The following is a 54,687-nucleotide window of genomic DNA, read 5'->3' as shown; positions in this document are numbered from 1 at the left end:
GGGCGGGATGACGGCGGCCGTGCGGCACCTGTCCGGGCAGCAGCCGAGCGTCTACCACGGCGACCATGCGAATCCGGCCGCGCCGAAGATGCGCACGCTGCGCGAGGAAATCGCGCGCGTGATCCGCTCGCGCGTCGTCAACCCGAAATGGCTCGACGGCGTGAAGCGTCACGGTTACAAGGGCGCGGCCGAAATGGCCGCGACCGTCGACTACCTGTACGGCTATGACGCGACCGCGCGCGTGCTGTCGGACCATCAGTACGCGCTTGTCGCCGATGCGTACCTGTTCGACGACGCCACCCGCGCGTTCCTCGAACGCCACAACCCGAAGGCGCTGCACGGCATCTGCGAACGTTTCGTCGAAGCGATGCAGCGCGGGCTGTGGCAGCAGCCGGGCGACTATCGCGAGCGGATCGAAGCGGTCTGGCTCGACAGCGAACAACTTCAGGAAGGGGGACGGCGATGACCGATCCGACGACGCACCGCGCCCGCGCGGTGTTCCCGTTCGCGGCGCTGGTCGCGCAACAGCCGCTGCAGCAGGCGCTGCTGCTCGCGGCGATCGACCCGTCGCTCGGCGGCGTGCTCGTCAGCGGGCCGCGCGGCACCGCGAAATCGACCGCCGCACGCGCGCTCGCCGAATTGCTGCCCGAAGGCGAATTCGTCACGCTGCCGCTGTCGGCGAGCGACGAGCAGGTCACGGGCACGCTCGATCTCGCCCATGCGCTCGCCGAACACGGCGTGCGCTTCCGGCCGGGCCTGCTCGCGCGCGCGCATCGCGGCGTGCTGTACGTCGACGAAGTGAACCTGCTCGCCGACGGCCTCGTCGACACACTGCTCGACGTCGCCGCGAGCGGCGTGAACGTGGTCGAGCGCGATGGCGTGTCGCACGCGCACGATGCGCGCTTCGTGCTGGTCGGCACGATGAATCCCGAGGAAGGCGAACTGCGCCCGCAACTGCTCGACCGCTTCGGACTGATGGTCGAGCTCGAAAATTGCTTCGACGCCGCGCAGCGCGAGCAGATCGTGAAGGCGCGGCTCGCGTTCGATCTCGATCCGCACGCGTTCCGTGCCCGTCACGCGGCCGCGCAGCGCGAACTCGGCGAGCGCATTCACGCGGCGCGGGCGCGGCTCGCGGCACTCGATTTCGACGATGCGGTGCACGCACGCGTCAGCGCGCTGTGCATCGAAGCGGCCGTCGACGGGCTGCGTGCCGACCTCGTGATGCTGCGCGCCGCGCGCGCGCTCGCGGCGCTGGAGCAGACCGACGCCGTGACGGTGGCGCAGGTCGAACGCGTGGCCGACGCGGTGCTGCGGCATCGGCGGCATGCAGGGTCGCCGCCGTCGTCGGGCGCATCGAACTCGCCGCGATCGGGCGAAAGCAGCGACCGTCACGATCATTCGCCGCCGAACCCGCGTCGGCAGCAGGACGATCGACCGGGCACGGCACGCAGCGATGCCACCGCATCGCAAGGGGACTGGGGCTACCTGCCGCCCGAGCCGGCCGGACTGCGTGACGTGAAAGGCGTGGTGCCGCTGCCGCTAAAAAAAAGCTGAGCCATCGAGGCGCCGCCGCCGCGAACGCCATTCGCGGTCCTCGATGGCAGCCAGGCGCTGCCGCGCGCGTGCCGGGCACGGCGGGGGCCGGCACGGCCATTGCGTGGCCGGCGACGCTCGCCGCGAAGCGCGGCGGCCCGCTGCACGCCGATCATCTGCGTTTTCGCCAACGGGCCGGCACACCGGATGCGTTGCATTGCTTCGTGCTCGACTGTTCGGCGTCGATGCTGTCGCACGAACGGCTCGCGCTCGCGAAAGGCTTGATCGTCGCGTACTTCGACCAGGCCGCGCGCGCGCGCATGGAAACCGCGCTGATCTGCTTCGGCGGTCACGGCGTCGCGCGCCGCTTCGGCCCGGCCGTGCCGCGCTGGTGGAATGCGCGCTGGCTCGAACCGGTGGACGGCGGCGGCGGCACGCCGCTCGCGGACGGCATCGCGGCCGCCGCGCAGTTGCTCGCGCGCGACGCACGACGCGGGCCGGCGCGAGACAAGCAGCGCTGGTTGTGGGTGCTGTCCGACGGGCACACGCGCGAAACGCCGTCGAAGCCGGCCGCTGCCGACCACGTCGTGTTCGTCGATTTCGACGATGCGGCCGTGCGGATCGGGCAGGGCAGGCGGCTCGCCGATGCCTGGGGCGCGCAATGGATGACGGCCGCGTCGGTGTGCGCCGGGCTGGCCGACTGATCGGGCGCCGCGGAACGCGCGCCGGCGCTGCGCTATGATCGCCGTTTCTGATCACCGGAATCCCTGCCATGCAAGTACTCGTCGATGCCGACGCGTGCCCCGCCGTCATCAAGGACATGCTGTTTCGCGCCGCGCGTCGTGCCGAGATCTGCGTGACGCTGGTCGCGAACCAGTTCCTGCGCACGCCGCCGTCGCCGTTCATCAAGGCGCTGCAGGTACCGGCCGGCTTCGACGTGGCCGATGCGCGGATCGTCGAGCTCGTGGAAGCCGGCGATCTCGTGATCACCGCCGACATTCCGCTCGCCGCCGCCGTCCTCGACAAGGGCGCGCATGCGCTCGACCCGCGCGGCAACTGGTTCAGCCGCGAGAACATCGAGGAACGCCTGTCGACGCGCGCGATGATGGACCAGCTGCGCAGCGCGGGCATCGATACGGGCGGCCCCGCGCCGTTCAGCGCACGCGACGGCAAGGCGTTCGCATCGCAGCTCGACCGGTTCCTGGCACGTCACGGCAAGCCTTGACCCACCCCGCACCCCGCACCCGCGTGCCGGCCGTGCGATGCGTCACGGGTTTCGCGTCGAATCGTTCGCTGCGGCAGAATACGGATTCGCGCCGTCATTGATCGCGAGGCGCGGACGATCCACCGGAGGACACGAATGTCACCGACCCAACTTCTCGTTCCGACGCTGACCCAGACGCTGCGCGCGCAATCCGCGTGGCTCGACAAGGCCGCGGCGCACCGGCAGGCCGCGGGCGACACGCCCGATACGGTGCTGACGCTGAAACTCGCGCCCGACATGTATCCGCTCGCCGCCCAGGTGCGCTTCTCATGCTTCCAGGCGATGGAGCCCGTCCACCGGCTGCGCGGCGAGCCGCTGCCGGACGCACTGCTGGCACTGCGGGAAGCCGGCCGGCATGCCGATGCGCAGCCCGGCACGCTGCGCGATGCGCAGGGCATCCTCGCCGGCACGATCGCCTTCCTTGGCGAACTCGCGCCCGACGCGCTCGACGACGGCGCCGCGCGGCCGATCGCCCTCGAACTGCCGAACGGCATCGCGTTCGACATGACGGGCGAGCAGTACGTGCGCGACTGGGCACTGCCGCAGTTCTACTTTCACTCGATCGCCGCCTACGCGATCCTGCGCCATGACGGCGTCGAGCTCGGCAAGGCCGACTATGTGCCGCACATGCTGGCGTACGTGCGGCCCGGCACGATTCCGCAGGGCTGAACGCATGCGCGAACGAACCGGCCGCGGCGCCCAGGGCATGACGCGCGCGCTGTTCCTCTGCAGCCGCAACCGGCTGCGCAGCCCGACCGCCGAGGCGGTATTCGCCGCGTGGCCGGGCGTCGAAACCGACTCCGCCGGCCTCGCGCCCGACGCGGACACGCCGGTATGCGCGCAGCAGCTCGAATGGGCCGAGATCGTGTTCGTGATGGAGCGCGCGCACAAGGCGCGGCTGTCTGCCCGATTCGGCGCCCGGTTGAAGCACAAGCGGATCGTCTGCCTCGACATTCCCGACCGCTACGCCTACATGCAGCCCGAACTGGTCGCGCTGCTCGAACGCAAGGCCGGCCCGTTCCTGCGCGCGTGAGCCGCAGCGGGAAGGTTCAGCGCGAACGAAACGGCCCGTCCGCGAGCGCGGAAAGGCGGTCGAGATGCAGCAGTTCGATGATCTTGCGGGTCGGCACGCTCGCGCGCAGCGTCTCGAGGCGCTCGACGTCGAACCACTTGCAGCGCGCGATCTCGTTGCTCGCGCGCGGGGTCAGGTGTGTCGGCACGTCGGCCACGAACACGTGATGGAGCTTCGTGAGGCCGCCGAACTGCACCGCGTAGTCCAGGGCCAGCCCCTCCAGCCGCGTTTCCTCCGCCAGCTCGCGCTGCGCGGCCTCCAGCGGCGTCTCGCCGCGCCGGATCGTGCCGCCCGGCAGCGACCAGCGCGCCGCGGTACGGGCGACCAGCAGCACGCTGCTGCGCTGCCGGCACACGATCGTGGCGCGTTCCTTGGTGATGGCGACGGTGTCCGGCCCGGTGCGCATGTTCGGCAAAACAGGTGCTGAATCCTGAATCGTGGAGGGAAGCGCGCGTCGACCGGCGTGGCCGGCCTGTCGCCCGATCGTCGGGCGCGACGGCATGCAAGCCGCCGCGCCGATCTTACCGGGCGTTCGTGACAGTTCCGTGCATGGCTGCGCGCCACGCAGTGCGCGTCACACGCGCGTGTAGATCCCCGGTTTCCCGGCGCGTCCGTGGCGCCGCTTGTGGACGGCCCGCCGGTGATGCGGCCGCGGCGTCACATGCGGGCGCGCAGGCGCGGGCCGTGCCGCCGGCGCGGCGGCACGCGCCTGTGATTGCCCCTCGCCAAAATGGAAGGTCTGGGTTTGCGCGCGGGCGACGCCCAGCGTCGACGCCAGCACGAGGGCCGCAAGCAGCATGCGTTTCATGAGTTTTCCGCCTTTCTTCAGATGAGCTGTCCGCCAGCTTAGCGAACCGAGACCCGACGCCGCAACCGGCCGGTGTCCGGTGTCGTCCCCGCTTACGGCCGGCCGCGTTCTCGCCACGGCGGCGGGGCATCTCCGGCTTGACAATAAAATTCTCCAGTGTGAATATAAATTCACACACAAGAATTACTCTTCCGGTCCGGGAAGGCGTGCCGCGCAGATGCCGGCCCGGCGAAACCGGCGGTCCGAACAACCGGAGTCAGGAGCGAGACGCATGGCGGAGCATGAGCAGCAGGGCGCGTTGGCGGGGTTGCGCATCATCGATCTGTCGCGGGTGCTGGGCGGCCCGTACGCCACGCAGATCCTCGCCGACCACGGCGCGGAGGTGATCAAGGTCGAACCGCCGTCGGGCGACGAGACGCGCACCTGGGGGCCGCCGTTCGACGGCGACACCGCGTCGTATTTCCTCGGCGTGAACCGCAACAAGCTCGGCATCGCGCTCGACCTGACGAAGCCGGACGATCGCGAGCGGCTGCTCGGCCTGCTCGAGCACGCCGACGCGCTGGTCGAGAACTTCAAGATCGGCACGATGGAGCGCTGGGGGCTCGGCTTCGACACGCTGCACGCGCGCTTTCCGCGCCTCGTTCATTGCCGCGTGTCGGGCTTCGGCGCGGACGGCCCGCTCGGCGGGCTGCCCGGCTACGACGCGGCCGTGCAGGCGCTGGCCGGGCTGATGAGCGTGAACGGCGAGGCGGGCGGCGCGCCGCTGCGCGTCGGCGTGCCGATCGTCGATCTCGTCACCGGGCTGAACGCGGCGCTCGGCGTGCTGATGGCGCTGCGCGAACGCGATGCGAGCGGGCGCGGCCAGTTCGTCGAGTCGACGCTGTTCGACTGCGCGCTGTCGATCCTGCATCCGCATACGCCGAATTTCTTCCATTCCGGGAAGGCGCCGGTGCGCACCGGCAACGCGCATCCGAACATCACGCCGTACGACAGCTTTCCGACCGCGAGCGTCGACATCTTTCTCGCGGTCGGCAACAACGGGCAGTTCGCCGCGCTGTGCGACGTGCTCGGCACGCGCGACTGGCCTGCCGATCCGCGCTTCGCCGACAACCGTGCGCGCAGCGCGAACCGCGCCGCGTTGCGCGAACTGCTCGAAACGGCGCTGGCCGAGCACGACGGCGCGGCGCTCGCCGAGCAGCTGATGCGCCGCGGCGTGCCGTGCGCGCCCGTGCTCGGGCTCGACGCGGCGCTCGACCATCCGCACGTCGCGCATCGGCGGATGAAGGTCGAACTGGGCCGGCATCGCGGCATCGCATCGCCGATCAAGCTCGGCCGCACGCCGGCCACGTACCGGCGGCCGCCGCCCGCGCTGAACGAACATGCGGCGCAGGTATTCGCCGACACCGCACGCGACAGCAACGACGACGACAACGGCACGCGCCGCCACTGACACGCATCGCGGCCGGCGGCCGTGCGAGGGCGTCCGACGCCGCCGCACGACCGCACGCCGCGTCGGACATCGCGCCGCGTCGCGCCCGACGCGCGCCGGCGCCACAGGAGACACATCATGCTCGCATGGATCGGCGCGATCGCGATCGTCGCGCTGTTCGGCCTGATCATCACGAAGCGGCTGGCGCCGCTCGTCGCGCTGATCGTCGTGCCGGTCATCGCGTCGCTCGCGGCCGGCTTCGGACTCTCGACCGGCACGTTCACCGTGCACGGCGTGCAGAACATCGGCCCGATCGCCGGAATGTTCGTTTTTGCGATTCTTTTTTTCGGAATCCTCACCGACGCGGGGATGCTCGACCCGATCATCGCGGGCGTGCTGCGCGTGATCGGCTGCCATCCGCCGCGCATCGTGATGGGCTCGGCGCTGCTCGCGCTGCTGATCCATCTGGACGGCTCGGGCGCCGTCACGTTTCTCGTCACGCTGCCCGCGATGATGCCGCTCTATACGCGGCTCGGGATGGACCGGCGGATCCTCGCGTGCGTCGCGTCGATGGCGGCCGGCGTCAATTTCCTGCCGTGGGTCGGGCCGATGCTGCGCGCGTCGGCGGCCTTGCACATTCCGGGCTCGGCGATCTTCATGCCGATGATTCCCGTGCAGATCGTCGGGCTCGTGTTCGTGTTCGGCACCGCGTACGTGCTCGGCGCGCGCGAGGCAAGGCGGCTCGGGCTCGATCGTGCGGGCGCGGCGGCGCTCGCGATCGCACCGCGCGAGCTGACCGACGCCGAACGCGCGCTGCGCCGGCCCGGGCGCTTCCGCATCAACCTGGCGCTGACGCTCGTCGTGCTCGGCACGCTGGTGTCGGGCATCGTCGACCCGATGGTGATGTTCATGCTGGGGACGGTCGCCGCGCTCGTCATCAACTATCCGGACGTGCAGGCGCAGCGCGAGCGGATCGACGCCCATGCGAAGGCCGCGCTGATGATGGCAAGCGTGCTGCTCGCGGCCGGCGCATTCACCGGGATCATGTCCGGCACCGGGATGCTGAAGGCGATGGCCGAGGTCGTCGTCGCGCACGTGCCGGTCGAGCATGCGCGCCACATGCCGTTCGTGCTCGGCCTGCTGTCGATGCCGCTCAGCCTGCTGTTCGATCCCGATTCGTTCTACTTCGGCGTGCTGCCGGTGCTCGCGGAAAGCGCGAAGCTGCTCGGCGTGCCGCCGATCCAGATGGCGCAGGCCGCGCTGCTCGGCCAGATGACGACCGGGTTTCCGGTCAGCCCGCTCACGCCCGCGACGTTCCTGATCGTCGGCCTGACCGGCGTCGAGCTCGCCGAGCATCAGAAATTCACGATTCCGTTCCTGTTCGCCGCGACCGTGCTGATGGTGTTCGCCGCGGTCGCGACGGGCGTGTTTCCGTTATGACGGCACCCGGATCGGTCGCCGCGTGTCTTGCGGCCGACGGAGCCGTCCGTCAACGGTGCGTGCTTCGACGCGCAAGCCCCGGCGCCACCCGGCGTTGTCTTGAGAGCGGCGCGGCCGTTCACGTTTTCCTGGAGAGCCATCCATGCAGTTCGACCTGACCGACGACCAGCGCGCGATCGAAAGCGCGATCGAGAAAATCTGCGAACGCTTCGGCGACGACTACTGGCTCGAACGCGATCGCGCGGGCGGGTTTCCGTCCGACTTTCACGCGGTGCTCGCCGAGGCCGGCTGGCTCGGCATCGCGATGGATCCGGCCCACGGCGGCGCCGGGCTCGGGATGACCGAGGCCGCGCTGATGATGCGCACGATCAGCGCGTCGGGCGCCGGCCTGTCGGGCGCGTCGGCCGTCCACATGAACATCTTCGGGCTGAACCCGGTGCAGGTGTTCGGCAACGACGCGCAGAAGGCGCGCTTCCTGCCGCCGCTGATCGCCGGGCGCGACAAGGCGTGCTTCGCGGTGACCGAGCCCGATGCGGGCCTCGACACGACGCACCTGGCCACCCAGGCGCGCCGCGACGGCGACCACTACGTGCTGAGCGGCCGCAAGATCTGGATCTCGACCGCGCAGGTCGCGAACAAGATGCTGATCATCGCGCGCACGACGCCGCTCGACCAGGTCGCGAAGCCGACCGACGGGCTGAGCCTGTTCTACACCGACCTCGACCGTTCGCGCGTCGAGGTGCGCGAGATCGAGAAGATGGGCCGCAAGGCCGTCGATTCGAACATGCTGTTCATCGACAACCTGCGCGTGCCGGAAGGCGACCTGATCGGCAACGAAGGCGACGGCTTCCGCTACCTGCTGCACGGGCTGAACCCCGAACGGATCCTGATCGCCGCCGAGGCGATCGGCCTCGGGCAGGCCGCGCTGCGGCGCGCGACGCAGTATGCGTGCGAGCGCGTCGTGTTCGGCCGGCCGATCGGGCAGAACCAGTCGATCCAGCATCCGCTCGCGCAGGCGTGGATGCAACTGGAGGCGGCATGGCTGATGGTGATGAAGGCCGCGACGCGCTACGACGCGGGGCAGTCGTGCGGCGCGGAGGCGAACGCCGCGAAATACCTCGGCGCGGAAGCCGCGTTCCAGGCGTGCCAGACGGCGATCGCGACGCACGGCGGGATGGGCTATGCGAAGGAATACCATGTCGAGCGCTACCTGCGCGAGTGTATGATTCCGAGGCTCGCGCCCGTGAGTCCGCAACTGATCCTGTGCTACATCGCGGAGAAGGTGCTTGGGCTGCCGAAGTCGTACTGACCGTACCGGCCCGGCGGCTCCCCCGGCGCGCGGCTTCCCGTTCCGAATCAAGCGCTCGTCATGGACGTCAAACTCGTTGCCCGCACGCTCGACCTGTTCGAGCTGTTCGCCGCCGAACGGCGGCCGCTGCCGCTCACCGAACTCGCGCGCCTGCTCAACGTGCCGGCGTCGAGCTGCCTCGCGATGGCACGCACGCTCGTGAGCCGCGGCTATCTGTACGAGGTGCGCAAGCGCGGCGGCTACTACCCGACGCGGCGCCTGCAGACAATCGCCGCCGCGATCGACGCGACCGATCCCGTCGTCGACCTCGTGCATCCGCATCTCGTCGCGCTGCGCGACGCGAGCCGCGAGACGGCCGTCCTCGGCAAGATCCAGGGCGCGTCGGTCACGTATCTCGACGTCGTCGAGTCCGAGCAGGCGATCCGCTATACGCGCCAGCCGGGCGAACTGCGCCCGCTGCACGCGAACTCGATCGGCAAGGCGATCTTCGCGGAGCTCGCGAGCGATGCGCAGCAGGCGCTCGGCGCGCAGCTGTCGTTCGAACGCTTCACCGACGCGAGCCTCGCGGACCTGCCGGCGCTCGTCGTGCAAACCGCGCGGTTTCGCGCACTCGGCTGGGCCGAGAATTTCGGCGAGAGCGCGCCCGAGCTATCGGCGATTGCGGTCGCGCTGACGCTCGATGGCGACTGGTACGGGCTGTCGGTCGTCGGGCCGACCGAGCGGATCCGCCAGCATCGCGATGCGCACGCGGCGCTGCTGGTCGACGCGAAGGCTCGGCTGCTGGCGGAGCAGGGGCGGGGGTAGCAGACCCGACATCGTGTCGAGTTGCGTGCAGAGCGCTTGCGAGACTCGACGCTGATCGCGGTCACGCCCGTGTCGGGGCCACGAGGCCGTAGGGGGCTGCCATCAAGTCACCGCGTCGAACGTGACAATCACGAAGCTCGATAAATCACAAAAAATGATGACACGTCGAAGTGATACGTGTACATTACATTCGAATTAATTAACAACAATAACCATATAAAAAGTCCCCACGTTTTCTTCTAAAAACGAAACGATTGTGGGGAACGGAATGGCAAAAAATAGAAGTGCCTTGCTTGAAATTGATCGCCCGCCCAATGAAGGGGCCGCGAGGAAGCGGCGCGAATTGTTGGGCATATCGATTGCCGCTCCCGCGGCCATGATGTTGAGTCCGTTGCGAGGCTGGGCCCAAGGCCATGGTCCCGCTGATGACATGCTGCCTGCAATCAATATAACGGCACCTCATGATTACAGCCTTCCAGTAGCAACTCCGAATGGCCCCGCTGGAGGATACGCCTGGGCGCCAGGCATGGAAAATATTCGCGGTGGAATTTGGCAAATCGGGCGGTTTAGGCTGGTGAACGGAAAGAAGGTTTTTGAAGCCGCAGCCGCGAAAAATCCTCTCGAAATGCTTCGCCAATTCGTATATGGTATTGAATTGGCTGGCAACAGCGTGATTCGAGCTCAGATTGCAACCTACGGGCTTTTTACGCAATGGCTGGCCGATAATGGCTGGCAGAGTATTACCGGAGCCAATCAGTACGAGCTCTCCAATATACAATTGGATGGTCTGACGACGGCATTCGGCCTTTTTAGCAATTACTATTTCAGCCATCTGCCTGCGCCGCCAATTTCCGATTTCAAGTTTTACGCGACGCCATTCTTCCCTTTGGCAGCATACGATTACTGGATTCGAGGCGACGGCAGCCCAAGATCCGTTGATTTGAAATCCCACCATCTTAATATCGGTGCCGCCGAAATCGGTCCGATTCGCAGCATCATCATCAACGATGGAATGGGGCCCGGAACATACCCGATAGACGCTACATTCAGCACAAATCTTCTTAGCGACCACGAGTACATAGTCGGGTCGGCACTTGGTCGCGTCAGCGGACACGTTACCGGGCAGCTGACGCTAAGTAGCGACGGAAGATTCAATTTTAACGGGGAGTATACGCTAAACCCTGACAAATTCGATTTCGATGCATCGAATTCGCGGCCAGCCGTTCAGGAGGCGCTCACCACGCTGATTCGCGTAATGGGCTTTTTTACCGGCCACCACGATTATATGATTTACTTCACTGGCTCTCAGCCGCTGAATATCCAGGGCACCCGGGCCAGCATAAAAGCGACGAACCCTGGTGGTGGCGCAGTGCATATCCCTTCCATAGGGCATGGGCGAGAAAGGCCGCCAATCAATTAATGGTCGGATCTCGCTATTGATGGAGGCGCAATGTCGAGGACATATTTTTCCGGGCTGTTTAAATTTGCGATCGCAGTTGTCTTTTTAATTGCACTTCTAGCTGCGCTGCTGATAGGCGTCATGGCCTATATTCGGGATGATGGGGGTGATGCGGCTTGCCCTCATCTGTCCACATTCCAGATGAGGGATTACATGCGCAAGTACGCCCAGCACAACAATTTTTCGAATGTGACGTTCGATGAAAGTGCTGAATATCTGGTGGATCTGCAGCAATGGAAGATTCCTTACCGAGTCGGTCATCGTCGCTATGTAGCAAAAATGACGTGCAGAGGCTTTGTCGTTGAGAACGTGGGGCCTTTTGATTGATTTCCTCTGGAGAAGCCGTGGATCAACGCGCTTGCGGATGTGAACATCTGTTCAACTTCATGGTATCTGTACACCATTGAAGCGCGGACGAGTGGCGAGCAGAGGTATCGAATGGCAGACGCTCTTGTGCGCAAGCGGCTGCCACCGAACTACTTCGCGACCTGATCCAGCAGGGTTGAACTGTCACTCCATCCGCATCAAAGTTCACCGATACCACCGCGGCGTATAAACCCACTCACGCCCGTCGCCGATCGCGAAACACCGCGTCGTCGACGAGCCGACGATCACCATCGTGCGCATGTCCACCTGATCGCTGCGCAGCGCGCCGAGCGTCGTCGTCGTGAGCGTCGCGCCGGGCCGGCCGATGTCACGGCCGAGCACGACGATCGTGTCGGCCGCGCGATGCGCACGCACCGCGTCGAGCGCACGATCGAGCTGCCACGGCCGCGCACGCGAGATCGGGTTGTAGAACGCCATCACCAGATCGGCTTGCGCCGCATGCCGCAGGCGCATCTCGATCACGTCCCACGGCTTCAGGTTGTCCGACAGCGAGATCGCGCAGAAATCGTGGCCGAGCGGCGCGCCGGCCTGCGCGGCGGTCGCGAGCGACGCCGATACGCCGGGCTCCACGCGCAGCTCGACCGCCGCCCAGCGCGGGTCGCGCGCTTCGTCGAGCGCTTCGAGCACGGCCGCGGCCATCGCGAACACGCCCGGATCGCCCGACGACACGACCGCCACCTGCCGGCCCTCGGCCGCCAGTTCGAACGCATGGCGCGCGCGCTGCATTTCCTCGCGATTGTCGGTGCCGTGCACGCGCTGGTCCGCGCGGAACGGGCCGGCCATCGTCACGTAGGTCGTATAGCCGAGGATGTCGGTGGCTTGCGCGAGCGCGGCGCGCGCGGCGGGCGTGAGCCACGCGGCATCGCCGGGGCCGAGGCCGAGCACCGTCAGGCGGCCGCGCGCACGGCCGAGCGTGGCGGGGTCGACGGGCTGCGACGCCACCGCGCACGCGAGGCCGTCGGACCTGGCGCGCAGCGTGTGCGCGACGCGCAACGTGCTGCCGAGCAGGGCCGCGGCATCGAGGTTGCCGGCGCGCGCGAGGTCGTCGGCGTCAGCATGAGCGTGGGCGAAATCGACATCGGCGAAGCGCAGCGGCACACCCAGCGTCCGCGCCGCCGCTTCGACCTGCGCGTCGCCGAGCAACGTCGCCGGCGCGACCAGCGCCGCAAGCGCCAGCCGCGCGAGCCCCTGCGTATCCAGCAGCGCGTCGATGCGTTCGGCGAGCGACGGCGAAGCAGCGGCCCGCACGCCGCTTGCCTCGATGCCGACCACCACGCTGCGCGGATGAATCACCAGTTCGTCGCGCGCGCCGCGCCACGCATCGGGCGTCACGCGAATCGCATGCGCGGCCGCGTCGTCGCGCGGCAGCGCGACGTCGTCGAGCCACGGCGCTGCGCCGTCGATGCGCGTGGCCGCGCCCGCGAGCAGGTCGGACACGAAGCGCTTGCCTTGCTGGAGATCCGCGAGCGCATAGCCGTCGGGCGGATTGAGCACGCACGCGCCGAAGCGCAGCTCGCCGCTCGTCGTGATCGCCGGCGCGACGCCGACGCATGCGGCGATTTCGCGCGCGATCGCGTTGACGCCCGTCAGCCCGCCGAGCAGCGGCACGACGGCCGAACCGTCTTCCGCGACCGCGAGCACCGGCGGCTCGACGCCCTTGTCGGACAGCGCGGGCGCGACGCAACGGATCACGATGCCGGCCGCGCACAGCGCGACGATCGGCAGCCCGCGCGCGTAAAGCTCGCGCAGATGGGCGCCGAGTTCGTCGAACGGCACGTCGGCCGCGACGCGCGACGCAAGCCCGTGCACCAGCGCGCCCGGATAGCGCGCCTGGATGCGCCGCGCGGTATCGAGCGCGCCCGCGCCGAGAATCACGATCGCGGGCGGAGTCGTCATCCTTGCCATTTTTCCCCCGGCACGACCAGCAGCGAGAAATACGGCGACGCCATCGGATCGACTTCGTCGAGCGGCACGATGCGCTGAGTCGCCATCGTCGCGCGCTCGACGTACCGCGCGCGCTTCGCGAGCCCCAGTTCGTCGAGCACGCGCCGCACCTTGTCGAAGTTGCGGCCGAGCTTCATCACGACGGCCGCGTCGGCCTGCGCGAGCCGCGCGCGCAGTTCGTCCGCCGGCAGCACGCCCGACAGCACCGACAGGCTCTGGTTGCGATAGACGAGCGGCTGCCCGAGCACGGCCGTGCCGCCGAGCATCGCGCACACGCCCGGGATCACTTCGGTGTCGTAGCGCGGCGCGAGGCGATCGTGCAGGTACATGTACGACCCGTAGAAGAACGGATCGCCTTCGCAGATCACCGCGACGTCGCGCCCGGCCTCGAGATGCGACGCGACGATCTCGGCCGCCGTGTCGTAGAAATCGGCGATCACCGTCTCGTAGCAGAGCGGCGGCGGCAGCGCCTCGGTCGTCACCGGATAGACGAGCGGCAGTTGCGTCTGCGCGTCGAGCAGGTGCGCCTCGACGATGCCGTACGCATTGCCTTTCTTGCCCTTCGCGACGAAATACGCAACCACCGGCGCGGCCTGCAGAACGCGCAGCGCCTTGATCGTCATCAGTTCAGGGTCGCCGGGGCCGACGCCGACCCCGAACAGGCGTCCGCGCGGGGCGGTCATTCGGCCTCCGTCGCGAGTGCGTTGACCGCGGCGGCGGCCATCGCGCTGCCGCCGCGCCGGCCGAGCAGCGCGACGTACGGCACGCCGCGGCTGTTCGCGTCGAGCATCGCCTTCGACTCGGCCGCGCCGATGAAGCCGACCGGAAAGCCGAGAATCAGCGCGGGGCGCGGCGCGCCGGCGTCGATCATGTCGAGCAGGTGGAACAGCGCGGTCGGCGCGTTGCCGATCACGACGACGCTGCCGGCCAGATGCGCTCGCCACAGTTCGAGCGCCGCGGCCGAGCGCGTGTTGCCGAGATGCCGCGCGAGGTCGGGCACTTCCGGCTCGCCAAGCGTGCAGAGCACGCGATTGCCGGCCGGCAGCCGCGCGCGCGTGATGCCTTCGGCGACCATCTTCGCGTCGCACAGGATCGGCGCGCCCGCCGCAAGGGCGGTGCGGCCCGCCGTGCCGGCGCCGGCCGAGAAGCGCAGGTCGTAGACGACATCGACCATCCCGCACGCGTGGATCACGCGCACCGCGAGCTTCTCGAGATCGGGCGGAACCCGCGACAGGTCGGCCTCGGCGCGGATCGTCGCGAACGACTGGCGGTAGATTTCCTGCCCGTCGCGAATGTAGTCAAGCATCGGTGGTGTCCTGGCTGTGCCGCGCGCCCGTGAGTCGGGCCGCGGCCTGGTCAATCGTCAGATGGCGCGCGAGCGGGGCGCCGAGGCCCGCGCCGGCATCGCGCCGGTAAAGGTCGTAGCGGGCGGGCGCCACCGCGACGAGCGTGTGTGTAGCGGGGTGCGGCAGCGCACAGTGGCGCTCGCAGCCGGTCAGGTGCACGTCGGCCGGGTATGCGACGCGCGCGGCGAGCGCGAGCGCATCGCGTTTCGTATCGGCGCGCGATTTCGCGCAACCCGCGCTGCCGGTGCAGGCGACGAGCGACGCCAGCGGGGCGGACGGCGTGCAGACGAGACCGAGCGACGCGAGACCGTCGAGCACGGCCGGCGCACGTTCGTGCCGCACGCCGTGCACGAACACGCCTTGCCACGGCGTCATCGACAGCGTGCCGTCGCCATCGGAGTCGGCAAGCGCCGCCAGCCGTTCCAGTTGCGTCGCGTCGAGCCGGCCGAGCACGCATTGCGCGCCGATGCTGCTGTGCTGCGTGTCGAGCGACGGCCGGGCGCCGAAGCGCAGCGCCGGATCGGCCGGCGTACGCCGCCAGCCGGCCAGTGCCGGATCGGTGTCGAGCGGAAAGGGCGCGTAGTGCTGCGTGCGCTCGCGCAACGCGCATTCGCGGCCGGTCGCGAGTAATCCGCGCATCCGCGTGACGTCGGCCGGCGCGAGATCGAGAAACGCGAGCAGTAACGCATGGACCAGCGCGACGGCCTGGTCCGGCGCCACGTCGAACGACGCGGGCGAATCGTCCGACGAAACCGGCGGACAGCCGGCCAGGCCCGCGGCGATGCGCACCGCGCCGTCGCCGCGACGCCACGCGGCGAGCCAGATGTCGTGCGGATGATCGAGTGCCGCGACCGCTTCGCCGCCGTCGAGCTGGATCGAGAATTTCGGCGACAGCTCGCCACGGCGCGGCTCGCGCGCGAGCATGTCGAGCAACGGCAGCGCGAGTGCGTGGCTGTCGAGCAACGCGTCGGGATCGCGCCCCGCGAGCGGGCTGAGCATCAGGTTGCGGACGTCGTCGGCCGCGGCGAGCGCGGCGCGGTCCGGAGCCGGATCGCCGCGGCTCGCGCGCGGGCCGAGCCCGGCATCGAGCAACGCGCTGGCCAGCGAATCGGCCGCGCCGTCGCGTATGCCGCGCAGCTGGAGATTCGCGCGATTGGTCGCGTCGATCGCCCCGGAGCCGTAGGCGCGGGCCGCGGCGGCGATCGCGCGCGCCTGGCGCGCATCGAGCCGGCCGCCCGGCAGCTTGATCCTGCACAATCCGCCATCGGCGGCCGCGACGACGCGCATGAGCCCCGGGCAAGCCGACGGGCGCACGACGGACGACGCAGGAATCGAAACGGGGGCGGAACTCACGGGATACCGGGACAGTGTCGCGCCGCGGCCAACGCATCGGTACACCCCGCCCGACGCCGACTGGCACGCACGCACTTTCAGGCCGGCAGGTCTCCTGGCTGACAGGTCGGCGCCGGCTCCCGGCCTTCCCGGTGAATCCAGTGGCATGAGGGGGAGCGCGGCTCGCTGTCTACAGTTGCGGGGGCAGCCACAGCGGCGCGAAGCGCGCCCTGTGTTCCCTCTTCGGCCCCGAAGGGCACCGGCGAACGAACGGCCGTAGGATACCCGATTTCCGCGGTGCTTCGCGACCGCCGAACGGGTGCCGTGACCTAGGCGAAACGGCGTCCGGCATCGGCGCCCCGGCAGATGAAACGCGCGATGGAACACGGTACCATGCCGACTTTCGCAACGCGGACGGCCGCACCGGCGCCTTCACGGCCGCCGTGCGGCGACTCGATGGAATCGGATGAAGGGGAAGGGTGCATGACGGCGTGGCTGACGATAGTGGGCATCGGCGACGACGGCTACGCGGGGCTCGGGCGCGGCGCGCGGCGCGCGCTGTTCGAGGCGGCGCGGGTCGTCGGTGCGAAGCGGCACCTCGACATGCTGCCTGCGCGGCTGCCGGCCGCCCGCGAAGCGTGGCCGTCGCCGTTCGATGTGTCGGGCCTGCTCGCGCAGCGCGGCACGCCGGTCTGCGTGCTCGCGAGCGGCGACCCGATGCTGTTCGGCGTCGGTGCCACGCTCGCGCGCGAACTCGCCCCCGACGAATGGCGCGTGCTGCCCGCCCCATCGTCGCTGTCGCTGGCGGCCGCGCGGCTCGGCTGGGCGTTGCAGGACACCGGCGCGGTGTCGCTCGTCGGCCGGCCGCTCGCGACGCTCGCGCGTCACCTGCTGCCGGGCCGGCGGCTGTTCGTGCTGAGCGCCGACGGCCGCACGCCGGCCACGGTCGCCGCCGAACTGACCGCGCGCGGCTTCGGCCCGACGCGCATCAGCGTGTTCGAACATCTCGGCGGCCCGCTCGAGCGGCGTCTCGACAGCCTCGCGCAGGACTGGCACGTCGGCGAAACCGCCGCGCTCAACCTTGTCGCCCTCGACTGCCAGGCCGGCCCCGATGCGCCGCGCCGTGCGCTCACGCCCGGCCTGCCCGACGACGCCTACCGCCACGACGGCCAGTTGACCAAGCGCGACATGCGCGCGTTGACGCTCGGGCGCCTCGCACCCGCACCCGGCGAGCTGCTGTGGGACGTCGGCGCGGGCAGCGGCTCGATCGGCATCGAATGGATGCGCGCGCATCCGTCGTGCCAGGCGATCGCGATCGAGTCGCATGCGGAGCGCCAACGCTTCATCGAGCACAACCGCGACGCGCTCGGCGTGCCGGGCCTGCAACTCGTCGCGGGCCGCGCACCCGATGCGCTCGCGGGGCTCGCCGTGCCCGACGCGGTCTTCATCGGCGGTGGCGCGACCGCAGCCGGCGTGCTCGACGCGTGCTGGCGGGCGCTGAAACCCGGCGGCCGGCTCGTCGCGAACGCGGTCACGCTGCAAGGCGAACTGGCGCTCGCCGCGTGGCGCGACGCGCACGGCGGCACGCTCACGCGTGTGTCGCTCGCGCACGCCGAGCCGCTCGGCCGCTTCGACACGTGGCGGCAGCCGTTGCCCGTCACGCTGTATGACGTGCGCAAGCCCGATTCCGCGGTCGCGGACGCCGCGCACGTCACGGACCTCCCCTGATGCGCGACGAAACCCCCGAACAACCGGCACCGCTGCGGTTCGGCTACACGACCGGCAGCTGCGCGACCGCGACGTCGCTCGCCGCCGCGCGCCTGCTGCTCGCGGGCCGCGCGGACGATGCGGTCGAGATCGTGTTGCCGAAGGGGCAGCGCGTGATGATGCGGCTCGAGTTCTGCCGCGCCATGGCCGACGGCGCCGAGGCCGGCACGCTCAAGGACGCCGGCGACGATCCGGACGTCACGCACGGCGCGCTGATCTTCGCGCGCGTCGCGCTGGCCGCCGCGCCCGGTGTGCGTTTTCATGCGGGGCCGGGCGTCGGCACCGTCACGCGCGCGGGGCTCACGCTGCCCGTCGGCGAGCCGGCGATCAATCCGGTGCCGCGCCAGATGATGACCACGCACCTCGGCGCGCTCGCGGCCGAATACGGCTATGCAGGCGGCTTCGACGTGACGATCGGCGTCGAGGGCGGCGAGGCGCTCGCGTTGAAGACGATGAACCCGCGCCTCGGCATCGTCGGCGGACTGTCGATTCTCGGTACGACCGGCATCGTGCGGCCCTTCTCGTGCTCGGCGTACATCGCGTCGATCCATCAGGGCATCGACGTCGCGCGCGCGAACGGCATCGCGCACATTGCCGCGTGCACCGGCAACGCGAGCGAGGATGCCATGCGCGCGCACTACGGGCTGCCCGACATGGCGCTGATCGAGATGGGCGATTTCGCCGGCGCGGTGCTGAAGCACCTGCGCCGCGCGCCGGTCGCGCGCCTGTCGATGTGCGGCGGCTTCGGCAAGCTCAGCAAGCTCGCGGCCGGTCATCTCGACCTGCACAGCCGCCATTCGAGCATCGACCTGCCGCTGCTCGCGCAGTGGGCGGCCGAAGCCGGCGCGAACGACGCGCTGCAGGCCGCGATGCGCGCGGCGAACACCAGCCAGGAAGCGCTGAAGTTCGCGCACGCGGGCGGCGTGCCGCTCGGCGACCTCGTCTGTGCCCATGCGCTGCGCGTCGCGCGCGAAATCGTGCCGGCGTCCGTCGCGGTCGAAATGTTCGCGATCGACCGCCAGGGCCGCTTCGTCGGGCGCGCGCGATGAGCACGCGCATCCTGCTGCTCGGGGGCACCGGCGACGCGTTGAGGATCGCACGCGCGCTCGGCCCACGGCACGTCTACAGTCTCGCCGGGCTCGGCAAGGTGCCCGACGATTTGCGCTGCGAAGTCCGCGTCGGCGGGTTCGGCGGGGCAGCCGGGCTTGCCGCGTATCTGCGCAGCGCCGGCATCGGGCTCGTGATCGATGCAACACATCCCTACGCCGCGCAGATCAGCGCGAACGCGGCGGCCGCCGCGCGCGACGCGGGCGTGCCCCTGTGGGCGCTGCGCCGCGCGCCGTGGACGCCGCAGCCCGGCGACGACTGGCGGATGGTTGACGACTGGGCCGGCATCGAGGCCGCGCTCGCGCCGTTCCGGCGGCCGCTGTTCACGCTCGGCCGCGAACCGCTCGCGCATCTCGACGCGATTGCGCCGCACCAGTTCTGGCTGGTGCGCTGTCTCGATGCGCATCCCGGCAACGCGCGCGCGCAGGTCGTCGCCGCGCGCGGGCCCTTCACGCTCGACGGCGAACGCGCGCTGTTCGCGCTCGCCGGCATCGACGTCGTCGTCAGCAAGAACAGCGGCGGGGCCGCGACCGAGGCCAAGCTCGAGGTCGCGCGCGAACGCAGGCTGCCGGTCGTGATGCTGCGACGGCCGCCGTTGCCCGACGCCGATCGCGCGTTCGACTCGGCCGCCGCGCTGCTCGATGCGCTTGATCCGGCCGCACGCGCGTGATGCCGCGCGAACGGCCGCCCCATGAATTGACGGAGATTTTTCGATGACGGTGTATTTCATCGGCGCGGGCCCCGGCGACCCGGAGCTGATCACGGTGAAGGGCCAGCGCCTCGTGCGCACGTGCCCGGTGATCCTGTACGCGGGTTCGCTCGTGCCGCCGGCGGTGCTCGACGGCCATCGCGCGGCGCAGGTCGTCAATACGGCCGAGCTCGACCTCGACGCGATCGTCGCGCTGCTCGCCGCGGCACACGCGAAAGGACAGGACGTCGCGCGCGTGCATTCGGGCGATCCGTCGCTGTACGGGGCGATCGGCGAACAGATCCGCCGGCTGAAAGCGCTCGGGATTCCGTATGAAATCGTGCCGGGCGTGACGGCCACGGCGGCGTGCGCGGCGACGCTCGGTGTCGAGCTGACATTGCCCGGTGTCGCGCAGACGGTGATCCTCACGCGCTTCGCGGGCAAGACGACGATGCCGGAAGGCGAAGCGCTCGGCTCGCTCGCCGCGCATCGCGCGACGCTCGCGATTCATCTCGGCGTGCGGCATCTCGCGCGGATCGTCGATGAAGTCCTGCCGCATTACGGGCCCGACTGCCCGGTCGCGGTGATCTATCGTGCGAGCTGGCCCGACGAGGAACGCGTGACCGGCACGCTGGCCGACATCGTCGGCAAGGTGCAGGGCACGCAGATCGAGCGTACTGCACTGATCCTGATCGGACGCGTGCTCGATGCGCAAGGGTTCGCGGATTCGACGCTGTATGCGAGCGCCGGCTGATCACGCCCGCGCGACGCGCCGCGCCAACCGCGGCGCGAATCCCGTCGCCAGCGCGAACAGCACGACACACAGGCAAGCCATCGCGACCCATGCCGGCGACAGATCCGCGAGATGCTGGCGCACGACACCCGCCGCGAACGGAAACACCCCCGCGATCAGATAGCCGATACCCTGCACGAACCCCGTCAGCGATGCCGCGTCGGCCGGCGTCGCCGCGTGATCGACGGTGACGATCAGCGACAGCGGAAACAGCGCGCCGATCCCGGCCCCCATCAGCAGCGCGGCCGGCAACGCGAGCGCCTGCGGCGCCGCCAGCATCACCAGCAACCCGGCGAGCAGCAACGCGATCGCCGCGTGCAGCGCAGGCCGGCGATCGGGCAGGCGGTCGATCGTCGCCGAGATCGCCAACCCCGCGACCACTTCCGCGAGCGTCACGCCGCCGAGCAGGGTGCCGGCCTCGGTCGGCGACCAGCCGAGCCGCATGTAGTACGGCGGCAGCCACGCCAGCACCAGCGTGTAGGCGCCCGTCGCGATCCCGAAGAACGCCGCGAGCCGCCATGCGCGCGGCGAGCGCGACGGTTGCATATGCGTGGCCGGCGCCGAAGCCGCGAGCGCTCCGGACCCGGCCGCATCACCGCCGCGGCTGGCCAGCGGCCACGCGATCGTCGCGATCGCGGCCGGCAACGTCCAGCCCGCAAGTGCCGCGAGCCAGCCCCAGCGCGCCGCGGCAAACGGCGCGACGACGCTCGCGAGCACCGCGCCTCCCATGATCGACGTCGAATACACCCCCATCGCGCCACCGATGCGCGTCGCGAAATGCGCCTTGATGAACCCCGGCAGCAACGCCTGCACCATCGCGATCCCGATCCCCGCGCAGCAGGCGCTCGCCAGCAGCAGCCACGCGTGCCGCGCGCCGAGACGCGACGCGCAGGCGAGCCAGATCAGCGCGACGCCGAGCCATACGCCGCCCGCGATGCCCGTCGCGCGCTGCAAGCGTCGCGCGCTCAATGCGCCGAGGCCCATCAGCAGGATCGGGATGGTGGTCAGCAGGCTCGCCGCGCCATCGCCGATGCCGGTCGCGCGCTGGATCATGTCGAGCAGCGGACCGATCGCGGCCAGCGCCGGCCGCAGGTTCAATCCGACCAGCACGATGGCGGCGAGCCGCCAGCCGGGGGAAGTGAAGCGATTCATGAAATGGCCCTCGATATCGATGCACGGCACCGCCGTCGCGCAGGCGCGATGCGTTTTCGGGTAAAGTATCTCGACATCAAGATAAATGCGAATTTATCTTGACGTCAAGATAACTGGTGAGCCGAGGAGGGTTAATGGATCGAGCCGCGCATGCGCTCGCGCAATGGCGCGTCGAGCGTCCGGATCTGGATGCGTCGTCGATGTTGGTGATGGGGCGGCTGCAGGAGGCCGCGCTCGTGATCGCGCGCGACGGCCTCAATCCGCTGTTCGCGCGCTACGGGATGCAGCCGGGCGAATTCGACGTGCTGGCGACGCTGCGGCGCAGCGGCGCGCCGTTCGCGCTGACGCCGACCGCGCTGTACGACGCGCTGATGATGTCGTCGGGCGGGATGACCGCGCGTATCGACCGGCTGCAGAAGGCCGGCTGGGTCGAGCGCCGGCCGAATCCGGCCGACGGCCGCGGCACGCTCGTCGCGCTGACCGGCGCCGGCCGCGCGCTGATCGACGACGCGGTGGTCGCGCACGTCGACAATCAGCGCGCGATGCTGGCCGCGCTGTCGCAGGCGGAGCAAGCGCAACTGTCGGCGTTGCTGGAAAAGCTGCTGGCGGGATTGGCGCAAGGGGCATCGGCGTCGGGCGGGCAATAACGCCGTCGACTCGTCGCGCAAGGCGCCGCACGGGAAACGAAAACGCCGAAGGCAAGCAGGAAAACCGCCCGCCGCGCGATGCGGCGGGCCGCGGCGACAGCGGGCCGCACCCGCGGTGCGCCCGCCGCGCCGATCAGTCGCGCGCCGGGATATTGAGCCCGCGGGCGACGGCCGGACGCGCGACGAACGCGTCGAGCGCCCGCGCGACGTGGCGGAACTCGCTGAAGCCGACGAGATCGCCGGCCTCATAGAAGCCGATCAGGTTGCGCACCCACGGGAAGATCGCGATGTCGGCGATCGTGTACGTATCGCCCATCACCCACTTGCGGTTCGCGAGATGCGCGTCGAGCACGCCGAGCAGGCGCTTCGATTCGGCGGCGTAGCGGTCGCGCGGCCGCTTGTCCTCGTAGTCGCGGCCGGCGAACTTGTGGAAGAAGCCGACCTGGCCGAACATCGGGCCGATGCCGCCCATCTGGAACATCACCCACTGGATCGTCTCGTAGCGGCCCGCGAGATCCTTCGGAATCAGCTGGCCGGTCTTGTCAGCGAGATAAATCAGGATCGCGCCGGATTCGAACAGCGGCAGCGGCCGGCCATCGGGACCGTCCGGATCGATGATTGCCGGGATCTTGTTGTTCGGGTTCAGCGACAGGAATTCGGGCGACAGCTGGTCGTTCGTGTCGAAGCGCACGAGGTGCGGCTCGTACGGCAGGCCGGTTTCCTCGAGCATGATCGATACCTTGACGCCGTTCGGCGTCGGCAGCGAGTACAGCTGGAGACGGTCGGGATGCTGGGCCGGCCATTTTTTCGTGATCGGGAAGGCGGACAGATCGGGCATGGAGGTTCGCTCGTCAACGTGGAGGATCCGCGCTCCGCCGACCTGCCGCGCGTCGCCGCCCCCCTGGCACGGCAGGCAGGGGCCGGACGATCGCATCGACGGGCGGGCGGGGCGCGCCGAAGACGCCCACTGTAGCCGATCCCCGCGATCGCTGCAGACAGCGGCCGCGCGACGCGGCCCGGCGCCGCGCACTCAGAAGTTGTGCCGCAGCCCGACCATCGCGGCCGTCGTGCCGACGCCGGGCGCGACCGGCTGCCCGTATACGAGCATCTGGTCCATCGTGCCGCGGTTGTTCACGTGGCCGACCTGCGCATAGACCATCGTCCGCTTCGACAGGCTGTAGTCGGCCGTGAGCACGACGGCCGTCGACCGGTTCTCCGAACGGTTGCGGTCTTTCAGGTAGTACACCGCCGACGTCACCTGCAACGCGGGCGTGAACCGATAGCCGACGCCGGCCGACAGCATGTCGAGGTTCACCTGGTCCGCATGCGACGGATTCCTGCCGTTGCCGTACGACGCCGACACCGAGAAATCGCGGATCGTGTATTTCGCGCCGACGTACACGAAGCGGTTGTTGTCGACGCCGGTCGGCGCGACGCCCGGCGCCGGGCTCGTGTCGTGGCCGTTGTAGTAGACGGCCGACGCATTGAGCCCGTAGTTCGCATACCTGAGCACGACCGATTCGCGCGTGCCGCCCTGGAACTGCCCGGCGACGCCGCCGGGCGCGTATTCGAGCGCGATCGACGCGCCCGCGAACGTCGGCGACTGATAGACGAGCGCGTTGCTGTCGTACAGCGCGCCGATCGCGCCGTTGGTGCTCGTGCCCGGCCAGCCGGCCGCGGTGTTCAGGCCGAGCCATGCGGTCAGCACACTGCCGAAGAACTGCGCGTTGCGCACGTCGGTGTCGGCCATCGCGTAGATCATCGGCACGATCTGGCGGCCGGCCGTGAACGATCCGAACGGCCCCGACACGCCGAGCGACGCAACCTGGTTGAAGATCGCGACGGCGCCCGGCGTGTCGCTCAGCTGAAGCTTGCCGGTGCCGCTGTCGAACGAACCCTGCAGCTTGAAGTTGACCCGGTAGCCGCCGCCGAGATCCTCGGTGCCCCGGATGCCCCAGAAGCTCGAATAGATGCCGCCGTCCTTCATCCGGAACACCTTGCCGGTGTTCGGCGCGTGCGGGCTGAACGAGGCGGCCGACGTGCTCTGGTACAGCAGGCCCGTGTCGACCACGCCGTACAGCGTGACGGAGGATTGCGCATGCGCGAGCGCCGAGCAGCCGGCAAGCACCGCACACGCGGCCAGTTTCGTCTTCATCGAAGTCTCCAGGATCGTAATGGGCCGCACGGGATCGAGCCCGGGCGGTGCAACAAGGACGCAACGCGGGGAAGCGTCGAGGCAGGCGGGAAGGCGCGGGATGCGGCGCCGGTGCGAGCCGTGCGGAAAGACTACGCAACGGCGCGCGGCCGCTCCCCCCCATGCGCGGGGGGCAGGGTTGCGGAGAATCGACGTGGAGCCCGGACCGAGCGGACGCCGTCAACGGCCGGGCATGGCCGCGGCGGATGCGTCAAGGGTCAAGGGTCAAGGCGCGCTTTCGAGCAACCCGAGCACCAGCGCGCGGCGCACCGCGTGCTTGCGCGAGCTGGCGTCGAGCTTGCCGAACAGGTTCTTCAGGTGCCACTTCACGGTTTCCTCGCCGACGGCGAGTGCCACCGCGATCTCCTTGTTCGACAGGTTGCGCGCGAGCAGCTCGAGAATCGCGCGCTCCTTCGGCGTCAGCACGACGCTCGGCACCGCGCGCGGACTGGCCGTGCTGCGCGGCGCGGGCGGCACGATGCGCGGCTGCGGCTGCGCGGGGCGGGCGGGGCCGTCACCCGCGGCCGCCTCGTCGCCGGCGCGGCGCGCCCAGTCGGCGACGGCCGGATGCGCATCGGCGAGCGTGCGCGTCAGGCCGAACAGATCCGCGAGGTTCATCGCTTCGTCGAGTCGCGCACGGCCGCCGTGCCCCGACTGTTCGAGCGCGAACGCGCCGAGCGCCATGATTTCGATGCGCTCGCATCCCATGCTCATTTCGCGTGCCAGCACGGCCGCTTCGTCGAGCGCCGCGCACGCATCGTCCCAGCGGCGCGCGGCCAGCGCCGCGCCCGCGTGCGCCGTCGCCTGCAGCAGCACGACGGGGCGCCGCCACAGCGGCCCGTGCGACGGAAACTCGGCCGCGGCGATCGCATCGATCCGCTCGACGAGCGCATGGCAGGTCGCCTCGCGATAGCGCGCGGCGTGGATCCGCACCTGCTCGGCGAGGCTCGCGACCGACAGGCGCGGCAGCCGGCGCGCGACGCCCATCGCGTCGAGCGCTTCGAGCAAGTCGATCGCGCGATGCTCGACGCCGCGCAGCAGCGCGATGCGCGCGGCCGTCCGGTAGCCGAGCAACACGGTATCGGGCGTGCCCGCGTGTTCGAGCACGTCGAGCCGGTTCGCAAGCAGCGCCGCGGCCTGGTCGACGCGATCGGCTTCGTACGCGATCGCCGCGCACATCGCCGCCAGCATGCAGGTCAGCGGATGGCGACGCCCGAGATCGGCTTCCGCGCGCGCGAGCGCCGGCGACAGCGCGTCGTCCGCGAGCCGGATCTGGCCTTCGCGCAGGTAGCTCAGGCCGGTGATCAGCTCGCCCCAGCGCGCGACGTAGCCGAACCCGGCCGCCGTCTCGCCGCGCGGCGCGGCCTGCTGGAAGCGGCGCGCCTGCGCCGGTTCGCCGACGATGATCGCGCGCGCCGACAGGCGATTCGCGTGCATCTGCGCGAGCCACGTCGCCGCGGGCGGCGTGAAGTCGGCCCACGGTTCGAACAGCTCGACGAAGCGGTCGATTTCGTCGGCGTAATACGCGGCCGCGCTCAGGATCAGCGCGCATTCGTAACGCATCGCGGCAGGGGTGCCGGGGTCGGCCAGGATCCCGGCGATCTGGCGCCGCGCCTCGACATGGCGTTCGCCGAGCGCCAGCGCCCAGGCCACCGCGATCCGCAGCGTCGGGCGCTTGTCGAGCTCCGCATCGGGCAGCCGCGCGAGCCAGTCGAGCACGTCGTTGATGCGGCCCTGCTTGATCGCATCCTCGAGGCAGCGCTGCGCCAGCGCGTACGCGGTCTCGACCTGGCCGGCCGCATACGCGTGGCGCGCGGCTTCCTCCGTCATCCCGTGCGCGTCGAGCCACGCGGCCGCGCGGGCATGCAGCGCGCGGCGCCCTGCGTCAGGCTCCGCCGCCAGGCGGTCGCGCAGCGTATCGCGCACGAGCGGATGCAGCCGGCACCAGTCGGAATCGTCGGACGCGATGAACAGCGGCGTGTCGCGCGCAAGCCGTGCGAGCCGGCCGGCGGCGTCCGCGTCGTCGAGCAGCGCCGCGCACAGCGACGGATGCAGGCGGTCGGCCACGCTCGTGCGCGTGAGGAACGCGGTGTCGTCGGCGGACAGGTTCGCGAGCAGCAGCTCGACGAGCCGGTCGCGAGTGCCGTCCATGCGCGCGGCGAGCGCGTCGACCGCCTGGCGCGGATCGGCCGAGCGCGCCATCGCGGCCATCGCGAGCTGCAGCCCGAGCGGCCAGCCGTCGACGCGCTCGAACAGGCGCGCGCATGCGTCGGCGTCGACCCGCTGCGCAAAACGCGCGCCGACCAGCGCGATCGTCTCGTCGAGCGTGAAGCGCAGCCAGTCGGGGCCCGCGAGCGTGCACTGCCCGCCGGCGAGCAGGTCGCCGGCCGCGTGATCGAGCCCGCGCCGGGCCGCGACCACCACACGCAGGTTCTGCGGCGCGTTGTGCAGCACGTAGGTCAGCGCGTCGAGGCCGGCGGGCGGCAGCCGCTCCGCGTCGTCGACGATCAGCAGCGCGTCGATCGACAGTTGCGCGACTTCGGCCAGCCACGCGGTCAGCCCCTCCAGCGCGCGGGCCGCGCCGTCCGGAATCAGGCGCCCGAAGCCGGGCCGTGCGCATCCGGTGCGCACCGCCTGCACGAGCCCCTGCAACAGGCGGGGCGCGTCATCGCGCTCGTCGGCCGACAGCCACACGACCGCGCGGCCGAGCGCGAGCGATTCGCGCCGCCATTGCGCGAGCAGCGAGGTCTTGCCATAGCCGGCCGGCGCCTGCACGAGGGTGACGGGCCGGCCGTCGAACACCGGCGCGGCCAGGCTCAGCCGCGCACGCGCGAGCAACTGCGCCGGCACGCGCGGCGCGGTCGTCTTCAGCACGAGTTCGGTGGGGGGCGCGTCGGCGCGATCGGGTGGGTGGGCCATCGGGGCTGCAGTCGGAATCCGGCGATGCCGTGCGGGCCAGCGTCCGGGGTGGGTGTGGAGGGAAGGATCGGTCGAACCGCATTCGCGCGTCAATCCCCCCCGCGACGAGTGGGGCCGCTCCGCCGCCCGGTGGATAGCATGGGTTCCGAGGCGTGACGAACGCAACCGACGAACCCGACGAGGAGGGGCCATGAAGATCGTATCGACCGGCACGCAACGCAGCGCGCCGCTCGCCGGATAAGCGGAGCGGCACGATGTATCGCCATCTGCTCGTGACGGTCGACGGCGTGCCCGGCGGCATCGACGCGATCGGCCATGCGCTCGAACTGGCGCGGGCGGTCGGCGCACGTGTCACGTTCGTGCTGTCGGGCGCGGCACCGGACTCGCGTTTATCCGGAGCGCGGATGCCGGAACACGGTGCGAAAGTGGAAGCCGCCGCCCGGGCGCAGGGCCTGTCCCATGTGATCGCGGGGGCCGGCCATCCGGGGGCCGGCGACACGTTGCCCGCCACGCTCGCCGCCGAGCTCGGCTGCGACCTGATCGGCGTCTCGGCGCTGCCGCAAGACGCCGATGCGGCCACCTGCACGACACGGCGGTTGCTGCTCGCGACGAGCGGCGTGCCGGTGCTCGTCTGCCCGGCGCGGCATGTCCCGGCCGAGGTGCGCGTGATGGCGCGTTGCCTGGCCGCGCATCGCGCGCTCGGCGAACGGCTGCAGGCGTTGATGGCGGCGAGCGAAGGCCCGAACGAACCGGCGCGGCCAACGGGCAGCGCGGACGGCACGCGCGCGGCGCTGGCCTCGCTCGCGGCACTGCAGGACGCGCGTTTCGGTACGTTCGCCGAGGCGCGCCTCTTCACGGCCTTGCGCAGGCGGGCGGAGAGCACCGCGGCCGAACTCGACGAGCTCGACCGCCAGCGGCGCCGCGATGCGCTCGCGCTCGACGCGCTGGCGCGGCTCGCCGCCGACGGCTTGCCTTCGGCCGCGTTCGATGCCGCGCTCGCCGGCTATGCGCGCGGCGCGTTCGAGCAGATGGGGCGCATCGAAGGCGTGATTTTCCCGGCCGCGCGGCGCTACCTGGGCGACGCGGACTGGGCCGAACTGGACACCCCCCTGGCGAGCGGCGCGGCCGCGACGCCGCCGGGCGCGGACGAACCCGACGATGCGCGACGCGCATCCGACTGACTATCTACGGAGAACAAGATGGCACATGCAGTGCGATTCCACGAAACCGGCGGCCCCGACGTGCTGCGCTGGGAAGCCGTCGACGTGGGCGACCCGGGCGCCGGGCAGGTCCGCCTGCGGCACGAGGCGGTCGGCCTGAATTTCGCCGATACGTATTTCCGCAGCGGCCTGTATCCGGTTCCGCTGCCGGCCGGCATCGGCGTCGAGGCCGCCGGCGTGGTCGAGGCCGTCGGCCCCGGCGTGACGAACGTCGCACCCGGCGATCGCGTGACCTACACCGGTTTTCTGAACACGCTCGGCGCGTACAGCACCGAGCGGCTGATCCCGGCCGCGCCGCTCGTGAAGCTGCCGGCCGGCATCGCATGCGAAACGGCCGCGGCGATGACGATGCGCGGACTCACGTCGGCCTACCTGTTGCGCCGCATCCACGCCTTCGCGCCGGGCGACACGATCCTGCTGCATGCGGCCGCGGGCGGCGTCGGGCTGATCGTGTCGCAATGGGCGAAGCTGCTCGGGCTCACGGTGATCGGCACCGTGTCGAGCGAACACAAGGCCGCGATCGCCCGCGCGCACGGCTGCGACCATACGATCGACTACAGCCGCGAGGACGTCGCGAAACGCGTGCGCGAACTGACGGACGGCGCGGGCGTCGACGTCGTGTTCGACAGCGTCGGCAAGGACACCTTCGAAGGCTCGCTCGATTCGCTGAAGCGGCGCGGGCTGATGGTCTGCGTCGGCACCGCGTCGGGCCCGATCCCGCCGTTCGATCCGCAGCGTCTCGCGATGAAGGGCTCGTTGTACCTGACGCGCCCGGCGCTGGCCGACTACATCGCCGATCCGGCCGAGAAGAACGACCTGGCCGGCGAGCTGTTCGCGCACGTCGCGGCCGGCCGCATCCGGATCGGGATCAACCAGCGCTATGCGCTGCAGGACGCGGCGCAGGCGCACCGCGACCTCGAGTCGCGCAAGACGACCGGCTCGTCGGTGTTCATCGTCTGAGGAGACGCGCATGCGAGTCGAACCCCTGACCTGTGCGATCGGCGCGGAGCTGCTGGACGTGAGCCTCGCCGACGCCGTGCACGACGACGGCCTGTTCGCCGAAATCCGCACGCAGCTGCTGCGCCATCGCGTGCTGTTCCTGCGCGACCAGGACATCACGCGCGCCGAGCACGTCGCGTTCGCGCGCCGCTTCGGCGAGCTCGAGGATCATCCGGTTGCCGGCAGCGACCCCGAGCATCCGGGGCTCGTGCGGATCTACAAGTCGCCCGACCAGCCGAACGACCGCTACGAGAATGCGTGGCACAGCGATGCGAGCTGGCGCGTGGCGCCGCCGTTCGGCTGTGTGCTGCGCTGCATCGAGGGTCCGCCGGTTGGCGGCGACACGATGTGGGCGAACATGGTGCTCGCGTACGCGCACCTGCCGGAACACGTGAAGCAGCAGATCGACGATTTGCGCGCGCGCCACAGCATCGAGGCGAGCTTCGGCGCGGCGATGCCGCTCGACAAGCGTCTCGCGTTGAAGGCGCAGTACCCGGACGCCGAGCATCCGGTCGTGCGCACGCATCCCGAAACGGGCGAGAAGGTGCTGTACGTGAATGCGTTCACGACGCACTTCACGAATTTCCATACGCCTGGGCGCGTGCGGTTCGGGCAGGACGCGAACCCCGGTGCCGGCCAGTTGCTGCAATACCTGATCAGCCAGGCCTATATCCCCGAATACCAGGTGCGCTGGCGCTGGAAGAAGAACAGCGTCGCGATCTGGGACAACCGCAGCACGCAGCATTACGCGGTGATGGACTACCCGCCGTGCGTGCGCAGGATGGAGCGCGCGGGCATCGTCGGCGACGTGCCGTTCTGACCTGAAGCGGGCGCGCCCGCACCGTAACCGATTCTCGACCCATGCAACGCGCCGGGCTCGTCGCCCGGCGCGACGGGATACGCACGCCCGCGGATCCCGAACACAACGATTCCAACTGGAGGACGACATGCAATTTCTCGACGATTCGCTGCACCCGGAAAACCAGGACAAGGTGGTCATCACGGTCGCGCCGTACGGCCCCGAATGGATGCCCGCCGATTTTCCGGAAGACATCCCGGTGACGATGGACGAGCACGTGCAGAAGGCCGTCGACTGCTACAACGCGGGCGCGACGGTGCTGCACCTGCACGTGCGCGAGCTCGACGGCAAGGGCAGCAAGCGGCTGTCGAAGTTCAACGAACTGCTCGGCCGGCTGCGCGACGCCGTGCCCGACATGATCCTGCAGGTTGGCGGCTCGATCTCGTTCGCGCCGGAAGGCGACGGCGCGGAGGCGAAATGGCTGTCCGACGACACGCGCCACATGCTCGCCGAGCTGACGCCGAAGCCCGACCAGGTGACGGTCGCGATCAACACCGTGCAGATGAACATCACCGAGCTGATGAACCGCCAGGACATCGCCGGCACGTCGCTGAACGAAGCCGCTTACTGGGACGCGTATCGCGAGATGACCGTGCCGGCCGGCCCCGGCTGGGTCGACGAACACCTGCGCCGGCTGCAGGCGGCCGGCATCCAGCCGCATTTCCAGCTCACCGGCATGCACGCGCTGGAAACGCTCGAGCGGATCATCCGTCGCGGCGTCTATCGCGGCCCGCTGAACGTCACATGGGTCGGGATCGGCGGCGGCTTCGACGGCCCGAATCCGTACAACTTCATGGAGTTCGTGCGGCGTTGCCCGGACGGCGCCTGCATCACGCTCGAATCGCTGATGAAGAACGTGCTGCCGATCAACACGGTCGCGATGGCGCTCGGCCTGCATCCGCGCTGCGGGATCGAGGACACGATCATCGACCAGAAGGGCAACCGGATGACGTCGGTGCAGCAAGTCGAGCAGTGCGTGCGGATCGCGCGCGAACTCGGCCGCGACATCGCGACCGGCAAGGAAGCGAAGGCGATCTACCGGATCGGCGTGCAGTACGACGGCGTCGACGCAACGCTCGCGCAACTCGGGATGGCGCCGAACCGCCGGCCGGGGCAGGTGAGCGTGCCGCTGCGCGCGGCCTGACGCGCCGCGCATCCGGGCGGCCCGTGAGTGCCGCCCGCCGATCGATGTGGCGCGGCACCCACCCTCGCGCGATGCGCGAGGCAAGCTCCGGGACACGGAGCGGGGCCGCGCAAGCCGCGCCGGCGCGTTGCCGCACCGGCGCCGGAGGAGACACGCATGCTGATTCATCATGTCGAGCCGTCGCTGCACGAGGCGGCGGCCACCGGCCGGCGCGCGCCGGCCTATGCCTGGCTCGTGTTCGGATTGACCGTCGGGCTGCTGCTGTCGGACTACATGTCGCGGCAGGTGCTCAATGCCGTGTTCCCGTTGCTCAAGCACGCGTGGGGGCTGTCGGACACGCAGCTCGGTTCGCTGTCCGGCGTCGTCGCGCTGCTGGTCGGGCTGCTGACGTTCCCGCTGTCGGTGCTCGCCGACCGCTTCGGCCGCGTGCGCAGCATCGTGCTGATGGCCGCGCTGTGGAGCGTCGCGACGCTCGGCTGCGCGCTGTCGACCAACTATGCCGAAATGCTCGTGTCGCGCGGCCTCGTCGGGCTCGGCGAAGCCGCTTACGGCAGCGTCGGCGTCGCGCTGATCCTCAGCATCTTTCCGGCGCGCCTGCGCGCGACGCTGACCGGCGCGTTCATGGCCGGCGGCGCGTTCGGCTCCGTGTTCGGGATGGCGCTCGGCGGCCTGGTCGGCGCGCATCTCGGCTGGCGCTGGTCGTTCGGCGTGATGGCCGCGCTCGGCATCGTGCTGCTCGTCGCGTACCGCGGCGTGGTCACCGAGCGGCGGCTCGCGGCGTGCCGCGTCGAACCGTGCCGGCCTGCTGCCGATGCGCCACGCGACCTGCGCGGCAGCCTGCGCGCGCTGATGTCCGGGCTGTTCGCGTCGCGTTCGGTGATCTGCGCGTATCTCGGCAGCGGGCTGCACCTGTTCGTGCCCGGCGCGCTGTTCGCGTGGCTGCCGAGCTATCTGAACCGCTATTACGCGATGGCGCCCGACCGTGCCGCCGTGCTCGCGGCCGGGTTCGTGCTGCTGTCGGGCGTCGGGATGGTCGGCTGCGGGATCGTCACCGACCGCGTCGGGCGGGCCGACGGTTCACGCAAGTGGCTGACCGCGATCGCCTATTGCGGGGTGACGGGCGTGTGTCTCGCGCTCGCGTTCCGGCTGCCGCCCGGGCCGCTGCAGCTCGCGCTGATCTGCGCGGGCATGCTGGTCGGGGCCGGCGCGTCCGGCGCATCGGGCGCGATGGTCGCCAACCTGACGCCGGCCGCGATCCATGCGTCGGCCTTCGCGACCCTCACGCTCGCCAACAACCTGCTCGGCATGGCGCCGGGCCCGCTGCTGACGGGGTGGGTCGCCGATCGCGCCGGCCTCGTCGGCGCACTCCAGTGGATCCCCGTCGTGCCGCTCGCGGCCGCCGTGCTGTTCGCGATCGGCCGCGCGAGCTACGCGACCGATCTCGCGCGCGCCGAACGTGAGCGGCGCGCATCCCGGCTTTCCTGAACCGAACCGACCCGAACTGAAAACTGAATTGAACTCATCCGGAGGCTGCATGACCCTGGCGACCGCGCCCACCATCCTGATCGTGCCCGGCTTGCGCGATCACGTCGAAGACCACTGGCAGACGCATCTGCAACGGCGCGTGCCGAACGCGCGCGCCGTCGCCCCGCTCGAAGCCGACAAGCTGAGCCGTGCCGCACGCGTCGCGGCGCTCGATGCGGCGCTGGCCGCGATCGACGGTCCCGTGATCCTGGTCGCGCATAGCGCGGGGGTCATGATTACGGTGCACTGGGCCCGGCAGGCCACGCGCAAGATCCACGGCGCGCTGCTCGCGGCACCGGCCGATCTCGATATGCCGATGCCCGCCGGTTATCCGGCACCCGAGGCGATCGACGCGCACGGCTGGACGCCGGTCCCGACCGACCGGCTGCCGTTCCCGAGCATCGTGGCCGCGAGCCGCAACGATCCGCTCGCGCGCTTCGAACGTGCGGCGGCGCTGGCGGCAGGGTGGGGCAGCCGGCTCGTCGATCTCGGCGAGGTCGGGCACCTGAACCCGGCATCCGGGTATGGCGAGTGGCGGGATGCGGAGCGATTGATCGGCGAGGTGATCGCGCTCGGTGCAAGCCGTTCCCGCTTGACGGGCTGACACCCCCACATCATTCGGGCGCTTCTCCGTCTCCTCGGGCGCTATGATTGGCAGCAACGCGACCGCTTGTTTCCAATGCAGGCAAGTGGCTGATTTCACGACGAGATCATCCGCGACCTTGGCGGTCTGAGTGGATTCGCTCATGCTGGTCGGGGCGGTGTCGAAGCCGCCCTGCATCGTGTCGACAATCCATTACGCGGGCCTCGACGACGTGTTCGGTATTGCCGCGACCTACGCGGTTGCCATCGCGCGCGGGCACGTATTCAACGATGCCAACAAGCGCACCGGCCTCACCTGTGCATTGACGTATATGGCGTAGCAGGGAATTACGATTCCTCGCCTCGCCGATCTCGAAGATCTTATGGTCGATGTGGCGGACGGCGGCGTAACCAGCGAGGAACTGGCTGAATATTTCAGTGCAGTCTGGGAACTGTCCCGGTCCCCCTGACGACATCACGTCGAGTTTTTCGGTTATCAGCATCCATCATTCGACGGTGCGCAGGAATTCGCTCACTATCGTGGTTTCCGATGCGTGGCCGCCGATCGTCGGGACGGACGCTTGGCGAGGGTCGGCGAATAGTTCCATTCCGCCTCGCATCGACATACGATGTCTTAACACGAAGCCCCCTTGTCACGGGCTTGACGATGCTCCGCGAAGGGTTTTGTTAGGGAAATTCCTGCCCCGCGTCGCGCGGTTTTTTGTTGACCGACATCGTATAACGCCTTCATGATTTCCTGACAAGAAAGGTCCCATCCACTGACCGAAGTGAGGAGACATGAACCCAACCACGATCGCGCGCCGTGCCTGCCGGATCGCGCTGGCGCTAGGCTTGACGCTGTCGGCCGCGGCGGCCGTCGCGGCCCCCGTGTCGCTGAATGTCGTCGACGTCGCGGGCAACCTGCAGCTCACGCAGAAGGCCATCGAGGCGTTCAAGGACAAGAACCCCAATCTCGTCGCGAACATCACGTTCACCAATGCGCCCGCGCCGCAACTGCCGGGCAAGATCAAGGCGATGCAGGCGGCGGGGCGCTCCGACATCGACCTCGTGCTGACCGGCACCGACGCGCTGGCCGCCGGCATCGAGCAGAACCTGTGGCTGAAACTGCTGCCCGACAACGCGGGCGCGTTCCCCGGCGTGCTGGACAAATACGCGCCCGGCCCGCGCAAGATGCAGGATCTCGCGCAGGGCTTCGGTCTCGAAGTGACCTACATGCCGGCCGGCCCGCTGCTCGAATACAACCCGGCGAAGGTCAGCGATCCGCCGAAGACGCCCGCCCAGCTGCTCGCATGGTGCAAGGCGCACCCGAACAAGCTGATCTACGCGCGCCCGGCGAACTCGGGCCCCGGCCGCACGTTCCTGATGGGGCTGCCCTACGTGCTCGGCGACAAGAACCCGCAGGACCCGATCAACGGCTGGGACAAGACCTGGGCGTTCCTGAAGCAGCTCAACGACTGCGTCCCGTATTACCCGGGCGGCACGTCGGCCGTGATGAAGGAGCTCGGCGAAGGCACCCGCGACATGACCGTGACCGTCACCGGCTGGGACCTGAACCCGCGCGCGCTCGGCATCGTGCCGGCCGAGTTCCGGATCCAGGCGTTCGACAACATGACCTGGGTCAACGACGCGCACTACATGGTGATCCCGAAGGGCGTGCCGAAAGAGAAGCTCGACGTGCTGTTCAAGCTGATGAACTTCCTGCTCGAACCGGCGCAGCAGGCGATGACCTACGACGACGGCTACTTCTATCCGGGTCCGGCGGTGAAGGGCGTGACGCTCGAGATGGCGCCCGCGCACAGCCAGGAGGTGATCAGGAAATTCGGTCGCCCCGAGTATGCGAAGCTGCTCGCCGATCGTCCGCACGTCCAGCCGCTCAGCGCCCAGGCGATGGTCGCCGCATTCCAGAAGTGGGATCGCGAGATCGGTGCGCAGAAGTCGAAATGACGCATGAACCCGCGGGCGCTCGAGCGCCCGCACCGATGGAGTTCGCGTAATGAAGCACGGTTTCGAACGGTTGCGGCTCGACGGCGTGTGCCGCAGCTTCACCAATGCGGAGGGCGCGCAGGTCGCCGCACTGAGCGGACTCGATCTCGACATCCGGCGCGGCGAGTTCATCGCGCTGCTCGGGCCGTCGGGCTGTGGCAAGTCGACCGCGCTGAACTGCATCGCCGGGCTGCAGCCGCTCACGAGCGGCGGCATCTGGCTCGACGACACGCGTATCGACGTGCTGCCGCCCGAGCGCCGCGGTTTCGGGATGGTGTTCCAGAACTACGCGCTGTTTCCGCACATGTCGGTGCTCGAGAACGTCGGCTTCGGGCTGAAGATGCGCGGCGTGCCGAAGCAGGAAACGCGGCGGCGCGCGCAGCAGGCGCTCGAACTCGTGCAGCTCGTCGGCCACGAGGGCAAGCTGCCCGGGCAACTGTCGGGCGGTCAGCAGCAGCGCGTCGCGATCGCGCGCGCGATCGTCATCGAGCCGCCGCTGGTGCTGATGGACGAGCCGCTGTCGAACCTCGACACCAAGCTGCGCATCGAGATGCGTGCCGAAATCCGCCGCATCCATACGCAGCTCGAACGGGCGACGATCTACGTGACGCACGACCAGGACGAGGCGCTGTCGATGGCCGACCGGATCGTCGTGATGAAGGAGGGGGTCGTGCAGCAGGTCGCGTCGCCGAAGGACGTGTACACGCGTCCGCACAACCTGCACGTCGCGCGCTTCATGGGCTATCGCAACGTGCTGCCGTTCACGCTCGAAGGGATGGCCGGCGACTACGTGAACGTCAGCGCTGCCGGTGTACGCGTCACGGGCGTGCCGATGGCCGGTTTCGACGGCAAGGACGTCGTGGTCGCGCTGCGCCCGGACGACATCGAACGCGCCGAAGGCGCGGAACGTGCGGAAGACGGCGGCGACAACGCATTCGATGCAACGGTAGAAACGGTCGAATACGGCGGCCGCGATTCGCTGATTCGCGCGATCACGCCGTTCGGCGCGATCTGGGCGCGCGTGGCCGGCGAGTTCGCGGAAGGCGAGCGGCTGCGGCTGCGCGTGGCGCCGGCGCGCACGCTCGTCTATGCAGGCGGCGCGCAATGAACGCCCGCGCCGCAACGTACGCCACGGAGTCCGCATGAGCACGCTCGCGACCGGCGGCACGCCGCGCGACGGGAAGGCGTGGCTCGTCACGCCCGCGCTCGCGTTCATCGTCGCGCTGTTCATCTATCCGTTCGCGTACGGTCTCGTGCTGTCGTTCCAGCCGATGAACGGCGGCGGCGCGCTCGCGAACTACGTGCAGTTCTTCACCGATACCGCGATGTGGCCGACCGTGCTCGTCACGCTGAAGCTCGCGGTGCCGGCCACGCTGATCAACGTCGGCATCTCGGTGCCGGTCGCGTTCGCGCTGCGCCGCAATTCGCCGTACCAGAAGTTCGTCACGACGCTGCTCGTGATTCCGGTCACGCTCGGCACGGTGCTCGTCGCCGACGGGATGCTCACGTATTTCGGCCCGAACGGCTGGTTCCCGCAGGCACTGCAGGGGCTGCACTTGTACTCGGACGAAGTGCGCCTCACGCACAACTACTGGGGCGTGCTGCTGTCGCTGATCGTATCGGGCTTTCCGTTCGCGTTCCTGCTGATGCTGTCGTACATCAGCGGCATCGATCCGACGCTCGCGCGCGCCGCGGCCACGCTCGGCGCGAACCCGTGGCAGCAGTTCCGGCAGATCTACCTGCCGCTGCTCGTGCCGGGGCTCACGATGGCCGCGTGCCTGTCGTTCGTGCAGGCGTTCTCGGTGTTCCCGTCGGCCGTGCTGCTCGGCGCGCCGGCCGGACCGACGCGCGTGATCTCGATTGCCGCCGCCGAAGCCGCGTTCGAGAGCTACGACTATTCGCTCGCGTCGGCGATCGCGATCGTGATGGGATTCGTGCAGCTGCTGGTGGTCGCGTCGATGCTCGGCGCGCGCCGCTTCTTCTATACCGGTCCGGTCACGGGAGGCAAGGGCTGATGGCGACCGACAATCATGCCGCGCCGGCGTGGCCGCCGAAGCATCGCCCGCCCGGCGCGCAGCCCGTCAACGCGATGAAGCCCCGGAAGCTGCGCGGCAGCCTCGCCGGCCGTGCGTGGAAGGCCTTCGTGTGGGGGCTGATGGCATTCTTCCTGCTGAACGTGATGCTGCTGATCGCGACCGTCGCGGTGAACTCGGTCGCGACGCGCTGGTTCGGCACGCCGCTGCCGCAGGGCTTCACGCTGCACTGGTACGCGAAGGCGTGGGAGGACTTCCAGCTCGCGAGCGTGCTGTGGGTGACGGTCGAAGTAGTCGGTGCGGTCGTGCTGCTGTCGGTCGCGCTCGGCGTGCCGGCCGCCTATGCGCTCGCGCGCGTGCAGTTCCGCGGCAAGCGCTTCGTGCTGCTGGTGTTCCTGCTGCCGCTGATGGTGCCGCCCGTCACGTACGGGATCCCGATGGCGACCGTGATGTACAAGGTCGGGCTTGCGGGCACGCTGTCGGGCGTGATCCTCGCGAACCTCGTGCCGGCGCTGCCGTTCGTGATCCTCGTGATGACGCCGTTCATCGAGCAGATCGACCCGAACCTCGAAGCCGCCGCGCGCATCTTCGGCGCGAACACGTGGCGCTATTTCCGCTACGTGCTGCTGCCGCTGCTGGTGCCCGGCATGCTCGCGGCGGGGCTGCTCGTGCTGGTGCGCACGATCGGGATGTTCGAGCTGACCTTCTTCACCGCGGGCCCGAGCACGCAGACGCTCGTCGTCGCGCTGTATTACGCGGTGTTCTCGACCGGCGTGCGCGCGCCGCAATCGATCGACGCGATGGCGATGATCTACATGGCCATCACGCTCGTGTGGGTCGTGATCGCGCTGCAGTTCGTGAGCCCGACGCAGCTCGTCAGCCGCGTGAAACAGGAGCGGCAGTAGGCGCGAACGCATGCGGCGGCGGCGCGCGTGCCGCGTGCCGACCGGACATGGATTCGCCGGCATCCGTGCAATTGGTTACAAATGGATACCGCGAACGACGGGCGGACGTTGCAGACTACGCGGCGTACCGGCTCGGCGATGCGTTCACCGGCATCGCCACATGCCATCCCACGCCGCCACCTCACGTTCACGCGATTCACGGAGTGCCATGAAGTTTCAAACGCTGCTGACGCTCGGCTGTGCGACCACGCTGCTTGCCGCCTGCAACCTGCTCCACGACGGTCCCGGATCGAAAGACGTCGACGCCGCGGTGCGCCGCGCGCTCGAGGCGGAAAACCACGGCGGCCTGAATGCGCTGTTCGGCCAGCCGCTGCCCGTGTCGGCCGACGTCGTCTCGGCGAAGCCCGACGGCGATTGCAAGAAGGCCGGCGAACGCACGTACACGTGCGACGTCGTGGTCACGTGGCGCAATGCCGATTACGCGCCGTCGCGCGCGAACCTCACCTTCGTGCAGGCCGCCGACGGTTCGTGGCAGACCTCTGGCGTCGACGCGGCGATCGCCACCGGCGCCGCCAAGTCGCTGATCGACAAGATCGGCAAGGCATGGCCGGGCAATGCGGCCAGCGGTGCGTCGGCGCCGCAGTGATGCACCGGCCGTCTTGCCTGCCAGGTGCGGTGCTGCCGCGCGGTTGACGCGTACCGCACCGGCACGCGCCTTCTGTTGCCTTCTCTTGCCTTCTGTTGAAGGCCGGCCGCCAATCACGGATGCCGGCCGCGGTCGCGGCGAGCGCGCCAGTCAGCGCCCGCGGCCGGCCGTGCGGGCGACCGGTCTGACCGGTGCGGTCGGTGCCGGGCGACCCGACACGCCGGCATCCGCGCCGATCCCCGACGATCCATGTTGTTCGACCGGTGCTTAAGCACGGATTAACGGGCAAAAAGGGCGCGAACGCTACCCGCCATTGGTCGAAGCCATCCTCGGTATGCGGGCGAGCGTATAGGGAAAACCCTTAATTCGAGCTATAATTACGGGCTAGAAGAAAGGTCGAACCATGCCCGAACGTTTCCAATCCCTTGAAAAATTTGTGTTTTCCCTGATCGTGATGTCCGCGGTCGTCTGCTCCGCTTTCCTCGCGTACGAGCGGCACCCCGAGATCAAGATCGCGCTGCACGAAGGCGAAGCGCTGATGCGCGAAAGCGCCAAGTACTCGGTCATCTGCTCGCCGTCCAAGGTCGATCCTTGCGTCGAGATGTCCGCTTACTGATCGATCTTCGCGTCGAGGCGCGCGCGCCGCGCCGGCATGCGGCAGCGAACCGCGCTCCAGGCGCCGCTCCGTAATTTTCGGACTCGTCCTGCAGCATCGGCGGTCTGAATTCCTTAACGTAGAGCCCATCAGGAATTCAGAAACCGGCCGCAAGACAGGGCGGATGCACGCACCCGTAACGTGCCGAGTTGCTGGCGTAAGCAGCCCCATTTCGTCGGCCCCGCTTCGAGCAATCGAGCGGGGTCGTTCCATTTGCCATCCTGACCAAGTACCGGCGAGACGTGTTGCCCAAGGAAATTCTGGACAACATACGCAGCATCTTCAAATCGTCCGCCAATACATCGAACAGCAAAAAACTCCGCATCAGTGGCCGCAAAGGACGCCTACGGCGTCCGCGCTATCCTTCCCCGTCCTGAGGGACGGCGTTTGACGCGCATTCAGATCAACAACGGCCGGCGCGCCATCCGCGCGAAGGCGCCCGCGTCGATCAGGTGCCGCGTCGCCGGCGTGAGCGGGCAGTGCAGCGTGATCACGTCGCTGTCGCGCAGCAGCGTGTCGAGCGGCACATGATCGCGTCCTTGGGCATCGCCGTGCGCCGCGAACCGCACGCGCATGTCGAGCGCGCGTGCAATCCTAGCCACCGCGCGGCCGAGCACGCCGTCGCCGACGATCCCGAGCGTCGCGCCGGCCAGGTCGCGGATCGGATGATCGAAGAAGCAGAACTGTCCGCTGCCGAGCCAGCGTCCCGCGCGCACCGCGTCGCGATACGCGACGAGGCTGCGTCGCAGCGCGAAGATCAGCGCGAACGTGTGCTCGGGCACCGTGCGCACCGCATATCCGCGAATGTTGCTGACGACGATGCCGCGCGCCGCGCACGCGTCGAGGTCGACGACGTCGGTGCCCGTCGCGGCGATCGCGATCATTTGCAGGTGCGGCGCACCGTCGAGTAGCGCCGCGTCGATCCGGACCTTGTTGGTCACGACGATGTCCGCATCGCCGATGCGCGCGGCCACGTCGTGCGCGGCCGTTCGTTCGAAGGCCTGGAGCACACGTGGAAACGGGAATGGCTTCGGCACGGTTTGCGGCGACAGCGTCGCGCGGTCGAGCAACACGATCTTGGCGGGAGAGGCGCTGGAAAACATGGCAGGTCTCTCTGACGGGCGCCCGGCGGGCGCGCAACGGCAACGATTCTGCCCATGGCGCGCGCGGTCGGGCTTGCTCGTTGCGCGAGCGCGCTTTCCCACGCGGAAAGGGCGGGGCGGCGTTCCCGCGCACGTCGCCGCACGCGGGCCTGCCGGCCTTTCCGTTCGGGAAAGGCTGGTTGAGCATCGATCGATTTTCGCCCGGCGCGAACACCGTCATGATCGCCGTCATCGACAACACGATTTCATCGGAGACAGTCATGACGCGACCCCTGGACGGTATCCGCGTGCTGGAACTCGGCCAACTGATCGCCGGGCCGTTCGCGGGCCGGATGCTCGCCGAATTCGGCGCGGACGTGATCAAGGTCGAGCCGCCCGGCGTCGGCGACCCGCTGCGCAAATGGCGTTTGCTGCACGACGGCACGTCGGTCTGGTGGGCCGCGCAGTCGCGCAACAAGACGTCGCTCGCGCTCGACCTGCGCACGCCCGAAGGGCAGGACGTCGTGCGCCGCCTCGTCGCCGAGACCGACGTGCTGATCGAGAATTTCCGGCCCGGCACGCTCGAAGGCTGGGGGCTCGGCTGGGACGCGCTGTCCGCGATCAACCCCGGGCTCGTGATGCTGCGCGTGTCCGGCTTCGGCCAGACCGGCCCGTATCGCGACCGGCCCGGCTTCGGCGTGATCGCCGAGGCGATGGGCGGCCTGCGCCACCTGACCGGCGAACCGGGCCGCACGCCGGTGCGCGTCGGCGTATCGCTCGGCGATTCGCTGTCGGCATTGCACGGCGTGATCGGCATCCTGCTCGCGCTGCGGCATCGCGAACAGCAGGGCGGCAAGGGGCAGGTCGTCGACGTCGCGCTGTACGAATCGGTGTTCAACATGATGGAGAGCCTGCTGCCTGAATATTCGGTGTTCGGCGCGGTACGCGAGGCCGCCGGCAGCAGCCTGCCCGGCATCGCGCCGACCAACGCGTACCGCTGCCGCGACGGCAAGTACGCGCTGATCGCGGGCAACGGCGACAGCATCTTCCGGCGCCTGATGGAACTGATCGGCCGCCCCGATCTCGGCGACGATCCGGCGCTCGCGCACAACGACGGGCGTGTCGCGCAGGTCGCGCGAATCGACGCGGCGATCGGCGCATGGAGCGCGCGGCACGATCTCGACGACGTGCTGGCCGCGCTGAACGACGCGCGCATCCCGTCCGGGCGCATCTACGACGTCGCGGACATCGCGGCCGATCCGCATTACCGCGCGCGCGACATGCTCGTCGACGCCGCGCTGCCCGACGGCACGCCCGTGCTCGTGCCGGGCATCGTGCCGAAACTCGGCGCGACGCCGGGACGCATCGAGCGTCCGGCACCCGCGCTCGGTGCCGACACCGACGCGGTACTCGAATCGATCGGCATCGATGCCGCGACGCGCGACGACTGGCGCGCGCGCGGCGTGATCTGAAACCGCTATGGGGACGACCGCATGAACCCGCATCCGCAACGGCTCTACCTCCACGAAGTCGCGACGCGCGACGGATTCCAGAATGAAGCGGCGTTCGTCGCGACCGACGACAAGATCGCGCTCGTCGACGCATTGAGCGCATGCGGCTACGCGAAGATCGAGGTCACGTCGTTCACGTCGCCGAAGGCGATCCCCGCACTGCGCGACGCGGAGGCCGTGATGCACGGCATCGTGCGCGCGCCGGGCGTCGTCTATACCGTGCTCGTGCCCAACGTGCGCGGCGCGGAGCGCGCGCTGTCGTGCGGCGTCGACGAGGTGAACCTCGTGATGTCGATGAGCGAGAGCCACAACCGTGCGAACCTGCGCATGACCCGCGAGCAGTCGTTCGCGCAGCTGCGCGACGTGATCGACGCGGTGCGCGGGACGGGCGTCGCGATCAACGTGTCGCTGTCGACCGCGATGGGGTGCCCGGTGGAGGGCGACGTGCGCGCCGAAACCGTGCTCGCGTGGATGCAGCGCTTCGCGGATCTCGGCGTGCACGGCTTCACGCTGTGCGACACGACCGGAATGGCGTATCCGTCGCAGGTGCGCGACCTTGGCGTGCGCGCGCGCGAACGCTTCGGCGCGCTGCAGCTCACGCTGCATTTTCACAATACGCGCGGAATGGCGCTCGCGAACACGCTCGCCGCGCTCGATGCCGGCATCGACCGCTTCGACGCGTCGCTCGGCGGGCTCGGCGGCTGCCCGTATGCGCCGGGCGCGACCGGCAATGCGTGTACCGAGGAGCTCGTGCACATGCTCGCGCTCGACGGCTACGATACGGGCATCGACCTCGCGGCCGTGCTCGCCGCGGCGGCGCGACTGCCCGCGCTGATCGGACACGACGTGCCGAGCCAGCTCCTGAAGGCCGGGCGCCGCTCGGACCTTCATCCGCCGCCGCGCACCGAAGCCGGCCGCCTGCCGGCGCAACAGGTTTTCTCGTGAACCGGACAGGACAGCACAGGAGCGAATCACATGGCGCTGATCGACCACCTCGACCACCTCGTATTGACCTGCGTCGATCCGGAGCGGACCAGGCACTTCTATACCGAAGTACTGCAGATGCAGCTCGAAACCTTCGGCGCGGGACGGCTCGCGTTCCGCTTCGGCAACCAGAAGATCAACCTGCACGTGCGCGGCGCGGAGTTCGAGCCGAAGGCGCACGTGCCGGTGCCCGGCGCGCTCGATCTGTGTTTCATCGCGTCGGTGCCGCTCGACGACGTGATCGCGCATCTGCAACGCGTCGACTGGCCGATCGTCGAAGGGCCCGTCGAGCGCACCGGCGCGACGCAGAAGATCCGGTCGGTGTACGTGCGCGATCCGGACCTGAACCTGATCGAGATCGCCGAGTTGGCGTGAGTTTGATGCGAGTCGATCCGAGTCGCACCGCGTTGAATGACGCCGCGCGGCAATCCTCCGCCGAAAGCGGACAGGTGCACGCCGCACTCGCCGATTCCGGATAGCCGGCCCGGGTTGCGCTGCGGATAATGGTCCGTATCGGCGCCGGCTCGCCCGTCGCCCTGGCTGCGGGCACCGAGAACGTCCCGCTTATCCGCAATCCGACCCAGGCACTTCCGAATGACGATCCTCTATCGCGGCATGGACCGCGCGGCGCTCGACGCTGCTTACCTGAACACAAAGGCCATTCCCGACTTCCCCGCGGTGCTCGCGTCCTGCCAGGCGCGCAGCGCGGCGCTTTACGCTGCGACACCCGGGCAGCGGGACCTGCGTTATGGCGCGCGTCCCGCGCAGCGCTTCGACTGGCTGCGGTGCGGCCGGCCCGACGCGCCGCTGTTCGTCTTCATCCACGGCGGCTACTGGCAACACTGCGCGAAGGAAGATTTCGCGTATGCGGCCGCCGGGCCGCTCGCACATGGCTTCGACGTCGTACTGGCCGAATACACGCTCGCGCCGACTGCATCGATGACCGACATCGTCGGCGAGATCGGCGCGTTGCTCGACTATCTCGCGGCCGATCCCGACGGCATCGGCACCACCGGACGGCCAATCCACCTGAGCGGCCATTCGGCCGGCGGCCATCTGACCGCCGTGTATCGCGCGCATCCGGCCGTCGTGTCGGCGCTCGCGATGAGCCCGCTCGTCGATCTCGAACCGATCTCGCTGTGCGTGCTCAACGACAAGTTGCAGCTCACCGCGCAGGAAATCGCCGCTTACAGCCCGCTGCAGCATGTCGGGCCTGGCGCGCCGACCGTCGTTGCGGTCGGTGCGGCCGAGTTGCCCGAACTCGTGCGCCAGGCGCACGACTACGCGGACGCGTGCGAAGCGGCGGGCGAGCGAATCGCGCGCGCATGGCTGCCGGGCATGCAACACTTCACGGTGCTCGACGATCTCGCGAAACCGGACAGCGCGATGCTCGCCGCATTGCAGGCGATTGCGCCGCGCTGAGCGCGCCGTTGCGGGTCGCCCGGCGCAATTTCGCGCCGTTCGCGTCCCGGCGTATGATCGGCATCAGGCCGGTCGGACGCCGTTCGCGCGCGCCGCACGGCGCTCCCCAGGACCCTCATGATGGTGAACCCGCTTCATTTCGATCTGCAGTCGCTGCGCGTGTTCGCGCTCGTTGCCGAGCACGGCAGCCTGACCAGGGCGGCCGAACACGGTCAGCTCACGCTATCAGCGGTCAGCAAGCGGATCGCCGAGCTTGAAGGCGTGACCGGTAGCGCGCTGTTCATCCGGCACGCGCGGGGCGTCGAGCTGACGCCCGCGGGCCGCGCGCTGCTCGATCATGCGGCGAAGGTGATCGAGCAGGTCAACCGGATGGCGCACGAGATGAGCGACTACGTTGCTGGCGTGCGCGGCCACATTCACGTGTGGACCAACACGTCGGCGATCGTCCAGTTCCTGCCGGCCGATCTCGCTGCGTTCCTCACCGGCAACCCGGGCATCAAGGTCAGCCTCGAGGAGCGGCTGAGTCACGAGATCGTCGATGCGCTCGCGTCCGGCAAGGCCGATCTCGGCGTGTTCGCCGACAACGTGCCGGCGCCCGGCATCGAACGCCGGCTGTACCGCCGCGACGAGCTCGTGCTGCTCGTGCCGCGCGCGCACCGCTTCGCCGCGCACGACAGCATCCGCTTCGCGGATACGCTCGATGAAGATTACGTCGGCCTCAGCGACGGCAGTTCGCTGCTCGCGCGGATGACCGACGCCGCGTTCGCGGCCGAGCGATCGCTGAAGCTGCGCATCCAGGTGTCGAACTTCGATGGCGTGAGCCGGATGATCGAGGCCGGGCTTGGAATCGGCGTGCTGCCGCGCGATGCGGTGACGCGCGAGCGCGCGGCGCGGCTCGGCGTCGTGAAGCTCGACGACGCGTGGGCGACGCGCACGCTCTGGGTCGGCGTGAAGGCCGACACCGTGCTGACCACCGACATCGCGAAGCTGTTCGATTTCATGTCGGCGCGTTGAACGCGTTCGACGCGCGTCATGTGTGACGCACGGGGCACGCATGCGCATGCCTCGTGCCGGTGGCCGCGTCAAACCGGGTTGATGTCGTCCTGGCTGCGCCGCGTGGTCAGCGGCCCGAGCACGCGCAGCGTGACGGCGACAATGCCGAGCGCGACCGAGATCACGCCGAACATCGCGCCCGCGCCGTGTTCGGCCAGCACCGGCAGCAGCACGAACGGCAGCGCGCCGCTGACGATGCGCGACAGCGCATACGTGCTGCCGATCGCGGTCGAGCGCACGCGCGCCGGGAAGATTTCCGCCTGGTACACGTGATACGCGTTGCTGAACACGTTCGATGCGCAGGTCGTCAGGAATCCGAAGCAGACGATCAGCACCGTATTGCCCGAATACGCGAAGCACATCCCGAACGCGGCGATCGACAGGATCGACGCGATCACGAGCGTGCGGCGCTCGATCCAGTTCAACAGCGGAATCGACAACAACGAGCCGATCGGATAGCCGATGAACGACAGCGCGATGAACAGCGTGCTGTCCGTCACGTCGAATCCGCGGCTCTTGACGACCGTACCCGCGAGCGTGCCGAAGCCGTAATAGCCGAAACCCTGGAACAGGTGAAACACCGCGAGCATCAGGTAACGCGCGCCGTACGGCCGGCGGCGCAGCAGCGCGATACGCTCGCCGAGGTTCAGCGGACGCTGCGGTTCGGCGGACGCGGCGAACTGATCGGGCACGCGCACGCCGGCGCTGTCCGCAAAGCGCCGCGCGGCCGCATGCGCATCGGCGGTGCGGCCCTGTGCGAGCAGCCAGCGCGGGCTTTCCGGCAGCCGGTGCTGGACCAGCAGCACGTACACGGCGCCGAGGCTGCCGATCGCGAGGATGATGCGCCAGCCGGCCACGCCCGCGACATGCAGCGGATTGAGCCATAGCGCGAGGAAGCCGACCAGCGGCACCGCGACGTACGAAGTCGTATAGGCCCACGCGGCGAGCCGCCCGCGCTTTTCCTTGGGCAGGATTTCCGACAGGAAGCTGTCGGCGACGGGGTAGATCGCGCCGACGCCGATGCCCGTCAGGAACCGGCATGCGACCAGCATGTCGGCATTCACCGAAAACGCGCCGATCAGCGAGAACGCGCTGTACCAGACGAGCGTCATCATGAATGCCTTGCGCCGGCCGATACGGTCGGCGAGGCTGCCGAGACACAGCGCGCCGACGAACATCCCGATGAATGCCGACGCAAGCAGCAGCTTGAAATCGCTGCTTTGCCGGCTCAGCCCGTACTCGTTCTGCAACGCGGAGCCGATCGTGCTGACGAGGAAGATCTCGTACATGTCGAAGAACAGCCCGATGCCGATCACCCAGACGACGAAGCGGTGCAGCGCACCGACCGGCAAGTCGTCCATGAATTCGCCAAGCGTGACGCCGCGGGCGGGAAGGGCCGTCGCATCGGCGCCGGTGCGAGCCTCGGACGGTGCGGCGGATGCGGGTCTGCCCGCGGTGCCGCCAAGATCGAGGGATTGGCTGTTCATCGTGTCTCCTGATTATCGATTTGCCGTGGCGCGACGCCCGGCCGTTCGCGGCCGGCATCACGGGCCCGGTCGCGCGATACGATGGCGCAGCCCGCAAGGTCCGCGAAAGGCCGGATGCGCGGGCTGCGCCGATCGTCCGAAACATGGTGGGTGAATTTGCGCGGCGCGATAATTGCGGATGCTTCAAGCATCCTTTCCCGCGCAGAAAGGTTGCGGAACGCCCGCGGGGCGGGCATCGGATCGCAGGCGAGCCTCTGCGGGAACGCCAGGGCAGGGAAAACCATGGGGCATCGTGCGCGTGTTCCGCGATCGGTGATGCGGTATCGTTCGGCTCGGAATCTGCCGGAGCCGGCCGGCGCCGCGCGACGGAGCGGCCGGCGCGGCATTCTGCACTCGTCAGCGTTTATCGATCGCCGCGACGTGTCGCGGCACGCATCGTTGCCGCTCGTTCATGGCGATGCGCACGGGTCGGGACGTCCGGTCGTTGCAGTTGCACTGGCATCGACAGCGGCGTCGGCCCGTTCATGCCGGACCGTATCCGACGCAACGGCCTGCAGCTTGACCGCCATGTCAGGCGCGATGCCGAGCTGCGCGGCTGCTTGCTCCTGCGGGCCCAATGTGCGGACGTCGACACCGGCGATCTGCTGGAACAGCACGAGCGCGCTCAGGTAAGCGCCCAGCACGCCCGGATGCAGATAATCGGGCCGCGAGATCGGCGGGTCGTTTTGCGCGTGGATGCCATACCACAGCAGCGGCGCGCCGGACGGCGCATACGGATCGGGATCGGCAACACCGGTCGCCCACGCGCGCTGCCACGCCCGGCCGACCGGCGCGACGGCGACGATCGACGGATCGGTCCGCCGCGCGCCTTCGAAGGCATCGCGATACGCGGCCACGATGTCGGCAAGACGATCGACGTAGCGCGCGTGGAAGCCGTCGCGGCCCGGCTCGCCCGCGAGCGCTTTCGCGAGATCGGCGCGCGGCCAGGTTTCATGGAGATAGACACGCGCATGGGGCGCCGCCGCACGAATGCCGCTCGCGAGCTTCGCGACGCTCCCACAAAAACCGGCCGGATCACTGGCGCGGCTACCCGTCAGCGCGAACGGCAGCGGCTTCGCGCTCAACTCCTGCAGCACGACCGCATCCCACGTCGACCGGTCGATGACGTTCGATGCCACGCGGTCATGTTTCGCGAGACTCGTCGCCGACATCGCCTCCAGATGGACGTCATAGTCGAGCCCGGCTTCGACGGCAAAACGCGCGAAGATGCCCGGAATCCCGCCCCACGGGCCCGGTTCGCGTTCCGCGCGGGCGCCGGTCTGCTCGAAGTTTTCGTCGACGACCTGCGCGGCGGTGACACCCGCAGGCTGACCGCCAGCCGGCATCGCGCCGTACGAACGCACGGGCGTGTAACGTCCATGCGTGAGACTGTCGCCGACGAACAGGATGCGTTGCGGCGTGTGGGCCGCCGGCTCGGGCGACCCGCCGGGGAAATCCGCGGCAGTCGCCGTCATCGGCGGCCCGGCAACCAGCCATGCGACGACGCACGCCAGCGCCCCCCCCTTGATGGGGCAACGGAACGAAGGCACGACGGGCGTTTCGGTCATCTCGGGTTCCGGAAGGACACGTCGCCGCAGTATTTCACGAAGCGGCGCGGCGGCACATATGCCGTTCGGCAGACTTGGAGGCGTTTTCCCGGTCCGCTATCCTGAGAGCTGAATTCATACCACGCCGGTCCGCCGGCACAACGCGCGTGCCGCCCGCGGCACGCTTTCCGTTTGCGTTCGCGCCGCCTACAGGAGACGCACGACATGATTCCCTCGACCGACAACCGGACGCTGTTGCGCACGCTCGGCATCCGCATCCCGATCATCCAGGCACCGATGGCCGGTGTCAGCACGCCCGCGCTGGCGGCTGCCGTGTCGAACGCGGGCGGGCTCGGCTCGCTCGGCGTCGGCGCGACGAACGCCGACGGCGCGCGCAAGATGATTCGCGACACGCGCGCGCTCACCGAGCGGCCGTTCAACGTCAACCTGTTCTGCCACCAGCCGGCCCGCGCCGACGCAGCCGTCGAACGCGCATGGCTCGACTGGCTCGCGCCTGCGTTCCGCGAACAGGGTGCGGCGCCGCCGGTGTCGCTGTCGGAGATCTACACGAGCTTCGTCGTGGACGATGCGATGCTCGCGATGTTGATCGAGGAGAAACCGGCGGTCGTCAGCTTTCATTTCGGGTTGCCGTCCGACGAGGCGATCGCCAGGCTGAAGCGCGCGGGCATCACGCTGTTCGCGGCCGCGACGCATCCCGACGAAGCCCGGCAGATCGCCGCCGCCGGCATCGATGCGATCGTCGCGCAGGGCATCGAGGCTGGCGGACACCGCGGGGTGTTCGATCCGGCCGCTCCCGATGACCGCCTCGGCACGTTCGCGCTGACGCGCCTGATCGTGCGCGAATGCGCGCTGCCGGTGATCGCCGCCGGCGGCATCATGGACGGCGGCGGAATCGCCGCGGCGCTCGCGCTCGGTGCGCAGGCCGCACAACTCGGCACCGCGTTCGTCGCGTGCCCGGAGACATCGATCGACGACGGTTACCGCCGCGCGCTCCTTGGCGACGCGGCGCGCCGCACGACGTTCACGGCCGCGATTTCCGGGCGGATCGCGCGCGGCATCGCGAACCGGCTGACCGCGCTCGGCGACGATCCGCACGCGCCGGCCACACCGGCCTATCCGATCGCGTATGACGCGGGCAAGGCGCTGCATACGGCCGCGAAGGCGAAAGGCGAGTTCGGCTACGGCGCGCAGTGGGCCGGACAAGCGGCGCCGCTCGTCCGGTCGCTGCCGGCGGCGGAACTGTTCGCGACGCTCGAGCGCGAGACGCGGGAAGCCATCGCGCGGTTGCAGCACGCGCTGGACTGATTCCCCGACGCCACGCGCCGCGCGCACCGGCGCTCGACGCATGCCTCGCAATGCGCATCGCCGGCCGCAGATTTGCAATGTTCTGTATCCGCGCGCGGCGCGGATACAGCGCGATACAACGCGTCGGCCCGGGCCCGCTATAAAGCAGACGTCACCATTCGAGGAGCACGACATGTCTGCTGCACGGTTCAAGGGATCCTGCCATTGCGGGGCCGTGAAATTCGAAGTCCGGACTGCACTTGTGCCCGCGGTTCGCTGCAACTGCAGCCTCTGCCGCCGTCGCGGCGCGCTGATGAGCCCGATGTTCGACGCGGCCGACCTGAAGATCGTCGCGGGCGAGGGCGCGCTGACCAGCTACCGTTTCAACACGCGCACGGCCCATCACTACTTCTGCAGCCGGTGCGGTGTCTATCCGTTCCATCAGACACGCAAGGATCCCGCGTGCTGGCGCGTCAATCTCGGCTGCCTCGAAGGCGTTGATCCGTACGCGCTCGACGCAACCATCGCCGACGGCGCGAGCCTTTCCGTCGTGGAGGACGCATGAAGCGCTGGCTGATGATCCTGTTGTTCGCAGCGGGCGGCCTCGCGACCGAAATCGCGCATCCGGTGCAGTGTTCGCTGCTGTCGATCAGCCGGCAGCGGACCGGTGACCGTCGGGGTCGACGTGACGGCGGCCGAGACTGAGCACCAGGCGGGCAGTGCATATGTCGGATCCTCTTGATCGGAAACGATACCCATGCCTCCGATAAGATCGCACGCGACATATAATGTGTTCATCTGCGACCGATTCCGTGTCGATGGAGAGCGTTCATGAAACCGACCGAAGCACAATCGCCCGCCCCCCCGAAGCTGTCCGAATTCCTGTGTTTTGCGATCTACTCGACGAATCTCGCATTCGGCAAGGCATACAAGCCGATCCTCGAAGCGCTTGGCCTGACGTACACGCAATACATCACGATCATTGCGCTGTGGGAGGAGGGCAATCAGACGGTCGGGCAGCTCGGCGAAAAGCTGTTCCTCGAATCGAACACGCTGACACCGATTCTGAAGAAGCTCGAGGCGATGGGTTATCTGGAGCGGCACCGCGATCCGTCGGACGAGCGCCAGGTGCTCGTGAGCCTGACGAAAAGCGGCCGACGCGTGCGCGAGAAGGGGCTCGACATGAACCTGGTCGAAGCCACAGGGCTGAAACCGGACGAATTCGCGAAGATGCAAAAGGCGATCGTCACGTTGCGCGGCAATCTGATCGATTCGATCGACGAGTAGACGCGACGCATCGACGCATACACGCAATTGCGATGTCCAGCCGGCGGCGCAAGTGCGGCCGAATCTCTCAGCCATCCCTGCGTATCGCCCGCCGCCGGGGTTTGCGCACCGCTGCGACCGGCTTCTCGCGGCTGGCGCTTACGGCTGTCTCGTCCCGGCGTCCTCACGCCCCAGTACCAGCAAATGCATGTCGCGGCGCATCACGAAGCCGAGCGCCAGATAGCGCTCGATCGCGACGTGATTCGTCGAGAGCACGTGCAGAAACGGCGTTTCTCCTCGCGCGCGGAGGGTCGCGATCAGTGATCGGATCAATCCGGCCGCGAGGCCTTGGCCCCGGAAGGCGGCATCCACGCACACGGCGCTGATTTCCACATGACCGCCGGCCTTCAGGCGCTGACCGGCCATCGCCACCAGCCGGCCCTGTCTGCGGACACCGAGATAGCCGCCGAATTCGACCGTGCGCGGGCCGAACGGCCCCGGTTCCGTCGCTGCGATCAGTTCAAGCATGTCGGGCACGTCGGCTTCGGTCAGCGGGACGACGTCCAGATGATTCACGTCGTCGAGCGTTCCCTGCCAGATCATCTGGTGCAGCGTCGCGCGCCAGACCACGGAAAAACCGGCTGGCGTCGGAATCTCGTCCGGCGTGACCAGCGACGCCGGCCCGTGCGCGTCGAGCAGCGCGCGCAACGCGTCGAAAGCAGCGACGCTGCGGTCGGCCATGCCGGCAAATGGTGCGAGTGCCGGCGGAAATCGCCGCGCACGCTCGTCGCCGAGCGCAAAACGGTGCTGCTCGCCGGTGAGCGCATTCCACACGGCGTTGTCGAGCGGATGTGCTCCGCTTGCTTCTTGCCCCGTCATTGCTTCCCGCATCGCTTGCTCCTTGATTGAAGGCGTTCGTCGACAGCATAGACGCGATCATCCATATCCGTGGCACACAAACAAAAGCGCATGCAATTACATCGCATGCGCTTTATTTGATGGACCGTATCGTCGACTTCGTCGTGCCGTTCAGTGTCCGAAGTAGATCGAGCGTTCGGCCGTGCGGATCGCGCTGCGGCGGCCGGCTTGCGTCGCGCCGTCGGCGTTGCTGCCGTAGCCGGCTGCCTGGGTGTCGGCCACCGTCGTCTCGTGGTCGCGGACTCGCTTCAGCGCGGCCTGCAGGTCGTCCGGATAGTGCGGGTCGTTCGGTCGATTCGGTTGATAGCCGGCCTGCTGGAGCGCGGCCAGCTCCGCCCGAACCTGCGCACTCGTCACGGTGCGTTCGGAAGCAAATGCCGGTGCGGCAACGGAAGCCGACACGGCGACGAGCAGGGCTGCAATCAGTTGGGTCTTCATCGTTCACCTCGACAAGAAAAGGGCAGGGCATTCGGGAGGGCGGCATCGGGCCGCCCGATTCCCGTGTTCAGACGATGCGGATCTCGACGCCGATGTTGCCGCGTGTCGCCTTCGAATAGGGGCAGGTCTGATGCGCGGTATCGACGATCCGCTGCACGACGTCACGATCGAGCCCCGGCACGCTCACGTTCAGGCGGGCCTGCAGGAAGTACGCGTTGCCGCCCATACCCAGATCCACTTCGGCGTCGACTGCGAGATCGGCCGGCAGCGTGACCTTCGCCGCACGTGCCGCGAGCTGCATCGCACCGATGAAGCAGGCCGACCAGCCGGCCGCGAACAATTGCTCGGGATTCGTGCCGGTGCCGGCGCTGCCCGGCGATGACAACTGGATATCGAGGCGACCGTCGGAACTGCGCGCCGCACCGTCGCGGCCACCGGAAGTCGTGTGCGTCTTGCCCGTGTACAGCACTTTTTCGATCTTGCTCATCGTTCACACCGTCAGGTTGGAAGGTTTTTATCTGATGCGATTAGGTCGCATGCGATGCAGTTTCGTCGAGCCGATCACCTTCGTCAAGCGCATTCGATTTGATCGCATACGATATTTTGTATTTCAATGTATCTGAATCGCGTCGAGTCTTGTGGGATAAGGCCTCTCGACGATGTCGCCCTTATATTCAAGCAATGATGCGAGTGGGGATTTTCGGTCGGTGGGGCGAGCATGCCCTCGGATCGCCACCGGCGTGGGGGAGGCCACACGTTCGTCCGGCGGATTTCGGCGATCGCTATAGGTCGACCACCGAGTGAGTGTGAGTTCCAGTGCCACTCGAATGCCGAGGCTGCAACGGGGCCAGCCTGATCTTCGGAATCTCGAGAGGACAGGCAGTTGTTCGCGGTCTCGCGCGTCGAATCAGCGCGAAGTCGGTCGTTTGTGCGTCGGAACGCAATCGATGCAGCATGCCGAACGTCTGTCACTCAGCGGGCGGTTTGGAAATTTCCACGATCTGTTCAGATAACTTTTCTTATCACAATAGTCTCATTTAATTTCAAAACTGATCGATTCGAAAACGCGTGCGGACAGCATGGCTGCAGGGGAATCGATTGCGTCACGCGCTACGTTCAGGAGACGGCCAAAGCCGGCACAATCCGCCGAAGTTCAAGAAGGTGCCTAGAATTTCGTCGGGTCATTGGCCGCGCACGGAACGCCGCGCAGACCGGGAGGGGGCTCTGTATCGCCCAGGCACGCCCGGCGCGCTCGCGGCTGATAGACCTTCGGCGGACGCTGTCGGCGCAGAATCCACAAACCTGCTTGTCATCAGCTTCCTGACCGTTTCCTTGACCAGCCGAATGCCGTGACACTCCCACAGCTTCTCGCAGGCCAGCGTCGGCCCAAAATCGGCGTAGCGCTCTCGAATAATGGTCAAGGCGCGTAACGCTAGTCCTTCGTCGAGCTTGCGGTTGCCTGGCCGGCCACGACGGCCCGAAGCGACGCCGCCAGGTCCGTGCTCTCGATACCGGATGACCAGCCGTTCCACCTGGCGCACGCTCAGGCCCAGCCGTTCGGCTGCACGTCCCGGCTTCAAGCCCGTGTCCACCACTGCCTGGATCACCTTGAGTCGATCAAGCTCTCGCATCGTCAGTGTCACCAATCCGGCTGGCTGCATGGTCGGCTC

Annotated in this window: 55 protein-coding genes, 2 pseudogenes and 1 riboswitch (1 of these 58 only partly in view); of the genes and pseudogenes, 39 read left to right on the top strand and 18 right to left on the bottom strand. The window is 68.8% G+C overall.

Features of this window, described 5'->3' with window-relative positions; all coding sequences use genetic code 11:
• The 6 genes from cobN to ACTJKF_RS08970 all read left to right on the top strand — a co-directional run.
• A protein-coding gene (cobN, locus tag ACTJKF_RS08995; protein ID WP_440623209.1) for a cobaltochelatase subunit CobN crosses the window boundary here: on the top strand, positions 1 to 466 show its 3' end. The gene continues 3,353 nt to the left of window position 1, outside the view; 466 of the gene's 3,819 nt are visible here — the last part of the coding sequence; its start codon lies beyond the left edge, outside the window; its stop codon occupies positions 464 to 466.
• Positions 463 to 1,554, top strand: coding sequence for an ATP-binding protein (locus ACTJKF_RS08990; protein ID WP_440623208.1), 1,092 nt, complete (start codon positions 463 to 465; stop codon positions 1,552 to 1,554). The genes cobN and ACTJKF_RS08990 overlap by 4 nt, the downstream gene beginning before the upstream one ends.
• A 68-nt stretch (positions 1,555 to 1,622) precedes the next feature.
• Positions 1,623 to 2,237: a vWA domain-containing protein gene (locus ACTJKF_RS08985; RefSeq protein WP_440623207.1), complete on the top strand. Its 615-nt coding sequence runs from the start codon at positions 1,623 to 1,625 to the stop codon at positions 2,235 to 2,237.
• A 68-nt stretch (positions 2,238 to 2,305) separates the two neighbouring features.
• On the top strand, positions 2,306 to 2,758 hold the full coding sequence (locus ACTJKF_RS08980; protein WP_098556514.1) for a YaiI/YqxD family protein: 453 nt from the start codon (positions 2,306 to 2,308) through the stop codon (positions 2,756 to 2,758).
• A 135-nt stretch (positions 2,759 to 2,893) separates the two neighbouring features.
• A complete protein-coding gene (locus tag ACTJKF_RS08975; RefSeq protein ID WP_440623206.1) occupies positions 2,894 to 3,466 on the top strand; it encodes a DUF1993 domain-containing protein in 573 nt (190 codons plus the stop codon).
• Between the two features lie 37 nt (positions 3,467 to 3,503).
• On the top strand, positions 3,504 to 3,830 hold the full coding sequence (locus ACTJKF_RS08970; protein ID WP_440623315.1) for a low molecular weight protein tyrosine phosphatase family protein: 327 nt from the start codon (positions 3,504 to 3,506) through the stop codon (positions 3,828 to 3,830).
• A gap of 16 nt (positions 3,831 to 3,846) precedes the next feature.
• On the opposite strand, the gene ACTJKF_RS08965 is transcribed toward ACTJKF_RS08970, so the two are convergent.
• Both ACTJKF_RS08965 and ACTJKF_RS08960 read right to left on the bottom strand, forming a co-directional pair.
• Positions 3,847 to 4,275: an NUDIX hydrolase gene (locus ACTJKF_RS08965; protein WP_440623314.1), complete on the bottom strand. Its 429-nt coding sequence runs from the start codon at positions 4,273 to 4,275 to the stop codon at positions 3,847 to 3,849.
• A 168-nt stretch (positions 4,276 to 4,443) separates the two neighbouring features.
• The gene (locus ACTJKF_RS08960) at positions 4,444 to 4,677 is read right to left on the bottom strand and encodes a hypothetical protein (protein WP_440623205.1); all 234 of its coding nucleotides are present in this window, start codon (positions 4,675 to 4,677) and stop codon (positions 4,444 to 4,446) included.
• A gap of 271 nt (positions 4,678 to 4,948) precedes the next feature.
• Here ACTJKF_RS08960 and ACTJKF_RS08955 point away from each other — a divergent pair, with 271 nt between their 5' ends.
• From ACTJKF_RS08955 to ACTJKF_RS08930, 6 genes are all read left to right on the top strand, one after another.
• Positions 4,949 to 6,127 carry a CaiB/BaiF CoA transferase family protein gene (locus tag ACTJKF_RS08955; RefSeq protein ID WP_440623204.1) on the top strand — a complete coding sequence of 393 codons (1,179 nt, stop codon included), beginning with the start codon at positions 4,949 to 4,951 and terminating at the stop codon, positions 6,125 to 6,127.
• 117 nt (positions 6,128 to 6,244) lie between these two features.
• The gene (locus ACTJKF_RS08950; protein ID WP_440623203.1) at positions 6,245 to 7,546 is read left to right on the top strand and encodes a CitMHS family transporter; all 1,302 of its coding nucleotides are present in this window, start codon (positions 6,245 to 6,247) and stop codon (positions 7,544 to 7,546) included.
• Between the two features lie 142 nt (positions 7,547 to 7,688).
• Positions 7,689 to 8,855 carry an acyl-CoA dehydrogenase family protein gene (locus tag ACTJKF_RS08945; RefSeq protein ID WP_440623202.1) on the top strand — a complete coding sequence of 389 codons (1,167 nt, stop codon included), beginning with the start codon at positions 7,689 to 7,691 and terminating at the stop codon, positions 8,853 to 8,855.
• A 60-nt stretch (positions 8,856 to 8,915) separates the two neighbouring features.
• On the top strand, positions 8,916 to 9,659 hold the full coding sequence (locus tag ACTJKF_RS08940; protein WP_440623201.1) for an IclR family transcriptional regulator: 744 nt from the start codon (positions 8,916 to 8,918) through the stop codon (positions 9,657 to 9,659).
• 268 nt (positions 9,660 to 9,927) lie between these two features.
• Positions 9,928 to 11,079: a lipid II-degrading bacteriocin gene (locus tag ACTJKF_RS08935; protein WP_440623200.1), complete on the top strand. Its 1,152-nt coding sequence runs from the start codon at positions 9,928 to 9,930 to the stop codon at positions 11,077 to 11,079.
• A 30-nt stretch (positions 11,080 to 11,109) separates the two neighbouring features.
• Positions 11,110 to 11,445: a hypothetical protein gene (locus tag ACTJKF_RS08930; RefSeq protein ID WP_440623199.1), complete on the top strand. Its 336-nt coding sequence runs from the start codon at positions 11,110 to 11,112 to the stop codon at positions 11,443 to 11,445.
• 204 nt (positions 11,446 to 11,649) lie between these two features.
• Here ACTJKF_RS08930 and cobJ read toward each other — a convergent pair whose 3' ends face one another.
• From cobJ to cobG, 4 genes are read right to left on the bottom strand one after another with little or no spacing between them, the layout of a single operon-like run.
• A complete protein-coding gene (gene cobJ, locus ACTJKF_RS08925) occupies positions 11,650 to 13,401 on the bottom strand; it encodes a precorrin-3B C(17)-methyltransferase (protein ID WP_440623198.1) in 1,752 nt (583 codons plus the stop codon).
• Positions 13,398 to 14,132, bottom strand: coding sequence for a precorrin-2 C(20)-methyltransferase (locus ACTJKF_RS08920; RefSeq protein WP_440623197.1), 735 nt, complete (start codon positions 14,130 to 14,132; stop codon positions 13,398 to 13,400). Before ACTJKF_RS08920 ends, cobJ begins: the two co-directional genes overlap by 4 nt.
• On the bottom strand, positions 14,129 to 14,755 hold the full coding sequence (locus ACTJKF_RS08915) for a precorrin-8X methylmutase (protein ID WP_440623196.1): 627 nt from the start codon (positions 14,753 to 14,755) through the stop codon (positions 14,129 to 14,131). The genes ACTJKF_RS08920 and ACTJKF_RS08915 overlap by 4 nt, the downstream gene beginning before the upstream one ends.
• Complete coding sequence (gene cobG / locus ACTJKF_RS08910) at positions 14,748 to 16,109, bottom strand: precorrin-3B synthase (RefSeq protein WP_440623313.1); 1,362 nt, start codon at positions 16,107 to 16,109, stop codon at positions 14,748 to 14,750. The genes ACTJKF_RS08915 and cobG overlap by 8 nt, the downstream gene beginning before the upstream one ends.
• 106 nt (positions 16,110 to 16,215) lie before the next feature.
• Positions 16,216 to 16,406, bottom strand: a riboswitch (cobalamin riboswitch).
• Positions 16,407 to 16,610: 204 nt separating this feature from the next.
• On the opposite strand from cobG, the gene cbiE reads away from it, so the two are divergent.
• From cbiE to cobM, 4 genes are read left to right on the top strand one after another with little or no spacing between them, the layout of a single operon-like run.
• Positions 16,611 to 17,855, top strand: a complete 1,245-nt coding sequence (gene cbiE / locus ACTJKF_RS08905) for a precorrin-6y C5,15-methyltransferase (decarboxylating) subunit CbiE (RefSeq protein WP_440623195.1) — start codon at positions 16,611 to 16,613, stop codon at positions 17,853 to 17,855.
• The gene (locus ACTJKF_RS08900; protein WP_440623194.1) at positions 17,855 to 18,943 is read left to right on the top strand and encodes a cobalt-precorrin-5B (C(1))-methyltransferase; all 1,089 of its coding nucleotides are present in this window, start codon (positions 17,855 to 17,857) and stop codon (positions 18,941 to 18,943) included. The genes cbiE and ACTJKF_RS08900 overlap by 1 nt, the downstream gene beginning before the upstream one ends.
• Positions 18,940 to 19,671 carry a cobalt-precorrin-6A reductase gene (locus ACTJKF_RS08895; RefSeq protein WP_440623193.1) on the top strand — a complete coding sequence of 244 codons (732 nt, stop codon included), beginning with the start codon at positions 18,940 to 18,942 and terminating at the stop codon, positions 19,669 to 19,671. Before ACTJKF_RS08900 ends, ACTJKF_RS08895 begins: the two co-directional genes overlap by 4 nt.
• A gap of 43 nt (positions 19,672 to 19,714) precedes the next feature.
• On the top strand, positions 19,715 to 20,443 hold the full coding sequence (gene cobM, locus ACTJKF_RS08890; protein WP_440623192.1) for a precorrin-4 C(11)-methyltransferase: 729 nt from the start codon (positions 19,715 to 19,717) through the stop codon (positions 20,441 to 20,443).
• Here the strand turns inward: cobM and ACTJKF_RS08885 are convergent, their stop codons facing one another.
• Positions 20,444 to 21,634 (bottom strand): MFS transporter, encoded by a 1,191-nt coding sequence (locus tag ACTJKF_RS08885; RefSeq protein WP_440623191.1) that lies wholly within the window; start codon positions 21,632 to 21,634, stop codon positions 20,444 to 20,446.
• A 134-nt stretch (positions 21,635 to 21,768) separates the two neighbouring features.
• Between ACTJKF_RS08885 and ACTJKF_RS08880 the strand changes: the two genes are divergently transcribed.
• Positions 21,769 to 22,281, top strand: coding sequence for a MarR family winged helix-turn-helix transcriptional regulator (locus ACTJKF_RS08880; protein ID WP_440623190.1), 513 nt, complete (start codon positions 21,769 to 21,771; stop codon positions 22,279 to 22,281).
• A gap of 133 nt (positions 22,282 to 22,414) precedes the next feature.
• On the opposite strand, the gene ACTJKF_RS08875 is transcribed toward ACTJKF_RS08880, so the two are convergent.
• From ACTJKF_RS08875 to ACTJKF_RS08865, 3 genes are all read right to left on the bottom strand, one after another.
• Positions 22,415 to 23,119, bottom strand: a complete 705-nt coding sequence (locus ACTJKF_RS08875) for a glutathione S-transferase N-terminal domain-containing protein (protein WP_440623189.1) — start codon at positions 23,117 to 23,119, stop codon at positions 22,415 to 22,417.
• A 192-nt stretch (positions 23,120 to 23,311) separates the two neighbouring features.
• On the bottom strand, positions 23,312 to 24,436 hold the full coding sequence (locus tag ACTJKF_RS08870; RefSeq protein ID WP_440623188.1) for a porin: 1,125 nt from the start codon (positions 24,434 to 24,436) through the stop codon (positions 23,312 to 23,314).
• 264 nt (positions 24,437 to 24,700) lie between these two features.
• Positions 24,701 to 27,394: a LuxR C-terminal-related transcriptional regulator gene (locus ACTJKF_RS08865; RefSeq protein ID WP_440623187.1), complete on the bottom strand. Its 2,694-nt coding sequence runs from the start codon at positions 27,392 to 27,394 to the stop codon at positions 24,701 to 24,703.
• Between the two features lie 254 nt (positions 27,395 to 27,648).
• On the opposite strand from ACTJKF_RS08865, the gene ACTJKF_RS08860 reads away from it, so the two are divergent.
• From ACTJKF_RS08860 to ACTJKF_RS08800, 13 genes are all read left to right on the top strand, one after another.
• Positions 27,649 to 28,575, top strand: a complete 927-nt coding sequence (locus ACTJKF_RS08860) for a hemerythrin domain-containing protein (protein ID WP_440623186.1) — start codon at positions 27,649 to 27,651, stop codon at positions 28,573 to 28,575.
• Between the two features lie 18 nt (positions 28,576 to 28,593).
• Positions 28,594 to 29,574, top strand: a complete 981-nt coding sequence (locus ACTJKF_RS08855; protein WP_440623185.1) for a quinone oxidoreductase family protein — start codon at positions 28,594 to 28,596, stop codon at positions 29,572 to 29,574.
• A 10-nt stretch (positions 29,575 to 29,584) separates the two neighbouring features.
• The gene (locus ACTJKF_RS08850; protein ID WP_440623184.1) at positions 29,585 to 30,433 is read left to right on the top strand and encodes a TauD/TfdA dioxygenase family protein; all 849 of its coding nucleotides are present in this window, start codon (positions 29,585 to 29,587) and stop codon (positions 30,431 to 30,433) included.
• A gap of 127 nt (positions 30,434 to 30,560) precedes the next feature.
• The gene (locus ACTJKF_RS08845) at positions 30,561 to 31,616 is read left to right on the top strand and encodes a 3-keto-5-aminohexanoate cleavage protein (RefSeq protein WP_440623183.1); all 1,056 of its coding nucleotides are present in this window, start codon (positions 30,561 to 30,563) and stop codon (positions 31,614 to 31,616) included.
• Positions 31,617 to 31,772: 156 nt separating this feature from the next.
• Positions 31,773 to 33,101 carry an MFS transporter gene (locus ACTJKF_RS08840; protein WP_440623182.1) on the top strand — a complete coding sequence of 443 codons (1,329 nt, stop codon included), beginning with the start codon at positions 31,773 to 31,775 and terminating at the stop codon, positions 33,099 to 33,101.
• A 49-nt stretch (positions 33,102 to 33,150) separates the two neighbouring features.
• Positions 33,151 to 33,744 carry an RBBP9/YdeN family alpha/beta hydrolase gene (locus ACTJKF_RS08835; protein ID WP_440623181.1) on the top strand — a complete coding sequence of 198 codons (594 nt, stop codon included), beginning with the start codon at positions 33,151 to 33,153 and terminating at the stop codon, positions 33,742 to 33,744.
• Between the two features lie 142 nt (positions 33,745 to 33,886).
• Positions 33,887 to 34,063: a type II toxin-antitoxin system death-on-curing family toxin gene (locus ACTJKF_RS08830; protein WP_440623180.1), complete on the top strand. Its 177-nt coding sequence runs from the start codon at positions 33,887 to 33,889 to the stop codon at positions 34,061 to 34,063.
• Between the two features lie 457 nt (positions 34,064 to 34,520).
• Complete coding sequence (locus ACTJKF_RS08825; RefSeq protein ID WP_440623179.1) at positions 34,521 to 35,687, top strand: ABC transporter substrate-binding protein; 1,167 nt, start codon at positions 34,521 to 34,523, stop codon at positions 35,685 to 35,687.
• A 49-nt stretch (positions 35,688 to 35,736) separates the two neighbouring features.
• Entirely contained in the window at positions 35,737 to 36,834 is a 1,098-nt protein-coding gene (locus ACTJKF_RS08820; protein WP_440623178.1) for an ABC transporter ATP-binding protein, read from the top strand.
• 34 nt (positions 36,835 to 36,868) lie between these two features.
• Positions 36,869 to 37,741: an ABC transporter permease gene (locus tag ACTJKF_RS08815; protein ID WP_440623177.1), complete on the top strand. Its 873-nt coding sequence runs from the start codon at positions 36,869 to 36,871 to the stop codon at positions 37,739 to 37,741.
• Positions 37,741 to 38,664: an ABC transporter permease gene (locus ACTJKF_RS08810; RefSeq protein ID WP_440623176.1), complete on the top strand. Its 924-nt coding sequence runs from the start codon at positions 37,741 to 37,743 to the stop codon at positions 38,662 to 38,664. Before ACTJKF_RS08815 ends, ACTJKF_RS08810 begins: the two co-directional genes overlap by 1 nt.
• Positions 38,665 to 38,872: 208 nt before the next feature.
• Complete coding sequence (locus ACTJKF_RS08805; RefSeq protein WP_440623175.1) at positions 38,873 to 39,310, top strand: hypothetical protein; 438 nt, start codon at positions 38,873 to 38,875, stop codon at positions 39,308 to 39,310.
• Positions 39,311 to 39,713: 403 nt separating this feature from the next.
• Positions 39,714 to 39,926 carry a hypothetical protein gene (locus ACTJKF_RS08800; RefSeq protein WP_440623174.1) on the top strand — a complete coding sequence of 71 codons (213 nt, stop codon included), beginning with the start codon at positions 39,714 to 39,716 and terminating at the stop codon, positions 39,924 to 39,926.
• Between the two features lie 440 nt (positions 39,927 to 40,366).
• Here the strand turns inward: ACTJKF_RS08800 and ACTJKF_RS08795 are convergent.
• A pseudogene (locus tag ACTJKF_RS08795) lies at positions 40,367 to 41,068 on the bottom strand (NAD(P)-dependent oxidoreductase); the annotation flags it as partial.
• A gap of 260 nt (positions 41,069 to 41,328) precedes the next feature.
• On the opposite strand from ACTJKF_RS08795, the gene ACTJKF_RS08790 reads away from it, so the two are divergent.
• The 5 genes from ACTJKF_RS08790 (at position 41,329) to ACTJKF_RS08770 (ending at position 45,978) form a co-directional block, all read left to right on the top strand.
• Complete coding sequence (locus ACTJKF_RS08790; protein ID WP_440623173.1) at positions 41,329 to 42,519, top strand: CaiB/BaiF CoA transferase family protein; 1,191 nt, start codon at positions 41,329 to 41,331, stop codon at positions 42,517 to 42,519.
• Between the two features lie 21 nt (positions 42,520 to 42,540).
• Complete coding sequence (locus ACTJKF_RS08785; RefSeq protein ID WP_440623172.1) at positions 42,541 to 43,503, top strand: hydroxymethylglutaryl-CoA lyase; 963 nt, start codon at positions 42,541 to 42,543, stop codon at positions 43,501 to 43,503.
• Between the two features lie 30 nt (positions 43,504 to 43,533).
• Complete coding sequence (locus ACTJKF_RS08780) at positions 43,534 to 43,917, top strand: VOC family protein (RefSeq protein WP_440623171.1); 384 nt, start codon at positions 43,534 to 43,536, stop codon at positions 43,915 to 43,917.
• A gap of 219 nt (positions 43,918 to 44,136) precedes the next feature.
• Complete coding sequence (locus tag ACTJKF_RS08775; RefSeq protein WP_440623170.1) at positions 44,137 to 44,964, top strand: alpha/beta hydrolase; 828 nt, start codon at positions 44,137 to 44,139, stop codon at positions 44,962 to 44,964.
• A 120-nt stretch (positions 44,965 to 45,084) separates the two neighbouring features.
• On the top strand, positions 45,085 to 45,978 hold the full coding sequence (locus ACTJKF_RS08770) for a LysR family transcriptional regulator (RefSeq protein WP_440623169.1): 894 nt from the start codon (positions 45,085 to 45,087) through the stop codon (positions 45,976 to 45,978).
• A 68-nt stretch (positions 45,979 to 46,046) separates the two neighbouring features.
• Here ACTJKF_RS08770 and ACTJKF_RS08765 read toward each other — a convergent pair whose 3' ends face one another.
• The 3 genes from ACTJKF_RS08765 to ACTJKF_RS08755 form a co-directional block, all read right to left on the bottom strand.
• Positions 46,047 to 47,504, bottom strand: a complete 1,458-nt coding sequence (locus tag ACTJKF_RS08765) for an MFS transporter (RefSeq protein ID WP_440623168.1) — start codon at positions 47,502 to 47,504, stop codon at positions 46,047 to 46,049.
• Complete coding sequence (locus ACTJKF_RS08760; protein WP_440623167.1) at positions 47,501 to 47,788, bottom strand: hypothetical protein; 288 nt, start codon at positions 47,786 to 47,788, stop codon at positions 47,501 to 47,503. Before ACTJKF_RS08760 ends, ACTJKF_RS08765 begins: the two co-directional genes overlap by 4 nt.
• Positions 47,789 to 47,953: 165 nt before the next feature.
• Positions 47,954 to 49,111, bottom strand: coding sequence for a hypothetical protein (locus tag ACTJKF_RS08755; protein ID WP_440623166.1), 1,158 nt, complete (start codon positions 49,109 to 49,111; stop codon positions 47,954 to 47,956).
• A 204-nt stretch (positions 49,112 to 49,315) separates the two neighbouring features.
• Here ACTJKF_RS08755 and ACTJKF_RS08750 point away from each other — a divergent pair, with 204 nt between their 5' ends.
• From ACTJKF_RS08750 to ACTJKF_RS08735, 4 genes are all read left to right on the top strand, one after another.
• A complete protein-coding gene (locus tag ACTJKF_RS08750) occupies positions 49,316 to 50,416 on the top strand; it encodes an NAD(P)H-dependent flavin oxidoreductase (RefSeq protein ID WP_440623165.1) in 1,101 nt (366 codons plus the stop codon).
• Between the two features lie 172 nt (positions 50,417 to 50,588).
• Positions 50,589 to 50,960 carry a GFA family protein gene (locus tag ACTJKF_RS08745; RefSeq protein WP_440623164.1) on the top strand — a complete coding sequence of 124 codons (372 nt, stop codon included), beginning with the start codon at positions 50,589 to 50,591 and terminating at the stop codon, positions 50,958 to 50,960.
• Entirely contained in the window at positions 50,957 to 51,100 is a 144-nt protein-coding gene (locus ACTJKF_RS08740) for a hypothetical protein (RefSeq protein ID WP_440623163.1), read from the top strand. The genes ACTJKF_RS08745 and ACTJKF_RS08740 overlap by 4 nt, the downstream gene beginning before the upstream one ends.
• A 126-nt stretch (positions 51,101 to 51,226) precedes the next feature.
• Positions 51,227 to 51,682, top strand: a complete 456-nt coding sequence (locus tag ACTJKF_RS08735; protein WP_440623162.1) for a MarR family winged helix-turn-helix transcriptional regulator — start codon at positions 51,227 to 51,229, stop codon at positions 51,680 to 51,682.
• A gap of 138 nt (positions 51,683 to 51,820) precedes the next feature.
• Here ACTJKF_RS08735 and ACTJKF_RS08730 read toward each other — a convergent pair whose 3' ends face one another.
• From ACTJKF_RS08730 to ACTJKF_RS08715, 4 genes and pseudogenes are all read right to left on the bottom strand, one after another.
• On the bottom strand, positions 51,821 to 52,552 hold the full coding sequence (locus ACTJKF_RS08730; RefSeq protein ID WP_440623161.1) for a GNAT family N-acetyltransferase: 732 nt from the start codon (positions 52,550 to 52,552) through the stop codon (positions 51,821 to 51,823).
• Between the two features lie 138 nt (positions 52,553 to 52,690).
• Entirely contained in the window at positions 52,691 to 53,017 is a 327-nt protein-coding gene (locus tag ACTJKF_RS08725; RefSeq protein WP_440623160.1) for a DUF4148 domain-containing protein, read from the bottom strand.
• Between the two features lie 67 nt (positions 53,018 to 53,084).
• On the bottom strand, positions 53,085 to 53,504 hold the full coding sequence (locus ACTJKF_RS08720) for an organic hydroperoxide resistance protein (protein WP_440623159.1): 420 nt from the start codon (positions 53,502 to 53,504) through the stop codon (positions 53,085 to 53,087).
• 741 nt (positions 53,505 to 54,245) lie between these two features.
• Positions 54,246 to 54,678 (bottom strand): annotated as a pseudogene (locus ACTJKF_RS08715) (helix-turn-helix domain-containing protein); the annotation flags it as partial.
• Positions 54,679 to 54,687: the final 9 nt, after the last annotated feature.

It is taken from the genome of Burkholderia sp. 22313 (genome assembly GCF_052045245.1).
Classification (GTDB): Bacteria; Pseudomonadota; Gammaproteobacteria; order Burkholderiales; family Burkholderiaceae; genus Burkholderia.
This window is presented reverse-complemented; position numbering and strand designations above follow the sequence as displayed.

Excerpts from the sequence above, each read along its gene's own strand:
- ACTJKF_RS08720 (WP_440623159.1), bottom strand. The coding sequence starts at position 53,504 with ATGAGCAAGATCGAAAAAGTGCTGTACACGGGCAAGACGCACACGACT.
- ACTJKF_RS08820 (WP_440623178.1), top strand. The coding sequence starts at position 35,737 with ATGAAGCACGGTTTCGAACGGTTGCGGCTCGACGGCGTGTGCCGCAGC.
- ACTJKF_RS08740 (WP_440623163.1), top strand. The coding sequence starts at position 50,957 with ATGAAGCGCTGGCTGATGATCCTGTTGTTCGCAGCGGGCGGCCTCGCG.
- ACTJKF_RS08865 (WP_440623187.1), bottom strand. The coding sequence starts at position 27,394 with ATGGCCCACCCACCCGATCGCGCCGACGCGCCCCCCACCGAACTCGTG.
- ACTJKF_RS08850 (WP_440623184.1), top strand. The coding sequence starts at position 29,585 with ATGCGAGTCGAACCCCTGACCTGTGCGATCGGCGCGGAGCTGCTGGAC.
- ACTJKF_RS08920 (WP_440623197.1), bottom strand. The coding sequence starts at position 14,132 with ATGACCGCCCCGCGCGGACGCCTGTTCGGGGTCGGCGTCGGCCCCGGC.
- ACTJKF_RS08775 (WP_440623170.1), top strand. The coding sequence starts at position 44,137 with ATGACGATCCTCTATCGCGGCATGGACCGCGCGGCGCTCGACGCTGCT.
- ACTJKF_RS08875 (WP_440623189.1), bottom strand. The coding sequence starts at position 23,119 with ATGCCCGATCTGTCCGCCTTCCCGATCACGAAAAAATGGCCGGCCCAG.
- ACTJKF_RS08760 (WP_440623167.1), bottom strand. The coding sequence starts at position 47,788 with ATGGTTTTCCCTGCCCTGGCGTTCCCGCAGAGGCTCGCCTGCGATCCG.
- ACTJKF_RS08885 (WP_440623191.1), bottom strand. The coding sequence starts at position 21,634 with ATGAATCGCTTCACTTCCCCCGGCTGGCGGCTCGCCGCCATCGTGCTG.
- ACTJKF_RS08780 (WP_440623171.1), top strand. The coding sequence starts at position 43,534 with ATGGCGCTGATCGACCACCTCGACCACCTCGTATTGACCTGCGTCGAT.
- ACTJKF_RS08990 (WP_440623208.1), top strand. The coding sequence starts at position 463 with ATGACCGATCCGACGACGCACCGCGCCCGCGCGGTGTTCCCGTTCGCG.
- cbiE (WP_440623195.1), top strand. The coding sequence starts at position 16,611 with ATGACGGCGTGGCTGACGATAGTGGGCATCGGCGACGACGGCTACGCG.
- ACTJKF_RS08755 (WP_440623166.1), bottom strand. The coding sequence starts at position 49,111 with ATGACCGAAACGCCCGTCGTGCCTTCGTTCCGTTGCCCCATCAAGGGG.
- ACTJKF_RS08975 (WP_440623206.1), top strand. The coding sequence starts at position 2,894 with ATGTCACCGACCCAACTTCTCGTTCCGACGCTGACCCAGACGCTGCGC.
- ACTJKF_RS08945 (WP_440623202.1), top strand. The coding sequence starts at position 7,689 with ATGCAGTTCGACCTGACCGACGACCAGCGCGCGATCGAAAGCGCGATC.
- ACTJKF_RS08870 (WP_440623188.1), bottom strand. The coding sequence starts at position 24,436 with ATGAAGACGAAACTGGCCGCGTGTGCGGTGCTTGCCGGCTGCTCGGCG.
- ACTJKF_RS08735 (WP_440623162.1), top strand. The coding sequence starts at position 51,227 with ATGAAACCGACCGAAGCACAATCGCCCGCCCCCCCGAAGCTGTCCGAA.
- ACTJKF_RS08765 (WP_440623168.1), bottom strand. The coding sequence starts at position 47,504 with ATGAACAGCCAATCCCTCGATCTTGGCGGCACCGCGGGCAGACCCGCA.
- ACTJKF_RS08790 (WP_440623173.1), top strand. The coding sequence starts at position 41,329 with ATGACGCGACCCCTGGACGGTATCCGCGTGCTGGAACTCGGCCAACTG.
- ACTJKF_RS08965 (WP_440623314.1), bottom strand. The coding sequence starts at position 4,275 with ATGCGCACCGGGCCGGACACCGTCGCCATCACCAAGGAACGCGCCACG.
- ACTJKF_RS08770 (WP_440623169.1), top strand. The coding sequence starts at position 45,085 with ATGGTGAACCCGCTTCATTTCGATCTGCAGTCGCTGCGCGTGTTCGCG.
- ACTJKF_RS08830 (WP_440623180.1), top strand. The coding sequence starts at position 33,887 with ATGCTGGTCGGGGCGGTGTCGAAGCCGCCCTGCATCGTGTCGACAATC.
- ACTJKF_RS08860 (WP_440623186.1), top strand. The coding sequence starts at position 27,649 with ATGTATCGCCATCTGCTCGTGACGGTCGACGGCGTGCCCGGCGGCATC.
- ACTJKF_RS08840 (WP_440623182.1), top strand. The coding sequence starts at position 31,773 with ATGCTGATTCATCATGTCGAGCCGTCGCTGCACGAGGCGGCGGCCACC.
- ACTJKF_RS08805 (WP_440623175.1), top strand. The coding sequence starts at position 38,873 with ATGAAGTTTCAAACGCTGCTGACGCTCGGCTGTGCGACCACGCTGCTT.
- ACTJKF_RS08835 (WP_440623181.1), top strand. The coding sequence starts at position 33,151 with ATGACCCTGGCGACCGCGCCCACCATCCTGATCGTGCCCGGCTTGCGC.
- ACTJKF_RS08895 (WP_440623193.1), top strand. The coding sequence starts at position 18,940 with ATGAGCACGCGCATCCTGCTGCTCGGGGGCACCGGCGACGCGTTGAGG.
- ACTJKF_RS08745 (WP_440623164.1), top strand. The coding sequence starts at position 50,589 with ATGTCTGCTGCACGGTTCAAGGGATCCTGCCATTGCGGGGCCGTGAAA.
- cobJ (WP_440623198.1), bottom strand. The coding sequence starts at position 13,401 with ATGACGACTCCGCCCGCGATCGTGATTCTCGGCGCGGGCGCGCTCGAT.
- ACTJKF_RS08730 (WP_440623161.1), bottom strand. The coding sequence starts at position 52,552 with ATGCGGGAAGCAATGACGGGGCAAGAAGCAAGCGGAGCACATCCGCTC.
- ACTJKF_RS08935 (WP_440623200.1), top strand. The coding sequence starts at position 9,928 with ATGGCAAAAAATAGAAGTGCCTTGCTTGAAATTGATCGCCCGCCCAAT.
- ACTJKF_RS08810 (WP_440623176.1), top strand. The coding sequence starts at position 37,741 with ATGGCGACCGACAATCATGCCGCGCCGGCGTGGCCGCCGAAGCATCGC.
- ACTJKF_RS08855 (WP_440623185.1), top strand. The coding sequence starts at position 28,594 with ATGGCACATGCAGTGCGATTCCACGAAACCGGCGGCCCCGACGTGCTG.
- ACTJKF_RS08980 (WP_098556514.1), top strand. The coding sequence starts at position 2,306 with ATGCAAGTACTCGTCGATGCCGACGCGTGCCCCGCCGTCATCAAGGAC.
- ACTJKF_RS08725 (WP_440623160.1), bottom strand. The coding sequence starts at position 53,017 with ATGAAGACCCAACTGATTGCAGCCCTGCTCGTCGCCGTGTCGGCTTCC.
- ACTJKF_RS08825 (WP_440623179.1), top strand. The coding sequence starts at position 34,521 with ATGAACCCAACCACGATCGCGCGCCGTGCCTGCCGGATCGCGCTGGCG.
- ACTJKF_RS08970 (WP_440623315.1), top strand. The coding sequence starts at position 3,504 with ATGACGCGCGCGCTGTTCCTCTGCAGCCGCAACCGGCTGCGCAGCCCG.
- ACTJKF_RS08880 (WP_440623190.1), top strand. The coding sequence starts at position 21,769 with ATGGATCGAGCCGCGCATGCGCTCGCGCAATGGCGCGTCGAGCGTCCG.
- ACTJKF_RS08800 (WP_440623174.1), top strand. The coding sequence starts at position 39,714 with ATGCCCGAACGTTTCCAATCCCTTGAAAAATTTGTGTTTTCCCTGATC.
- ACTJKF_RS08930 (WP_440623199.1), top strand. The coding sequence starts at position 11,110 with ATGTCGAGGACATATTTTTCCGGGCTGTTTAAATTTGCGATCGCAGTT.
- ACTJKF_RS08950 (WP_440623203.1), top strand. The coding sequence starts at position 6,245 with ATGCTCGCATGGATCGGCGCGATCGCGATCGTCGCGCTGTTCGGCCTG.
- ACTJKF_RS08845 (WP_440623183.1), top strand. The coding sequence starts at position 30,561 with ATGCAATTTCTCGACGATTCGCTGCACCCGGAAAACCAGGACAAGGTG.
- ACTJKF_RS08915 (WP_440623196.1), bottom strand. The coding sequence starts at position 14,755 with ATGCTTGACTACATTCGCGACGGGCAGGAAATCTACCGCCAGTCGTTC.
- cobM (WP_440623192.1), top strand. The coding sequence starts at position 19,715 with ATGACGGTGTATTTCATCGGCGCGGGCCCCGGCGACCCGGAGCTGATC.
- ACTJKF_RS08940 (WP_440623201.1), top strand. The coding sequence starts at position 8,916 with ATGGACGTCAAACTCGTTGCCCGCACGCTCGACCTGTTCGAGCTGTTC.
- ACTJKF_RS08960 (WP_440623205.1), bottom strand. The coding sequence starts at position 4,677 with ATGAAACGCATGCTGCTTGCGGCCCTCGTGCTGGCGTCGACGCTGGGC.
- ACTJKF_RS08815 (WP_440623177.1), top strand. The coding sequence starts at position 36,869 with ATGAGCACGCTCGCGACCGGCGGCACGCCGCGCGACGGGAAGGCGTGG.
- ACTJKF_RS08750 (WP_440623165.1), top strand. The coding sequence starts at position 49,316 with ATGATTCCCTCGACCGACAACCGGACGCTGTTGCGCACGCTCGGCATC.
- ACTJKF_RS08900 (WP_440623194.1), top strand. The coding sequence starts at position 17,855 with ATGCGCGACGAAACCCCCGAACAACCGGCACCGCTGCGGTTCGGCTAC.
- ACTJKF_RS08785 (WP_440623172.1), top strand. The coding sequence starts at position 42,541 with ATGAACCCGCATCCGCAACGGCTCTACCTCCACGAAGTCGCGACGCGC.
- ACTJKF_RS08955 (WP_440623204.1), top strand. The coding sequence starts at position 4,949 with ATGGCGGAGCATGAGCAGCAGGGCGCGTTGGCGGGGTTGCGCATCATC.